Raw genomic sequence first — 55258 nt, 5'->3', positions numbered from 1 at the left:
GTCGACGTCACGATCGCAGGCGACCGGATACTCCTCAAGCATCTGTTGCTGAACCTGATCACGAACGCCCTTCAGGCGATGGAAGACGTCGCGCCAGGCGAAAAACTGATCGAGATCGATCTCCGGGCGATCGATCAGGCCGCTCGCATCACGGTTCGTGACCGCGGGCCAGGCATTGGCCTGGCGGAAGGCGAAAAGCAGTTTGAACCCTTCTATACGACCAAGCGTGGCGGGATGGGGCTGGGGCTATCAATCTGCCGGTCGATCGTAGAACTGCATGACGGTGAAATATCGCTGACGAACCATCCCGCGGGCGGAGCAGAAGCCACGCTGACTTTCCTCGCGCAGTCGTAGCGCATCTCCGGCGATCTTGCTGCCGATGGCTATGCCAGGAGGCTTTCGAGAACGCTCAGTAGCCGATCCGGATCGAGCGGTTTCTCCAGGAGGCTGGTCACATCAAGTGACAGCGCCCTTGCCTGCACGGAAGGTGTCGCGAATGCCGTCATGAGGATCATCGGGACAAGTGATCCGCGCTTGCTCAAGGCCATGCGCAGATCAAAGCCCGACAGGCCCGGCATCTGGACATCCGATAGGATACAGTCGATCGCCTGGTCGCCTGCGCCGAGAAAGTCGTCTGCTGACGCGTAGGTGGTGGTCGAATAGCCCAGCGATCGAAGCAGGCTGGACGTAGAATTTCTGACCTGCTCGTCATCGTCGATGACTGCAATGACGGCATTGGACACGTTCGGGCACTCCGATGAGGCAACCCAATCTCGGATGGTCTCTCGTCCGTAATAAGGCCATTACCAGCTCCGGCGTAACTATACGACCGTCTAGGCGAGCGCGTTTGCGCCGTCAGGCAAAAGGTCTGCGCCAATGGAATCGGCCGCCCGAACCAGTTCCGGCACGGTTCGCATCGCCATTTTCCGCATCATGCTCGAGCGGTGGAGCTTCACGGTAATCTCGCTGATACCAATATGGCCGGCGATCTGCTTGTTCAAAAGGCCGCGCACGACGCCATCCAACACCTGTCGCTCGCGGCGCGTCAGCGTCCAAAATCGCTCTCGAACGGTGCGTGCCTGATCCAACTCAGCTCGCAACTCCGTGGCGCGATTGAGACCCGCATAGACAGCGTCGAGCATGTCTTCTTCGCGAAATGGCTTCGTCAGAAAATCAATCGCGCCGGCCTTCATGGCCTTGACGGACATTGGAATATCACCGTGTCCGGTGAGAAAGATCGACGGGATGTCGACCCCGCGCTCTAGGAGCTGCCGCCGGCATTCGAAGCCGCCCATCTGCGGCATCCGGACATCCATCACGAGGCAAGCGGGTGCGTCGGGCAGCTCTGCCTCGAGCAATTCCTGAGCGGAGCCGTAGCTCTGAACGGCAAAATCGACTGAACGGAAGAGCGAATCCAGTGACTGGCGCACGAGATGATCGTCATCGACGACGATGACGACCGGCTTGGGAGTCGGGTCAGGCATGGCCGTCATGACGGCTCCTTTCTCGGCCAAAAGAGACAAGCTTTGCGCCAGCTATACAAGCCCCGACCGGGCCGGCGATCTACCCCCCTATCGGGGGTCGCGCCGCGGAATCGCGACGTATGTCATTGATTGTAAGTCAGACCTTGGCATGGCGCCGGGCGCATTTGGCGTGATTCGACGCGGCATAGCTGCGCGACGCACTTCTTCTTCGCATTGGCAAGCTAGACCATGGGCTAGAATGCTCAAACGATGGCGATGACGAGTTCAGCCGTCGTTCGGTTTCGTTTGCGCAGGCAACGCAGGAAACTCCCCTCAAGTCAGACGGGGAGCCCGCCATGTATCAGGAATTTCAAACTCTTCCTTCAGGGGGATATCAGTCCCGGTCGGGTCCATCTCCACAGGCCGTGTCCTCCGAGCAGGTCGTATCCTTGCTGGCCGGAGCGCGCAGGTCCCTGGACGAGGATCCCAATCTTGCGCGGCACTATCTCGACCAGCTTTCCGCCCTGTTCGAGAGCGACTTCAAGGATGACGTGCCTGATGGTGTTCTCCTGCCCCAACGCCTCTCGGAAAATGCGGGCCTGACGAAGGGCGGCCTTGCAAGCTGGCAGGTCCGGCGGGTCACGGACTATATCGAGCAACGGCTGGATACGCCCCTGATCACAGAGGATCTGGCGGCGGTAGCGCGATTGAGCACAGGCCATTTTTGTCGCGCGTTCAAGGCGAGCATGGGCGAGACGCCCCATTCCTACATCATCAGGCAAAGGCTTAGGCGCGCTCAAACCCTGATGCTGAAGACGCGGGACACGCTGTCGCAAATCGCGTGCGCCTGCGGTCTTACGGACCAGGCGCATCTGACGCGTCTTTTTCGACGAATCATCGGCACGACGCCAATGTCCTGGCGGCGCGACTGGCAGTGCGTCGCATAGTGGATATCGCCCGCCCCCGCCGCTCCGGGACTTTTGGCCGGCGCACCAGCGCAGGCACCGCGCAGCGGCAACCACTACCCTGTTCGCGTGAGCGTGATCGGACGGTTTTTGATGCAAAGCTTAAGGCGCCGCCGCACCGTGCAATTTGAAAAGTCACGGCCGGGAATTCCTTTTTTGGCCGAAAGGATCAGGTCGAACTGCCCGCCTTGGCCCCGAAAAACGCAGATGCGTCCAAATTTCATCAGCCAGGGACATGACGACCGCGGGCCCGAGTGGGATTTTGAGGACGAGGCTTAAATGCTCGAAATTGCCAAGAAGGACAAAAGATTGGCGCCATGGAGCAGGTTGCACCACTGACGATAGGCTATCGCGGAACAGTGAGTTTCAAGGTCGCGCAGATCGACGTGGTATGCGCCGACGTCGATCTGCTCGTCGTCGGAATGTTCGAGCAGGACGTCATCAACCGACCGGTAGGCGGAGCCGACCAGCTTGATCGCGTGCTTGACGGGACGCTGGGTCGGCTGCGCAAGGGCGGGATCTTCAATGGGACGGCTGGAGAAACCCTTGTGCTCACGACGCCACCCGCACCCATTCGGGCCCGATCGCTGATGCTCATCGGCATGGGTGGCGATCTCACGCCAAGCTATTCGGCCGCCGGTCGTCCAGCAGAGCTCGCCATGCGCACGGCGCTTCGCATGAACGCCCGTTCGGCGGGCTGCCTGCTCACATGGCTCGAACGCGACATCCCGACGGAAATGGTCGAAGCGACGGCAGCGACGATGATGGAAGGCGTGCTCAAGGCGATCGATGAACACGCCGGACCCGAGCCGCGTCCCGAGTTGGAATGGATCTTCGACATCCGGAACGGCGATGCCGCTCGGACAGCCCAGGCGCTAAGCCATGCCCTGAATACGACGCCATGACCGAGTTTGGCGATGCGAAGCTGGCGGTCATGATGTATGGCTCGATCATGTTCAGGAAAACATTCTGCGTGCCATGCAAACCAGGGTGACAAACGGGGCGGCCGCACCGGGCAACCCCGCTGTGATTTCGGTGCTCCTCGTGGACGACCATGTTCTTCTGCGCGAGGGGGTGCGCGCAGTCGTCACGACTCAGAGTGACATTCGGATTGTGGGCGAGGCGAGCAGCGGCGCTGAGGGCATTGCTGAATATGCCCGCTTGCAGCCCGATGTCGTGCTGATGGATCTGCAAATGCCCGACATATCGGGCGTCGACGCGATTTCGGCGATCCGATCGGACTCTCCGGATGCGAAGATAATTATGCTCACAACCTATTCAGGTGATGGTCGCGCCATCAAAGCGCTTCGCGCGGGTGCTATGGGGTATCTGCTGAAGGCCAGTCTTCGCAACGAACTGCTCGACGCCATCCGCTCTGTCCATCACGGCGGCAAGCACCTCGATGCATCCGTCGCGACCGCGATTGCGATGCATGTACTCGACGACGCCCTTTCCGAGCGCGAGGCCGCCGTGCTGTCGCTCGCTGCCTGGGGCAATTCCAACAAACAGATCGCCGCGCGGCTGGACATCTCCGAAGAGACGGTCAAAGGCCATATGAAGGTCGTCTTCTCGAAACTCGGCGCGACGGACCGCACCCATGCAGTGACGATCGCTGCCAAGCGGGGATTGATCGAGCTGTAAACTCGCAAGCGCCAGGCTGGAATGCAACGGCCGTTGCAGCCGCGCGCCCGTCGAACCGTTAAGCTTTCTCCTCGCTTCGCGATCAATGATCCCGAACCCGACTTATGATCGCAGATGACCGTTTGTGTCAGAGCGATCCAAGACCGCTTTCCGCTACGGCCCTATGACAGCGGCCGAGCCGATGCTCCTGGCTGGCTGCCCTCGCACATGTCTCAAGGCGATGCGGTGATGGTTTGGGGGCCGGCCCAACAGATTTGGACAAGGTAGTGAACAGCCGGACGGCTTCCGGTTGAGCACCCCCTTAGCGCCCTCACCCGCAGCCTGACGCTGCTTGAGAACAAGGAGCCTTTGCATGACGCTTACCGCCACGCCTACCCCCGGCAAATCGCTGATTTCGCCGGCCGATCACACGCTGATCCTCATCGATTTCCAGTCGCAGATGTCGTTCGCGACCAAGTCGATCGCGCCCGAGCTGCTGCGCAACAACGCGGCGCTGATCAGCCGGGCGGCGAAGTCGTTCAACGTATCGACGATCCTCACTACGGTTGCGGAGAAGAGCTTCTCCGGCCCGATGTTCTCCGAGATCACCGACGCATTTCCGGGGCAGCCGCTGCTTGACCGCACGTCGATGAACACCTGGGAAGATGCCGCGGTGATCGAGGAAGTGAACCGCATCGGCAAGGAGCGCATCGTGTTCGCGGGCCTGTGGACCAGCGTCTGCATCGTCGGCCCGGTGGCGTCGTCGATCGACCAGGGTTTCGACGCCTATTTCATCGCGGACGCATGCGGCGATATCTCCGAAGAAGCCCATGAGCGCGCCTGCCAGCGGATGATCCAGCTCGGCGCCAAGCCGATGACCTCGCTGCAATATATGCTCGAGCTGCAGCGCGACTGGGCGCGGACCGAGACCTATGACTCGACCACCGGCATCGCCAAGGAATTCGGCGGCGCCTACGGTCTCGGTATCAAATACGCCAAGACGATGTTCGGGGCCTCCGAAGGCCACTGATGCGGAACGGGGCTGGCGACTAGCTCCCTCTCCCCGCCCATCGCCAGCCCCACCCGTCCATTCAGATCAAGAGGAATCCGTATTATGAGTTTCGTGACGACCAAGGACGGTACAAGAATATTCTATCGAGATTTCGGGCAGGGTCGGCCCATCGTTTTTTCGCACGGCTGGCCGCTCAACGCCGACGCGTGGGACGGGCAGATGCTGTTTCTCGCGCAGAATGGCTTTCGTGTCATCGCGCATGATCGGCGCGGGCACGGCCGGTCGGATCAGCCTGCTGCCGGCAACGATATGGATACCTATGCCGACGATCTCGCGGCAGTCATCGAAGCGCTCGATCTCAAGGATGCGATACTCGTCGGCCATTCGACCGGCGGCGGTGAGATCACGCGCTATGTGACACGCCACGGCACCGCCCGCGTCGCGAAGATGGTTCTGCTCGGCGCCGTCACGCCGCTGATGGGTGCGATCAACGGGAACGACGATGGCGTTCCGATCGCGGTGGTCGATGGCGTGCGCAAAGCGACGCTCGACAACCGTTCGCAGCTGTTCCTCGACTTTCCGGATGTGTTCTTCGGCATGAACAAACCCGGCGCCACCAAGAGCGAGGGCTGGCGCTATTCGTTCTGGCTCCAGGGCATGATGGGCGGCATCCACGGCCAGTATGCGTGCATCGAACAGTTCTGGGCGAGCGATTTCCGCGAGGAGATGAAGTCGATCACCATTCCGGTGCTGGTGGTGCACGGCGATGGCGACGAAGTCGTGCCGTTCGCGACGACCGGCAAGCGCTCGGCCGAGATCCTGCCGAACGCGACGCTCAAGGTCTATGAAGGGGCGCCGCACGGCTTCCCCGCGACGCACCAGGATCGGCTGAATGCCGATCTTCTCGAGTTCGCGCGCAACTGACTCATACCCGCCGAGGAGGAAATGCGATGAAACCCTACCTGATCTCGCTGGCAGTGGGACTGCTGGTCGGACTCATCTACAGCCTCCTCGGCGTCCGCTCGCCGGCGCCGCCGGGAATTGCGTTGCTCGGCCTGCTCGGCATGCTCGTGGGCGAGCAACTCGTCCCTGTCGCCAAACGGATCGCATCGGGTGAGGAAGTGGCGGCGTTCGTGCGAACGGACTGCGCAGAGCATGTCCTTGGAATGCCCATCGACCAGCGGAAGGACGAGGCATGAGCTTTACGCGACGCGACACGATCGCCGGTGCGGGCGCGGCCATGGCTGGCGCCCTCCTCCCTTCTCCCCTGTTCGGAAAGAATTCTCCTGTGACTCAGTCCGACCTCATCATCGTCAATGCCAAGGTCACGACACTCGACCGGGCCAACCCACAAGCGGAAGCCATCGCGATGCGCGACGGCAAGTTCCTGGCGGTGGGAAGCGAAGCGGAGGTTCGTGCGGCTGCCGGCCCCGCTGCGACGCTGATCGACGCCAAGGGCCGCCGGGTGATCCCCGGACTGATCGACAGCCACATGCACATCATCCGCGGCGGGCTGAACTTCAATATGGAGTTGCGCTGGGACGGCGTGCCGAGCCTCGCCGAAGCCATGGCAATGCTCAAGACGCAGGTTGATCGCACGCCGGCCCCGCAATGGGTGCGTGTGGTTGGCGGGTTCACCGAGCACCAGTTCGCCGAGAAACGGCTTCCGACCCTTGACGAGCTCAACGCGGTCGCGCCGGACACGCCTGTCTTCATCCTGCATCTTTACGATCGCGCGCTGCTCAATGCAGCAGCGCTGCGCGTCGTTGGCTATACGAAAGACACGCCGAACCCGCCGGGCGGCGAAATCGTGCGCGATGCGGCCGGCAACCCGACCGGGCTGCTGCTTGCGCACCCCAATGCGACGATCCTCTACTCGACGCTGGCCAAGGGGCCGAAGCTCCCGGAGGAGTATCAGATCAACTCGACCCGCCATTTCATGCGCGACGTGAACAGCCTCGGCGTGACGGGGGTGATCGACGCGGGCGGCGGATATCAAAACTACCCCGAAGATTATCAGATCATCGAGAAGCTTCACCAGGACGGCGAGCTCACGGTCCGCATCAGCTACAACCTCTTTACGCAGAAGCCGAAGGAGGAACTCGCCGACTTCTCGGGCTGGGTGAAGCAGGTCTCACCCGGCCAGGGCGATGACAGCTACCGCCACAATGGTGCCGGCGAGATGCTGGTCTATTCCGCAGCCGATTTCGAGGATTTCCGGGTCGCTCGCCCCGACATGCCCCCAAATATGGAAGGCGATCTCGAACCGGTCATCCGTCTGCTCGCCGAGCATCGCTGGCCCTGGCGCCTTCATGCAACCTATGACGAGACGATCGGCCGCGCGCTCGACGTCTATGAGAAGGTCAACCGCGATATCCCGCTCACCGGCATCAACTGGTTCTTCGATCATGCCGAGACGATCACCGACCGCAACATCGACCGGATCGCGGCGCTGGGTGGCGGCATCGCCGTACAGCACCGCATGGCCTATCAGGGCGAGTATTTCGTCGAGCGCTATGGTGCGAAGGCTGCCGAGCGGACCCCGCCGATCGCGAAGATGATTGCGGCCGGCTTGCCCGTGGGTGCCGGCACCGATGCGACCCGCGTCGCCAGCTACAATCCCTGGGTATCACTGTCCTGGCTGGTCACCGGCCGGACGGTCGGCGGCCTCAAGCTGTATCCGGGCACAAACCGGGTCAGCCGCGAGAAAGCGCTCGCCATGTGGACGCACGAGAACACCTGGTTCTCGAACGAGGTCGGCAAGAAGGGCCAGATCAAGCAAGGCCAGCTCGCCGATCTCGCGGTTCTGTCGGACGATTATTTCTCCGTGCCCGAAGACGAGATCGTCCATATCCGTTCGGTGCTGACGCTGCTCGGCGGCAGGGTGGTACATGGCGAGGGCGATTATAGCCGGCTCGCCCCGGCGCTGCCCAAGCCCATGCCCGACTGGTCCCCCGTCGCGACCTTTGGCGGTTATCACAAGACGCCCGAAGCCAGGGCGAAGCTCGCCTCGGCCTGTGGCTGCCAATCGGCATGCTCGGTCCATGGCCATGATCATGCCGCGGCGCTCGGTGCCAATGTGCCTGCTCGTGACGTCCAGACGTTCTGGGGCGCGCTCGGTTGCGGCTGCTGGGCCGTCTAGGCCTCCGCCTCGATCAGGAGAAACTCCATGAAGAAACCCGTAGCGATCCTCATTGCCACCGCGCTCGTGGCAGCGGTGGCGGCCGCGTCCGTCCTGAAGGTTAAGCGGGCGGCCAAGTGACGATGCGTACCGATCGTGATCCGCGCTTCGTCGACGCTATTCTCGACTGGCCGCCGACCTGGTTCATCGCGCGCCTGCTATTGGTCGGCGCCTATCTTCTGGGCGGCATCGTCAAATTGACGGACTGGCCGGGCGCCGTTGCCGAACAGGCGCATTTCGGCATGAGCCCGCCGGCGTTCTGGGCCGCGCTCACGATCGCGATCGAGCTCATCGGCCCCGTGCTCATCCTGTCGGGCCGGCTGGTCTGGCTTGGCGCGGGCATGCTTGGCGTATTCACTTTGCTGGCGGCCTTCACCGCCAATGCCTTCTGGGCGATGCCGCCCGGGCCCGAGCGCTTCGCGGCGACCAACGCCTTTTTCGAGCATGTCGGCCTGATCGGCGGCTTCGTCCTTGCAGCGCTGGTGGCCGAACAGGCGAAGCGGCGTGCGTAAACACGCGGCCGCCGTCCTGATTGCGGCGCTCCTCCCAACACCCATTCTCGCACAGACGACCGAAGCCTGGGAGGCGCCGACGCTGACCAACACGCGCTTTGACGAGGACTGGTCCGAACTCGCCGATGCGGAAAAACGGGCGCATCACTGGACCGGGCAGTTTAAATATATCCCGATTGCCGATGATGCCTGGCTCTCCACCGGGATCGAGCTCCGCGCGCGAAACGAAGCCTATGAGAATAATCTCTGGGGCGGTGCGGAGGCGCCCGACGACAGCTATCTATGGGTTCGCGCCTTGCCCTATGCCGACCTCCATGTCGGACGGTTTCGCGCGTTCGCGCAGCCGATCATCGCCTATGCCGCCGGCGTCCAGCCCTCCGCCGGCCCGATCGATCAGACCAGGGTCGATTTTCTTCAGGGGTTTGGCGAGGTCGAACTGGGTCCGGTCGTCTTGCGCGGTGGGCGCCAGATGCTGTCGCTCGGCTCCGAGCGACTGGTGGGCACGCGATATGGCCCCAATGTCCCACTCGCCTTCGATGGAGTACGGGGCATCGTCACGCTCGGCAAGGCCAAGGTGAACCTGTTTGCGGTGAAGCCGGTGTCTCCGGGCGGCGGCAGCTTCGATGACCGGACATCGTCGGCAGAGGCCCTATGGGGCGCCTATGCGACGATCCCCAGGCTCGATTTCTATTATCTGGGCTACCGAAACCGAACGGCCAGCTTTGGCGGCATCTCGGGACGTGAGGAGCGGCATACGCTCGGCGCGCGCTACTTCGGCGCGAGCAACGATTGGCACTGGAATATCGAGGCGGCAGCTCAATTCGGACAATTCGCCGGCCAGGACATCCGGGCCTGGACGCTTGCGACCGAATTGGGGCGGAGCTTTTCGTTCCTGCCCCTCTCGCCCGACGCGACCGTGCGCTTCAACATCATCAGTGGGGACACCAGTCGCAGCGACAATCGGCTGGGGACGTTCAACGCGCTGTTCCCCAAGGGCAAATATTTCGGAGAGCTCTCCCCCATCGGGCCAAGCAACATCATCAGCCTGAACCCGCGGATCAGCGCGCCGATCGGCGATGGGTTTTCAGCAAGCCTCGCTGGAATGGGCTATTGGCGATACGCCCGCTCCGACGGCGTCTATGACATTCCGGGCAACCTCGTTCGAGCACCTGGCAACAGCAAAGCGCGGTTCATCGGGAAAGAAATCGAAGCGACGCTTGCCTGGCAGGCGACGGCGGAGCTGGAGCTGTCGGGCTCCTTCTCTCTCTTCGCGCCTGGCGCATTCATCAAGGAAACCGGACCCGCGAGAACGATCAGGATGATCGGCCTCGAGGCCAATTTCCGCTTTTAACCAAAGGAGGCCGCTGGTGGCTACATCATCGACAAATGCGGGCAAGTCCGCCTCATCGCCGCTTCCAGGCTTGCTCGTGCTCCTGTCCGCGACAACCGGACTGGTGGATGCCGTCAGCGTGCTGGGTCTTGGCAAGGTGTTCACCGCGAACATGACCGGAAACATCGTGTTCCTTGGGTTCGCCGCTGCCGGGACGCCCGGCTTTGCGATTGCGCCAGCGCTTGTCGCGCTGCTGACCTTCCTCCTTGGGGCGCTCATTGGCGGTCGGACCGGGCAGAGCTTCGGGACGCGCCCGTTGCGGCATTGGCTGACTCTAGCTGCGGTGATCGAGGCCGCGCTGCTCTGGATCGCCGCGATTATCGCGCTGCTCTTCGACCCGGTTTCGCTTTCACCGCGCTGGGCGCTCTTTGCGATCATCGGCCTTACCGCAGTGGCGATGGGCTTTCGCAATGCAACCATCCGCCAGTTGAAGGTCCCGGATCTCACCACGACGGTTCTGACGCTCACGGTTACCGGCATCGCGGCCGACTCTCGCCTTGCAGGCGGTACCGGCCCCAATTTTGCACGGCGCGTTGCTGCGATCCTCGCAATTCTGTTCGGCGCGGCGATTGGCGCGCTCATGGTCATGCGCTTCGGCCTCGCCGTCCCACTGGCGGTTGCGGGGATCGTCGTTCTTGGCGGGACCGTCGCGTGCGTGCGGCATCCGAGCGCTGCGCTGCCTCGCAACGCATGATGCGGAGCCGCCGCATGCCGCTTTAGTCAGGGAGGATTGATCGATGACCGGACCTATGAGCACCGATGTCGTCCACAACAAGGATATGAACCGGTTCGAACTCCCGATCAGTGGGCAGGATATCGCCGCAGCCTATTATCGGGTCGATGCTAACGGTCACCTGGTCCTCGTCCACACTGAAGTTCCGAGCGAGTATGGCGGCCAGGGCATTGCATCCAGGCTCGCACGCGGTCTTTTTGAAATGGCGCGCGTCGAGGGCTGGAAACTGGTGCTGCGCTGTCCCTTTATGCAAGGCTGGTTCTCGCGGCACCCGGAATATGCCGATGTCGTTGCCGGCTAGCGAAGTCTGATGGAAGCCCTTGTCATAATCATGGATCGTGCGATCCCGCCGACAATGAAAAATGCTCGACAGAGTGGGCCGCTACTGGCCTATTCCTGCATGGTAGCGGGCCCCGCGGGAGCAGCAATGAGCTATAGTCAACCATATCCTTCATGACACGATCCGGGCCACGAGATTTGCGCGGATGGAGAGGCAAGTTCGATCGCGGGGATACACATCTGGGTGCTGGCCTGAATGCCAGTTTCCTTCGTGCCTTGCTGCTGTGCCTTGCGCGTCTCGTCTTCCTTATCGGTGTAGCGTCCGGCGTCTCCGCACAACAGATACCTGGCTACAGCCACCGCCATTGGGACGCTGAAGAGGGTTCTCCGCCCGACATCAGGGCCATTGCACAGACGCGTGACGGCTTTCTCTGGCTCGGCACTGCCAACGGCCTGTATCGCTTCGACGGGTTGGCTTTCGAGAAGATCGAGCCGAAAACCTTCAACAAGTGGCGTTCCAACCAGATCACGGCGCTGGCGGCCGCCCCCGATGGCGCTTTGTGGGTCGGCTATGACTTTGGCGGTGTCGGCGTCGTCCGGAATGGCGAACTACGAGATGCGAACATCGTCAGTCGTCCACGTGGCTCCGTCTGGAGCATCATGGTCTCTCGCGATGGCGATGTCTGGGTCAGCGTCAATGGAGAGAATGGCGCCGAGCTCCGCCGGCGCCACCGCGGCCAATGGCGCATTTATACCGCAAAGGACTGGCTCCAGCCCGAACCGCTCCAGGAGGTATTCCAAGCCCGCGACGGGACGATCTGGATTGCCCAATTTCGCAGCATCTCGCGAGTTCCCCCAGGAGCTTCGCGTCCGGAAAAAATCCCGGAAGAGGTGGGGTTCGCGACCTCCTTCGCCGAAGATGAGAATGGGACGCTGTGGCTCCTCAGCGACAAAGGCTTGCAGCGCCTCTCGCCTCCACGTCTTCTCAGAAAGATTGAAACGGATGGTCCCAGCTCGGGCATCTCGGGCAAATGGTCGCTGCTCTTTGAGGACGGTCTCGCATGGCTGGGTGGCGATCAGCAGGGCATAATCCGGCTCCCGAACCTTAAAGGCCTTGCCGCGGGCCGTGACATCATCGCGGCAAGGTCCCGCGTCCTGTTTCGTGATCGCGAAGGGACGATCTGGGGCGGCGGACCCGACGGCCTCGTCAATTATATGCGCTCGCCGATCGTGCGGGTGGATCTGAAGGGCGCTCCCACGACGGGATTTGCAATGGGCCCGGTTGCGGGCGCACCGGTCTATGTGGCGACCGATGCGGGCGTCTACCGGCTCTCCGATCAATCTGCGGATCTGGTCCAGGAGATTTCCTACGCGATCACGCTTTGCGCCGGTCCGCGTGATCAATTGCTGGTGCCGACCTTGAAGAAGAGCTACCTCAAGCGTGATGGACGCTGGACTGCCGTGGCAGGGTCGCCGTCCCCCATGGCGCTGAGCGACTGCTCCATAGATGCCGATGGTGAGATTTGGGCATCCGGGACCGGCCTGTTCAAGCTCTCCGATGGCGCGTGGAATCTGCAAAAGGGCTGGCCAACGGGCCAGTCGATGCTCAGCGACGGGAAGGACGGCTTCTATTTCAATCTGCCGATGCACGCCTTTCTTCACGCGCGCCCGGGCTCGGTCCGAACGCTTTTGCAGGAAGAAGAGATCAAGATCGGTTTCGTCCACCTGATCAAGAAGATCGGAAATCATCTCTATCTGGGCGGCGAAAAAGGTATCGCGCGCTATGACGGGAAGCAGTTCGTATCTCTCGAGTCCGCACACAATCCCTGGCTGAACGGCATCAGCGGACTGGCCATCGATCAAAAGCAGGTGTGGTTGATCGGAGCTGAAGGGATTTTCCGCGTCCCGCTTCGCGACTTCAATCGTGCCTTCGAAACGCCGACACGTCCCCTTGCCCATCAGTTGATCGGCAGCGAGCTTGGATTGACCAGCCGCAGCTTCGCCTATGTGTCCAATGACGCGGTTCTCGATGCGAAGGGAAATCCGTGGTTCGTCACGAACAGGGGTGTCGTCCGGGTGGACCCGGCGCGGATTGGCCGCAATCCCGTACTTCCGCCGGTCAATATTCGGAGTCTCGAAGCGAACGGCCGCTTCTACCCGCAGCGCGATGTCACCCTTCCCGCCGGCACGACCCGCCTTCAGTTCGACTTTGTGGCGCTCAGCCTGACCAAGCCGACTGCCAATGCGTATCGGTACAAAATGGAAGGCGTCGACGATGATTGGGTCGATACTGGCGGAAAACGGCAAGCCACTTACACGGGTCTTCGACCCGGTACGTACAGATTCCAGGTCGTTGCCGCCAACTCGGACGGTGTCTGGAACAACGATGGCGCTGTCATGACGGTCACGATCCTTCCCTATTTCTGGCAAACCTGGTGGTTCAAGACCGCCTTGCTTTTGATCTTTGCCGTGCTCCTATGGGCGTTCGTCCAGTCGCGGATGCGCGCGGCAGCGCAAGCCGCCCGGGAGCGAATTGAAGATCGGATCGCCGTGCGGGAGCATATTGCCCAGGATCTTCATGACACGTTGCTGCAGGGGTTTCAGGGTCTGGTCCTTCGCTTCCAGTCGACGGTCGAGCGCCTGCCTCCCGGGCATCCCGCCCGAGAAGAGCTTGAGTCCACCCTGGATCGGGCCGACGATGTGTTGCAGGAGGGCCGCGACCGGGTGCGCTTCCTGAGGGAAGAAAACGAACCGGTCGATCTCGGGATCGCACTCACCGCGATCGCCGAGGACGTCCTGCAAAAACAGATCAAATGGTCGGTGAAGGAAGCGGGCTCCGTGAGGCCCGTCTGCGCACCGGTCGCAGACGATATTGCGCGCATCGCGAATGAGGCGATGTTCAATGCGCTGCGCCACGCGCAAGCAAATATGATCACGGTCAGAATACTGCATCGCCGTGACAGTCTGTCGGTGTGCGTAACCGATGACGGCGTTGGCCTCGACAGCACAGTAAAGGAAGCGGGGGGCAAGGCCGGGCATTATGGACTCGTCGGCATGCGCGAGAGGGCGCAACGACTGGGGGCGATCATCAGGATATCCGACGTCGAGCCGAGCGGAACGGAGATCAGGCTGACCCTGCCCGCGCGGATTGCCTATCGCTGACGATCGGCGCTTCTGTTTTCTACAGCGCGCGCGAAGCGTCGATCAGGTATGAACCAGAGTGCTATGACGGTGACATAGAGCAGGATGGCAATCCAGCGGCTGTAGAAGGCCGCGGGGATCGCGATTGCATAGAGGCCAAGCGTTCCCCAGCCCTTCCAATCCATCCCGAGCGCCTCGGAAAGCTCAGAACTTTTTCCGTTGCAGGCGATGATGGCACGTTCGGTCAAAAAATAGCCGATTGCAGCCATGCCGAGGACGATTCCATAGGCTGCGGTCGCGCCGACCGAATAATCACTATCGTCAAGCCAGCGGATCACGAAAGGGACGAGGCTAAGCCAGAACAGAAGAAAGAGATTGGCCCAAAGAACGCGCCCGTCGATATAGGGGTCGAGCTTGTACAGGTGATGGTGATTGTTCCAGTAGAGGCCAACATTGATGAAACTCAGGACATAGGCGAGAAGGAGGGGCAGGCTTCCGGCCAGGTCGCGCAGCGAGCCACCATCCGGAACCTTGAGTTCGAGAACCATGATCGTGATGATGATCGCGACCACGCCGTCGGTGAAGGCCTCCAGTCGTTTTGAATCCATTCCGCTTCGCCCATCGAGAGAAATTGACTGACCAACAAGAGGCGGTCGCGCGGCTTGCAGTCGAAGCGCGTGAGCGTATCAGTTTTGAGAAGATCAGGCGGCCCACATGTTCGTCAGGGACAGGCAAAACGCATCACGGATGTCCAAGACGACATCTGACAGTCAGGCTTGTGCGGGGCGAAGCAGGTTCGGAAAGAGCCGCGGCTGCGATCGAAGATACTGGTTTGGAGCGCGCACCTGGCCGCCGAGCGCGGCAGCGGCATGCCAGGGCCAGTGCGGATCATAGAGGATGCCGCGCGCAAGAGCGACCAGGTCCGCGTCGCCCGTGGCGATGATCGCTTCCGCCTGCTCTGGCTCGGTGATCAGGCCGACTGCGATGACGGGAATGTCTACGGCCGCCTTGACCGCGCGCGCAAATGGCACCTGATAGCTGGGGCCAACAGGAATTTTCTGGGCCGGATGAAGCCCGCCGGTCGAAATATGGACGGCCGTGCAACCGCGCTCGCGCAATGCGCGGGCGAAAGCGATTGTCTGTTCAATTTCCCAGCCGCCCTCGACCCAATCCGTCGCCGATATGCGCACCGTCAGCGGTTTCGATGCCGGCACAACGGCGCGCACGGCTTCGATGACCTCCAGTGGAAAGCGCATCCTGGCGGCGAGGTCGCCGCCATATTCATCGGTTCGTTGATTGGCGAGCGGCGAAAGAAACTGGTGGAGGAGATAGCCGTGCGCCGCATGGATCTGGACGCCATCGAGGCCAATCTCCATGGCGCGCGCGGCCGCTGTAGCAAAGGCGTCCCTGACTTCTGCAAGCTCGCTTCCGTCGAGCGGATCGGGGACGACGTCGGTTTCGCGGAATGCAACGGGCGATGGTGCGCGCGTGGTCCATCCGCGCGGCAGCGACGGTGCGATCTGGACACCGCCGAGCCACGGCACTTCAACCGACGCCTTGCGACCGGCGTGGGACAATTGGACGAAAAGCGGCGTGTCGGACAGGGTCTTGAGGCGGCCGACAATGTCGGCAGCGGCCGCTGCGGTGGTTGTATCCCAAAGACCCAGATCCTTGTCGGAAATCCGGCCTTCGGGAAGCACAGCGGTCGCCTCGATCGTCACGCCGGCAGCGCCCGACAGAAGCAGCCGCGCCAGATGGACAAAGTGCCAGTCGTTCATGCGCCCATCGGTTGCGGAATATTGGCACATCGGGGCTACGACGATCCGGTTGTCGAGCTTCAGGGAAGCCAGTTCGATCGGCTGAAACAGGGCCGGAGTCGCCATTTATATCACTCCAAATCGCTCCAGGACGCTCATCGTCCCGGATAGGGCGTGTGGACCGCGACCATCGCACCGGTCGCGTCCGGAATATTGGCGGATAGCGTGGCGGCTTGGATATTCTTCGCGGCGATCTTGATCGTGCATCTTGCGTCATTGTCGACTTCGAACGCGATGCAGCGGAACTGAGGCGGTTCAATGCCCGGGTCGTTCGGGTCGGCCCGCCTTTGAGCAGGAACGGACAAAAGGTCGCAGTCCCAGCCAATCGGCCCGCAAGCCTGTCTGCCTAAATGTTGCGCGAAGGATGGCCGGACGTATCGGCCCCGCAGAAAAACGGATCCGAGCATGATCGCAATCGCAAATCACACCGTCCGTGCGAACGGAATTCGCCAGAACTATATCGATGCGGGTGCCGGACCGCCGGTGGTTCTCCTGCACGGTTTTCCGGAAACGAACTACGCATGGCGCTATCAGATCCCCGTCCTTGGCGAACTGTTCCGGATCATCGCGCCGGACCTGCGCGGCTATGGAGAAACCGACAAGCCCGCCTCGGGCTACGACAAGCGCACGATGGCAAAGGACATCGCTTGCCTGCTCGACGAACTCGAGATCGGACGTGTCGCCCTGGTCGGCCACGACCGCGGCGCGCGCGTCGCAACGAGGTTCGCCAAGGACTATCCGGACCGGGTCGATCGACTGGTCGTGATGGACAATGTGCCGACCAGGATCGTGGCGCGCGAAATCAATGCCGAAATCGCCAAGGCCTACTGGTTCTTTCTCTTCCACCTCGTGCCTGATCTCCCCGAGACGCTGATTGCCGGCAAGGAAGAGCAATGGCTGCGGTGGTTCTTTTCCGATTGGGCTTATGATCCCTCGGCGATCTCGGGCGAAGCCTTCGACACCTATGTGCGCGCCTATCGCGCGCCGGGCGCCGTCCGGGGCGCGATGGCCGATTACCGAGCCAACTCCGAAGATGTCGCGCAGGATAAGGAAGACGCCGAGGTCAAGATTGCCTGTCCGACGCTTGCGCTTTGGGGAGCCGATTTCGGCGCCGTCGGCAAGATGTTCGACATGCCCAAGGTATGGGGCGAGATGGCGGACAATCTGAAGGCCGTCCCGATCGAGCGGTGCGGGCATCTTCCGCATGAGGAGCGGCCGGAGGCTGTGAACGCGCTCCTCCTCGAGTTTCTCCAGGGCTGGCAGGGCTGAGGCGATGGATTTCCGCCTGGCATCGGCTCCCGCCTTGCCGCACACCCCTGTCAGCCCGACTGACCTTGTGAGCGAACTCGAACAGATCGTCGGAAAGCGGCACCTGCTGACCGGCGACCGGAAGACGAGGCGTTACCGCACCGGCTTCCGTTTCGGCGTCGGGAAAGCCCGGGCGGTCGCGCAGCCTGCCAGTCTTGTTGAACTATGGCGCACCGTCAATGCATGCGCTCGCGCCGGCGTCATCATTATCATGCAGGCGGCGAATACCGGGCTGACCGGCGGATCGACGCCGGACGGCGACGATTATGATCGCGAGATCGTCATCATCAGCACCGTCCGGATTCAGGGAATTCACCTCATTCGGAAGGGCACCCAGGTCCTGTGCATGCCTGGGTCACGTCTGTTCGAACTGGAGGAGATTGTCACGAAAGTCGGCCGGGAACCTCACTCGCGGATCGGCTCGTCCTGCATCGGCGCCTCGGTGCTCGGCGGCATCTGCAACAACTCGGGCGGCGCGCTGATCCACCGGGGTCCCGCTTACACCCAGATGGCTCTCTACGCGCGGATCATGGCGGACGGCACCGTTCGATTGATCAATCATCTCGGCGTCAGCCTTGGAGTGGAGCCGGAGATGATGCTCGCGCGCCTCGATGCCGGAGATTTCACCGAGGACGACGTGGTCGACGATGCGGGGCGTGTCTGTTCCGATCAGAGCTACCAGGACCATGTCCGCCAGGTCGACGCGGACACGCCGGCCCGGTTCAACAATGACGCGCGCCATCTTTTCGAGGCGGCAGGAAGCGGCGGACGCGTCATCGTTTTTGCAGTGCGTCTGGATACATTCCCTCGCGAGCGCGAGATCGCCGATTTCTACATCGGATCGAATGATCCGGTCGAACTCAGCGCCATCCGGAGGACCATCCTCACCCATTTCAGCTCCCTGCCGATCCAGGGCGAATATATCCACCGCTCAGCCTTCAGGCTGACCGAGCGCTATGGCAAGGATACGTTTCTGGCGATCCGCCATCTTGGCGCAAAGCAGCTTCCTGTGCTCTTTTCGCTGAAATCACGGTTCGACGCCTTCTGCGCAAGGCTCCGCTTTGCACCGCACGACCTGTCCGATCGCGTCATTCAGGCGGCTGTCTCGCTCCTGCCGCGGCACCTGCCTAAGCGCATGCGGGACTATGGCCGACGCTACGAGCATCACCTGATCCTCAAAATGGGTGGCTCAGGGGTGCGGGAAGCGCGCGATTTCTTGTCGAAGATTTTCCCCACCGCGACCGGCGACTTCTTCGAGTGCACCCGCGATGAGGGAGACAAGGCCTTTCTCCATCGCTTCGCGGTGGCCGGTGCATCCATCCGCTATCGCGCGCTCCACCGCAGCCAGATATCCGACATTGTCGCACTCGACGTTGCGCTGCGCCGCAATGACGACGACTGGGATGAGAAACTCCCCGACGAACTGTCGGATCAGATCGTTGGCGTGAGCTATTGCGGGCATTTCTTCTGCCACGTCTTCCACCGCGACTATCTGGTGAAGGCGGGGCATGATCCGGTGGCGTTCGAGCATGCGATGTTCGCGCTGCTCGACGCGCGCGGCGCCGAATATCCAGCCGAGCACAATGTCGGACATCTCTATGCCGCCAAGCCCTCGCTCGAGCGGCACTATCGCGAGCTCGACCCGACCAACAGCATGAATCCGGGGACTGGTCGAACCTCGAAGAAGGTCAATTGGGCCTGAAGGCCAGACAGGAGAATTCAGATGCAGATCGTTCGTTTCGAGGACCAGCGGGGACGCGGGCTCGCGGTCAACACCGGCGATGGCTATCGCGCCTTGTGGAGCGAGGACGGGCCATTTCCTGGCGACCTCCCCGACCTGATCGCCGAGGGAGCCGACCTCATGGCGATCGGGAGCGCGTTTCATGCGGCAACGCCCATCGACATCGACGTGGTCCGGATATTGCCGGTTTTGCCTAACCCCGGGAAGATCATCTGTGTCGGCCTCAACTATGTGGACCATGCCGCCGAAGGCAATTTTGAGGTCCCGACCTATCCCACGATATTCGCGCGTTTCGCGTCGAGCCTGCTCGCACATGGCGCTCCGATGGCCCGTCCGCCCCAATCGGAACAATTCGACTTCGAGGGTGAGCTCGTCGCCGTCATCGGCATGGGCGGCCGAACGATCCCCCGCGAAGAAGCGCTGCTCCATGTTGCGGGCTATTCGATTTTCAACGACGGCTCGGTTCGCGACTATCAGTTCCGGACGCCGCAATGGACGATGGGCAAGAATTTCGACGGGACGGGCGCGTTTGGCCCCTGTTTCGTCCCGGCGGCGGCGCTTGCGCCGGGTGCGAAAGGTCTGCGGCTCCAGACACGACTGAACGGTGTGGTCGTACAGGATGCCTCGACCGACGACATGATCTTCGACATCGCCGAACTCATTGCGCTGCTGAGCGAGGCAATCACGCTTGCGCCAGGCGACGTGATCGTGACCGGAACCCCGGCGGGTGTGGGCTTTGCCCGCAAGCCGCCCCTCTGGATGAAGCCCGGCGACATCTGCGAAGTCGAGATCGAGGGCATTGGCCTTCTCAGGAATGAAATCGTCTGAGTTCACGGCTCCAGTAGCGACCGAGCGATATCGCAAGAACATTGGCGTGGAAGGACGCCCGCCGAGAGGCAGGCGCCCTTCCCTGTTCTTACGCAGCCAGTTCGCTGCCCGCGGCAAGCGCGGGATAGTCGCTATAGCCCCGGGCGTCGCCTCCGAAAAAGCTGTCGCGCTGCGGCTCGTTGAGCGGTGCGCCGAGCGCGAAGCGTCGCGGAAGATCGGGATTGGCGATGAAGAGCTTGCCGAAAGCGACAGCATCGCCGCGATCGTCCAACAGGGCCCGGTCGGCACTCGCACGATCATAGCCGCCGGCCAGGATCAGCGTTCCATCGTAGATGCGGCGCATCTGGTGAACGATCGCATCCCAGCGAGGATCATATTGGCTGTCGGTTTCGATACCCAGTGTCGAAGGTTCGACGACATGGAGATAGGCAAGATCGCGCTCGTTGAGTTCGGCCGTGATGTAGCCGAAGGTCTCCTCGGGCGTGTCGTCTCCCATGCCCATGAACCGGCCCATCGGGGTCAGCCGAACGGCAACGCGGCTGCTGCCGATCGCCGCAGTCACCGCATCGACGACCTCGAGCAGGAAGCGCGCACGGTTTTCGATCGCGCCGCCATAGGCGTCGCTTCGGTGGTTGCTGTTGCTGTTGATGAACTGGTCGATGAGATAGCCGTTGGCCGCGTGAATCTCGACGCCATCCATGCCCGCGAGGATCGCGTTCCTTGCTGCCCGTGCATAGTCCGCCACAATCGCTCTGATACCGTCGACGTCAAGCTCCTGCGGGACCGGCACGTCGCTCCAGATGCCATTGCCAGCATCATCGATGATGAAGGTCTTTCCGGGGACGGGCATCGCCGTCGGCGCGACGGGAAGAGCGCCGCCCGGCTGAAACACGGGATGCGAAACGCGGCCCACATGCCAGAGCTGCATGAAGATGCGGCCGCCGGCGCCGTGGACTGCCTCGGCGACCCTGGCCCAGCCCTTGATCTGGGCGCTGCTGTGGATGCCAGGCGTCCAGGCATAGCCCTGCCCCTGCTGCGATATTTGCGTGGCCTCGGTAATGATGAGGCCAGCGCCTGCGCGCTGTCGGTAATATTCGACATTGAGATCATTGGGGACATTGCCCTCGCCTGCCCGCGATCGGGTCAGCGGAGCCATGAGGATCCGGTTTGGAAGTTCGAGGCCGCCAATCCTGAGCGGCGTGAAAAGATCTGGTTGCATCGCATTTCTCCAGTCTGGCGCGTGTCGCGCTCCTGCATCGGAGGGGGATATGGCCTGTCACCCTCGCGGTGATAATCCGGCAATAACTGCGGTCACCGTTGCATATGGCGCAAAGATAAGAGCTCGCCGCGCGACGCCTGGCCTCTTCGAGATAATGGGATGAGGACCGCGGTCATCCTGCTTGCCGCGGGACGTTCAACGCGCTTCGGTGTTGCGGACAAGCTTTCGGCGCCCTTGGGATCATTACCCCTCGGCCGGCACGCCGCACATACGCTGATGGCGCTCTCCCTCGATCTTCGTTTTGTAGTGACGGGGCCGACTAAGATGGAGTGGCCGGGCTTCTGCCGTGTGAACAATGAAGCGCCTGAGCGCGGCCTGTCTCATTCGATCGCGCCGGGGGCGTCGACTTCGATACGCCCGACGAATGGGAGCGCGCCGCCCGCGAACTTCAGACGATCGCTTCGCTCGGCTCGCGCCGGTCCCAATAAGGCGGAGTGCCGAAGCTCGCCTCGAGGAAGTCGATAAATGCGCGCAGCTTCGCCGATGTGCGCCGGTCGGACTGATAGACCGCATATATGCCGGCGTCGGGCGAAACGGCTGCCTTCCCGATATTCGCTTCCCAGCCCGTCAGGAGCGGGCGAAGCGTGCCGGCTGCGATATCTGGTCCAACAAGCCAGCTTGGCATCAGCAGAAGCCCCAGGCCAGCAAGTGCCACTTCGCGCAATGTTTCCGAATGATTGGCACGCAGCTTGCCGCGGACCCGGACGAGTTCGTCCTTGCCATCGCGCGAGAAGCGCCAGGTACGGTCGCCGCTCGCATAGGAGAAAGTGAGGCAATCGTGCGCCGCCAGATCAGAGGGGCAAAGGGGCTCGCCGCGTTCCTCAAGATAGGCGGGGCTTGCGCACAGAATCCGCCGGTGCGGCGCCAGCCGCCGTGCGATCAGGCTTGAGGATTCGAGGCTTCCAAGGCGTATCGCGACATCGATGCGGTCCTCGACCAGGTTAACGACCTCGTCGGTCATGACCATCTCAAGCTCGACCTCCGGACAGGCCCGCAGGAACGCCGGGACGACCGGCGCGACATGCAGTCTTGCGAACGCAACGGGCAGGCTTACGCGGAGCAGGCCTCGCGGCGTCCCCTCGCGCTCGGAGACGCTGCGATTAGCCTCCTCAAGATCGGCCACGATACGGGCTGCCTGAACATAATAATTCTCGCCCGCGGGCGTCAGCGTCACGCTGCGTGTCGATCGATTGAAGAGAACGGCGGTAAGATGTTCCTCAAGTGCATCGACCTGGCGCGTGAGCGAGGATGTCGCGACGCCCGCCTTGCGCGCGGCCGGCGCAAAGCCGCCTTCATCCGCGACGGAGAGAAATGCCTTCAGGGAAGCGAATACGTCCATCGTTCACCGTTGCGCGTTACGCAACGCAGATACCATTCTTCATTCTATTATCAAAGTTTTCCGTCTGACCCATCTTCACCCTCAATTATGGAGATCGGTCATGAATCTACCTGTCAAAATCACCGTCACTTCGGATTTCATCTGCCCCTGGTGCTATATCGGCGAGCAGCGGCTGGCCCGGGCGATCGAAGGGCTGCCCGCCGGCATTGATGCCGAGATCCTTTGGCTTCCCTTCGAACTGAACCCGGACATGCCGGCAGGCGGCATGGACCGAAAGACGTATCGATCAGGCAAGTTCGGCAGTTGGGAGCGATCGCTGGCGCTCGACGCAGGAACCGTCGCTGCCGGCGCAGCCGACAGCATCCCCTTCGCCTATGCGGCAATTACGCGGACGCCCAACACCCGTCGTGCGCATCGGCTCTCGCTGCTCGCTCACCGAGCCGGCAAGCAGTCCGATTATGCGGCCGCAGTCCTTCGAGCCTATTTCGCGGAAGGCAAGGACATTGGCGATAGCGATGTCCTTGCCGATATCGCGGCCGGCGTCGGCCTGAACCGTGAAGAGGTTCTGGCCTTTCTCGAAGGCGATGAGGGCGCGATGGATATCCGGGCGCTCGAACTGTTCAGCCAGGATCGCGGCATTCGCAGCGTACCCCATATCCAGATCGGCGAAACCACGTTGAGCGGCGCTCAGCCGGTCGACACGATCCGCGGTGCGATCATCGATGAAGCAGCGCGCGCGCCGGCGGCAGCTCAGACGGACACATTGAAAGGAGTTGCGTCATGAACTCAGCTTCGCCCAAACCCAGGGCGCTGGTCATCGGCGGATCGCTCGCCGGCCTCTTCACGGCCAACCTGTTGCTCCGCACTGGCTGGGATGTCGAGGTCTTCGAACGCTCTCCCCACGATCTCGACAGCCGAGGTGGCGGAATCGTCCTCCAGCCCGACGTGGTCGAGGTCATCCGCCGCACCGGCGTGGAGATGGCGGCCGGCCTCGGCGTTCGCTCGCGCTTCCGGACAGTGTTCCGGCCTGACGGATCGATCCAGTCGAAGGAATTGTCACCCCAGACGCAGACGTCCTGGTCGCTCATATATTCGACCCTTCGATCCGCCTTCCCTGAAGAACGATATCATCAGGGGAAGGTGTTGGTTGAGCTTAGACAGGATCGGGCGACAAAGACCGTTTCAGCGCTCTTTGCCGACGGAACGACGGCGACCGGCGATCTCTTGATCGGGGCCGATGGGAGCAACTCCACGGTTCGCGGCCTGGTCTGGCCGCAGGCCAACCCCCTATATGCCGGCTATCTCGCCTGGCGCGGCCTGATACCGGAAGACGCGATGCCTGCACTGTCTCGCGAGATGCTGCATGGCGATTTTGGCTTCGCCAATAACCGCGGATCGCACATCCTCGGCTATCTTGTTCCCGGTATCGCCAATGACATGCGTGCAGGGCACCGGCTCTACAACTGGGTATGGTATCGCGTCGCCGAAGAGACGCTGCTGAACGACATCCTGATCGACCGCGACGGCCAGAAGCGGACGTCCGCAGTTCCCGAAGGCATGCTGGCAGACCGGTGGCTTCCGATCCTGCACGCCGAGGCGGATGCTTTGCTTCCCGGCCCGTTCCGCGAGGCGGTCAAGGCTACGCAGGAACCCTTTGTGCAGATCATCCGGGATCTGGCTTCAGACCATATGGTCGATGGCCGCGTCATCATGCTTGGCGATGCGGCGGCCATCCCCCGGCCGCACACCGCCGCCAGCTCCTCCAAGGCGGCCGCAAACGCGCTGGCGCTCGCAGATGCGCTCGCGTCCAGCGCGGACATCGACACAGCGCTTGAGCAGTGGGAACCATCGCAGGTCGAACTCGGGAAAGCGCTTCTGCGGCAGGGTTCGCAAACGGGCGACTATCTGCTCTTCAGAAAGCCGCCCGTGGCGCAGGTTGGCTGAGCCGCCCATGCCCCTCGTGGGGTGAAAGGACGCGGCGTCCTCAGGTTGCCGCGTCCGTTGAGGCCGCTATTTCTCCAGCTCGTTCTCGACCCAGTCGATGACGCTGGTGCGCTGGGGCGCCCATCCCAGCTCGGAACGCGCCTTGTCCGCGCGAACCCGGCTGTTTGAGCCGAGCGCGAAGACGGCGAGTTCCCTGCCCCATTTGGCCACCGCGTCTTCCGCGGGCCAACTCTGCGCGTCGCCGAGGCCGAGCGCCTTGGCGATTGCGCGGACGAGATCACCAAACGCGGCTTCGCCATTTTCGACATAATAGAAGCTGCCTGCGGGCGCCTTGTCGAGGGCAAGCAGATAGAGATCGGCCATGTCGGCGATATGGACGTTCGACCAGATGTTGAGGCCGCGGCCGATATAGCGGGCGATCCCGCTTTCCTTCGCCTGTGCGACCAGCGGCGGAATCTGAACGCTCTGCGCCGGGGCGCCAAGGGTGTGGCCATAGATCAGGCTGTTGCAAAGAACGATGGTCCGCACGCCCGGTGCCGCATCCATGATCAGCTTGTTGAGCGCGACGCGGTGCTCCTTGTCGGGCTCGGGCTTGACCGGCGTGTCCTCGGTGAAGATCGCGTCCGACGGTTCGCCCATGGCTTCGTCGCCGACCAGGCTCGTGCCGCTGGTGTGAATGAAGGGCTTGCCCGATCCGGCGAGGCCGGCAAGCAGCGCCTCGACCGCGCCCTGATGATCGCTGTCGGCGGTGTTGATGACGGCATCGGCCGCCTCCGCTTCGGCGGTCAGCAATTCGGCGTCGTCGAGCGTCCCGATCACGGGCTCGATGCCCTTGGCCCGAACGCCATCCGTTTTCGACGCGGTGCGAACGAGGCCGCGGACTTCATGCCCCTTGCTGGCGAGCAGCGCGGCGACCGAGCCGCCGATATAGCCGCTCGCACCGGTTACGAAGATCTTCATGCGCTCACTCCTGCAGCAGAATATTCGGGAAAGTCGGTGTAGCCGCGGGCACCGCCGCCATAATGGATCGCGTGGTCGGACCGCTCGATCGGCCAGCGATTGCGCAGCCTCGCCACCAGATCGGGATTGGCGATGAACGGCTCGCCGAACGCCGCGATATCGATGGTCCCGGCGTCGATCATCGCCTCGGCGCGCTCGCGCGTCATGCCGCCTGCAAGGATCAGGGGGCCCTTGAAGTGCGTACGAAACTTCGCGAGGAAGTCGGCCGGGGTCCCCGAGCTTCCACGCGTCGACTGGTCCATCAGATGGACATAGGCGATGCCGCGACGCGAGAATTCGTCGGCGAGATAGAGGTAGGTTTCCTCGATCTCGGGATAAGCGGGGTTGTCGAAAAGCTGGCCATAGGGCGACAGGCGAACCGCCGTACGCTCGGCGCCGATCGCGGCAATGACCGCATCGAGCGTCTCGAGAAGGAAGCGGCTGCGGCCTTCGAGCGTGTCGCCGCGATAGGCATCGGTGCGATCGTTGACGTTCGGATTGAGGAACTGCTCGATCAGATAGCCATTGGCGCCATGCAGTTCGATGCCGTCGAAACCGGCCTCGATCGCGTTGCGCGCGGCCCGAACGAAGTCTTCGGTTACGCCGCGGACCTCCTCGGTGGTGAGCGCACGGGGCTTGGACACATCGACCAGCGCCGCCGTGCCGTCGTCGCGAAGGCCGAACGCCTGCGAGTCCGCCGCGATGCGCGCGGTCGAGCTCACCGGCGCAGCGCGACCGGGCTGGGTCGAGACATGGCTCACCCGGCCGACGTGCCAGAGCTGGGTGAAGATGACGCCGCCGCGATCATGCACTGCCTTTGTGACCGGCTTCCATGCCTCGACCTGCTCGGCGGTCCAGAGGCCCGGCACGTCGAGATAGCCGATTGCGCTCGGCGAGATGGCAGTGCCTTCGGTCACGATCAGGCCGGTCTCGGCGCGCTGGCTATAGTAGAGCGGCGCGAGATCGGACGGGATATTGCCAGGCCGGGCTCGCGAGCGCGTCAGCGGGGCCATGGCGATACGATTGGCGAGTTCGTGCCCGCCCATCGCAAAGCGTTCGAATAATCTGCTCATTATGAATGTCTTTCCTTCAAGAATTGCTTCAGCGATCCCAGACCGGCGCGAGGCCTTCCGGGCTGACGATCCGGCCATCGGGCCGTGCAAAGGCATGGAGCGCGGCCATGTCGGCTGCTTCGAGCGTGAAATCGAAGATCGCGAAATTCTCCGCCACGCGCGCGACATTGGCGGTCTTGGAAAGCGCGATCACGCCATCCTGCTGGACAAGCCAGCGCAGCACGACCTGAGCGGGCGTCTTGCCATATTTGGCGGCGATCGCCTGGATCGCGGGGTCGGTGATGACCTTGCCGTCGGCCATGCCGTAATAGGCGGTGAGCGCGATCCCGGCCTTGCGGGCAGCTGCATGGAGTGCGGACTGGTCGATATAGGGATGGATCTCGACCTGGTTGGTCACGACCGGCGCCTTGCTCAGGCGCGCGGATTCATCCATCTGCGCGATATTCTGGTTGCTGACGCCGATATGACGGGTCTTGCCGGCCTCCTTGACGGCGTTCAGCATCTCGATCTGCGCTGCTACGGGCACCTTGTCGCCGGGCCAGTGGATCAGCAGCAGATCGACCTGATCGACCTGCAACTTCTCGAGGCTTTCGTCGACCGAAGCGGCGAACTTGTCCGGCGCATAATTGTCGACCCAGACCTTGGTCGTGAGGAAAAGCTCGTCGCGCTTTACGCCGGCCTTGGCGAGCGCGCGCCCGAGGGCGGTTTCATTCGCATAGATCTGCGCGGTGTCGAAATGGCGGAAGCCGACCGAAAGCGCCTCGGGGACGATGCGCTCGACTTCCTCGTCGGACATGCGGAACACACCAAAACCGAGTGCCGGTATCGAGGCGCCATGGGCCTTTACATTAAACATGGATTCTACTCCTTCTACGAGAGGGGATGCTGCTCAGGCGGCAGCGCGGATGGGACGGACATTGATCCGAGGGAGGACCTCGCCTGCCAGCTCGTCGAGAACGTCGTCGACCGGCCGCCCGGAACGGCGCAGCAGGACGGCGAGGTGATCCACGCCGAATTGCTGGAGCTGCTCCAGATGGTCGATAAGGGCATTGCGACCGACGCGTCCGCCGAAGCGGAACGGCTGCAGCGGCGTCTTCGGATCATCGGCAAGATCGAGATGGAAAGCGGTGATGAAGGCACCGCCCCTCCCCTTCGCCGCCTTCCAGGCCGAGGCCTGCTGGGCAAGGCGATCGAGCGAGCCCGGATAGACGAAGCGGCCGTCCATGTTCGCCGAGATCCAGTCGTCGCTTTGCTGGGCCTGGCCCGCCACCACCATGGGAATGGTGGACCGGACCGGCCTTGGCAGCAGGTCGAGGGCGGGATCGCGCATGTCCGGGCCCACGGGCAGGCCGCCGGGCGTCCAGGCAGTGCGCATATAGGCAATGGCTTCACGAAAGCGCTCGCCCCGGGACTCGAAATCGAGGCCCAGCAGCGGATACTCGACCGGCCGGTCACCCGAGGCCACGCCCAGGATCAAGCGCCCGCCCGACAGCACGTCGACGCTGGCTGCTGCCTTGGCGATCATCATCGGGTGACGGATGGGCAGCACGACGGCGGCGGTACCGAGCGCGACATTCTTCGTGATCCCGGCCAGAAAGCCCAGATGCGCGAACACGTCATAGACCGAGCCGGCGTCGCCCATCCGGACGCTGTCGAAAACGGGAACGTCACGCATCCAAACGGCCGCAAATCCCTGCGCGTCAACCTTGCGCACGAGCTCGACATGGCGCGTCAGGTCCGGCACGCCGCCCGGGCGGCCATCGGCGATCCGACGGGCTTCGCCCGCAGGCGACCAGTCATTGTCCAGCGGCAACTCGATCCCCAGCGTGATCTGGCCGGGGATACGTACCCTGTCGAGCGAGGAGGAGGCGGAACCAGTCATCATCTATTCCTGTGCCGCGGCGTCGATGCCGCTCTGGATTGCTAGATGACCGTTCGGACACGCCTTGATAATTGGCTCGCGCTCCACATAATCTTGGAGGCAAATTCACAGATCAGCTGATTCACAGATAGGAACTTCATGGACAATCGCGCTGGCGAAATGCAGGTGTTCGTCAGGGTCGTAGAGGCCGGCAGCTTTTCCGAAGCGGCAAGGCAGCTCTTGATGACGCCATCGACGGTGAGCAAGCTCATCGGCCGCATGGAGGATCGGCTGGGCGTGCGGCTGGTCGAACGATCGACCCGGCGGCTGTCGCTGACCGACGAAGGGCGGCTCTTCTATGAACGCAGCGGCGCCCTTCTTGCCGATCTCGACGATATCGAGCGCGAAATTAGCCGGGGTGCGGGCGGAGCGGGAGGAACGGTGCGCGTCAACGCATCCGTGGCATTCGGCGTGCTGGGGATCGAGCCCCATCTGCCCGACTTCTGGCGGACCTATCCGAACGTCGTCGTCGATCTGTCACTGTCCGACGAGATCGTCGACCTCTATCTCGACCGGACCGACATCGCGTTCCGGGTGGGAGCGCTCACCGACAGCAACCTGCTCGCCCGCAAGATCGGCGTCGCAAGCCGGAGGATCGTCGCCTCGCCTGCCTATCTCGAAGCGCATGGTGTTCCGGTCGCGATTGAGGACCTCGACCACCATAATTGCCTGGGATTCAATTTCAGGCGGGCCGCCCCCGTGTGGCCGCTCCGGGAAGCCGGGCGGATCGTCGACCGCATGGTCGGTGGCAATCTTCTCGCCAATAATGGCGAAACCGTCCGGAGGCTGGCGCTGGCCGGCATGGGGCTGGCGCGCCTTGGGGATTTTCACGTTCGCGAGGATATCGCCGAGGGACGGCTGGTTGAAGTCCTTGGGGATGCAGGACATGGCGACGAGGAAGAGGTTCACGCGCTTTACCTTGGCGGTCAGCGGATGCCACAGCGTATTCGCCTCTTCCTCGATTTCATGGTGCCGCGCCTCCAGGCCTTCATGCGCGGCGACTGAAGCGGCTCAACCTTCGACCAGCGCCTTCAGGGCGTGGAGACCAACGCTGTAGATGCCCTCGAAATGCGCGATCGCGTCGGCCTCGCTTACGGAAACCGGGGTGAAGCGCGACGCCCAGAAGACCTCGCAGCGGTGCTCATCCAGTACCGACACGCGCATTTCGGAAACATAGTCGGTCACGGGATCGGGCGCTTCGAGGTGGCTGTAGCTGAACCTGCGTTCGGCTTCGTCGAAGCTCAGCAGGCGCTCGACGATCAGCGCGCCGCCGACCGCTTCGAGACGGCGAACGCGCCCGCCGTCCTCGAGTTTGCTCGTGCGGATCAGGTTCAGCCACTGCGGCAGATTGTCGAAGCCGCCGATGATGGCCCAGACCTTGTCTGCGGATGCGCCGATTTCAATGCTCGTTGAAACCTCGGTCATGCTGCTGTCCTTGCTTCTATTGGAAGTGGGGCGTCGCTTGAGACAAATGCCTTGTCGCGCAGGTCCTGCCAGAAGACGTCCGGGATCGGCGCTTCGGCCAGTCTCAGATTCTCGGCGCTGCGTCCCGGACGGCTCGCACCGGGGATGATGGCGGCAACCGCTGGATGGGCCAGGCTGAACTGGAGCGCGGCTGCGCGTAGATCGACATCGTGGCGCTTTGCGATCTCTCGCAGGCCATCGACGCGGGCACGGATTTCCGGCGAGGCGACCTGATATTCATAGTGATTCCCGCCAGCCAGAATGCCCGAATTATAGGGACCGCCGACCACGATCCCGAGACCGCGTTGTTGGGCCTCCGGCATAAGCTGGGCAAGCGCACCCCGATGATCGAGCAGCGTGTAGCGGCCGGCAATGAGGAAACCGTCGGGATCGCTGCGTTCGATCGCGATCTCGCAAGGCTCGACCCGGTTGACGCCAAGCCCCCATCCCTTGATGACACCTTGCTCGCGCATCTCGATCAGCGCGGCCGCGGCACCCGATAGTGCGGTATCGAGAACTTCGCGCCAGCTATCGCCATGGAAATCCCTGGCAGGATCATGGATCCAGACATAGTCGAGGCGGTCGGTGCCGAGGCGTTCGAGGCTCTGCTCGATCGCGCGCTTCGCGCCATCGGCCGAATAGTCATAGACGATCCGGTTGGGCAGCCCGTGCTCGAAGAGGCCGCCCTTCTCGCCGAGATCCCTGTCGCTCGTCTCGATCTCGTCGAGGATGATGCGGCCGACCTTGGCGCTTAGTACATAGTCGTCGCGCCGATAGCCGGCGAGCGCCTTGCCGAGACGCAGTTCCGACAGGCCCGCACCATAGAGTGCTGCGGTATCGTAATAACGGATGCCGGCATCCCAGGCATCGTGGACCGAGCCCAGTGCTTCGTCCTCGGGAATGTTGCGAAACATGTTGCCAAGCGGCGCGCCGCCAAAGCCCTGGCGGGAGGGCAGGTTGATACGCATGATCGATCCTTGTTCAAAAAATTGGGCGGCCGGGCCCTGGGGTGGGGGAGAGCGCCCGGCCCCCTGCCGGTCAGCGGATCGCGACCGGATTGACGTTGACCTGGGTCGAGCCCTTGTAGAGCGGCTGACCAAGGACGAAGAGGAATTCCCATGCCTTGTCCCGGACAAGTGCACGGCTGTCGATCAGCTCGAGATTGTAGATGCCCTTCTTCGCGAGCATGAACTGGTTGACCGGGAAATCACGGCCGTCCTTCGAGGGATAGATTTCGGATGCCCAGGTATCGCCGCCGAACGCGATGATGCCCTTGTCGGCGAGCCACTCTGCCGCTTCCATGCCGATGCCGGGCTCGACGCCGAGGAACTTGTCATTGTCCTTGCCGATGAGCTCGAGCCAGCCGGTGTTGAAGAGCACGACATCACCCTTTTGAATGGTGATGCCCTGCATCTTGAGTACCTTCTCGATGTCGGCGACGCTGAACTCGGTCTTCTCGGGGATGACCGGGCCACCGTATAGTGCGGTCATGTCGAGCACGACGCCGCGGGCAACGATCGGCGGCACCTTCTCGATGCCAAGCTTGGTGACACCCTCGACCGTTACGAAGTCGGGCGCCTTGTTGCCGTTATAATAGACATGGTCGATGCCGATATGGCCGATGCCGTTGAGTTGGGTACCGACGCCGGTCCAGCCCACGACGAGTTCGTCGTTGAAGGTGAATTTGTTGGGCCCCATCGTGGCGCCGCCCGCCTCGCCCGGCTGGACATTGGTGAGCTGGAAACTGCGATGACGAAAGGCGGGGAGATTCTTGTCGATGGGAACGGCCAGCGGATAGGTCTTGCCGGTCTTCACCAGTTTCACAGCCTTAAGGACGGATTCGGGCGTCACCAGATTGGCGGCGCCGATTTCATCGTTCGGGCCATAGGCAGAAGGTGGAACCTCCTGCGCCTGGATCGGTACGGATGCGGCGCTCAGGCCGAGCGCAAGCAGCGCGCCAAAATCACGAATGCGCATGATCTAACTCCTGCGGGCTTCATGTTGAAGCAGTGAACTCGTGGGTCGGAGATAGAGGCAAGCCGCCTGCGGGATAATTCACTCGCTGCTCCCAGCTTCTGGGAACGAATTTCACAAGCGGCCGGCACGTCAATGGTTGGTCAGTACGACCAGGGCGCCTCAGTTTCGCGAACGGAACGAAACGCTAGCTTCCACTCTGGCAGTAGTAGCAGCCAAGAACTCGCGCGCAATGTGGGGCTCGGCGACCTCGTAAACCGGCGCCGTTGCGGGCTTCCGTGCCATTCGAACACCTTCTAACAATCGGCATCCGGCAAGGCGCTAGTTCCCCGCGGTCAGTCACTCGATTGAAGATCGAGCGCGCCGCGCGCGATATTCCGTTCGACTTCGTCAATGTCGGCCAGGATCCGCACGACCCGATGATAGAATGTTCTTCCGTCATAGGTCAGTTCGTTCTGTCGGGTCGTGCGCTCGAACAATGTCGTCCCGAGCCGCGTTTCAAGACCGGCGATAGAGCGACTGACGGCAGACGGCGTCATCCCGAGTTCTCTCGCTGCGTCGGAGAAGGTTCCGCAATCGGCCACCTTCACGAACACCTTGAGCTCGCCAAATCGATTGACCGTTCGTCTCGACATAATAGCTCTTTCAATGTTGGAACCGCCGGCGCCAGTTCACCGCAGGGATGAGGTCAAAAGGTGGAGATTGGCCAGGCAGATGACGGCGAAGACCAGCCACGCGACCGCGATTATCGGGCGCGACGCCGTGAGTTCGCCCATGTAGCGCTTCGAGCCGACAAAGCGGATCAATGGATAGATGGCGAACGGCAGCTGGATCGAAAGCACCACCTGCGAGAGGATCAGCAGGTTTCCGGCGGAACCTTCGCCAAGGAGAATGACGCCAGCCAAAGCACACAGGATCGCAAGGCCACGGGTGAGGAAACGCTGCTGCCAGACAGCTCTCCTTTCCTCGAAGAAACCAGACAGGATGGCCTGTCCGGCTATCGAGCCCGTGAAGGTCGAGCTGTGCCCGGCTGCGAGTAGTGCTACCGCAAACAGGATGCTGGCAGTACCCGATCCGGTGAGGGGCGCGAGGAGCTCGTGGGCTTGTTCGATGCTCGCCCCCATCGCACCTGTACCATGGAAGATGGAGGCGGCGACGATGAGGATGGACGCGTTGATGAAGGCCGCGAGGCTCAGCGAGACGACCGTGTCGGCGGTTCCGGCCTTGATGCGGGTGGCGCTCGCCTTCCCCTTTCCGGGCATCAGCGCTGAATGAAGGTAGAGATTGTGCGGCATCACGGTGGCGCCAAGAATGCCGATGCCGATGTAGACGGCTGCCGGCTCGGCCAGAAGATCGGTAGAGGGCCAAAGCCCTTTGGCGATAGAAGCCGGATCGGGTTTCACCATGAGCAGTTCGATCGCGAAACAGGCCGCGATTGTCGCGACGAGAGCGATGATGATGGCTGAAATGCTCGGAACCCCTCTCCCCTTGAGGTTGAGGATGAGAAAGGTGTCGAGACCGGTGACGAGGATGCCGACCGCAAGCGGGAATCCGAACAGGAGCTTGAAGGCCAGCGCCGCGCCGAGAACCTCAGCGACATTGGTCGCGACGATCGCGCCAAGAGCGAGAATCCCGAGCGCTGTTCCGGCACGTCCCCGGTAGTGCTCGCGCGACAGCTGCGCGAGATCCCGGCCCGACACGATACCAAGACGCATTGCCAGCGTCTGCAAAAGCATGGCGGCGAGGCTGGCGAGCACGACGACGAATAACAGCCCATAGCCAAAGCGGGCGCCTGCCTCGATGTCGGTCGCCCAATTGCCAGGGTCCATATAGCCGACAGCGACAATCAAGCCGGGCCCGAAGAGCCTGGAGACACTGGCGTGTGGCCGCCCCACCACTGACAAAGAATCCGCCTGCTCCGCCGATCTTGCAGGAGAAGCGCCAGAAGCGTCGGCGACCTCGATGGACATCCGCATGTTCCTTGAATTTCACTCGCCGCCGGCGGGAGCAAAAAATAGCGGACGAGCCTTGCGGGCTGCGACGAACCCGATTGTGAAGACGGCTATGCCGGCGATTGTCAGTGCTCTGCCCGCCTCGCCTTCAGCGAGACGGCCGAGCCCGAGCGCGGCTGCCGCAATGCCCTGCAGGGCAAAGAGCAGCACGCACTCTCTCGCACAGCGTTCAGAGAGGACGCTGCTGCGCATCATCCGACCTCGCGGACCGTCATGGGTGCATCGACCCGCAGGCGCAGCACATGGTAGGGCGGCTTGCTGTCATCCGCGCCACCGTTCAGGACCGGCAGACGGTGCAACTGATTGGCGGTGATGTAGAGCCAGCGCCCTTCGGCATCGAGTTCGACGCCGTCTGGCCAGGCCAGCCTGTCCCGATCCTGGGCGAGGATCGTATAGCCCTCGGGCGAAGCCTTGCCGATCGCGTAATTCGCAACGTCGGTGACATAGACATTGCCCGCCGCATCGACGTCAAAGCCATCGCAGTGCGGCTTCTCGCACCAGAATTGGAGGCCTTGCGACAGGACGGACGCATCACTCTCATGCGCAAGCAGGGCGGCATCGATCCGATGGACCGCGCGGCCCGACATGGCACCGGTATAGACCCAGCGACCGAGCGGATCGATCGCGATCGGATTGAAGCCATAGCTATATGCGGCGGGCCGCCCGCCCTCGACAGGCCTGGCGAGCGGCTTTCCGTCGATCGCCACGGGCTCGCCGCTCGGGCGTAGCGCAGGATGGTTTTCCAGAACGCGGCGGGCAATGCCGCTATCCATGTCCACCACGATGATCGCGGGATAGTCGCTGACGCCCTGGTCATTGAGCGTCATGTCGGCGATGTAGATACGGCGCCGTCTGGCATCGATCACGAAATCCTGGGTAAACGAGCTCGGCCGCAGCACATTCTGAGGCAGCACGATGGTCCGGTGGTGCCTGTTGCCCCTGTCGTTCCATGCGACCAGCTTGGGCTGGTGACCCGCATCGCCGAGATCGAGGATCCAGACGATATCATTGGCATCGGCGCGGATACCGATGACGCCGGCAAGGCCGCGGCCATCAGGGCCGGGCTTTCCGGCCCATTCGGCGCTGGGGTATGGCGCATGGATGCCGTCGGAGCCGATCGCGCGAACGGCATATTCGGGCTGGATGATGGCGGAGATCGAAACGATCACGCGGCCATCGCGCATCACGGTCGGGTTGCCCGGGCGTTCTTTCTCGAAGAGCGCCAGCGTTTCGAGGGCGGCGCTCATTTGCGGGCCTGCACGAAGCTTTCGGGCGTACCGTCCTCGGGATTGACGAAGATGATGTCGCTCGGGTCGCGGCGCGGCGTATCGACCGAAACCATGAACAGGGGATGCTCGAGAATTTCGGGCATGCCGTGGACGGTGAACTTCTTGAAGAAGAGCATCTCGCCCGGGCCGACCTCGAACGGCTCGCGATCGCCCATGAAGAAGGTCGCGCGGCCCGAGAGCACGATCAGATATTCATCGCACGTCGCGTGATAGTGCGCCGGGGTCGGCTTGTAGACGCGGAACACGCGCGCACTGGCCTCGTCCTCGTCGGTCAGGCGCTGGTCGACCAGCAGCGTGTCGGAGGTTTCGGGGAAGGTCTTGACGATCGCATTGAGGTCGAAGGATGCGTGCGGCGCCGCCTCCACGAGCTTCTTGCGCTCGGATTGCTCGCTCATCGGAATTTCTCCTGTCGGTTCTACGCCGGAAGATCGGCGCCGACAGGAAACCTATGGACTTGGCGAAGCCGTGAGTATTGGCTGCAGGTTATCAAGATTTGAGAAGCAAAGGCACAGATGGCCAGCCCTCCTAACGGCGGATCGTCATCCAGCGGCGCAGCAGCTGGAACTCCGCAGCCGACACGAGCGTAGCGACGATCGCGCCCAGCGCGACCTCGCAAAAGCGGGCAAAGCCCGTTCCCCAGATGCCGGTGTCGGGCGTCTGGCTCAACAGCGTGATCGAGGCGGTCCATAGGCCCACGCGCCATTCCGGCCTGAACGAGACGATGGCGGCGGTCACGCCGGTGACGATGGCGAGGTCCGCCACCGGCGAAAGCGAGAAAGGACTGAGGACGATACTGCCCAGAATCGCGAGCACCGTGCCAACCACCGTTCCGAAAATCCGGCTCCTGCATTCGGCGAAGGTGTCGCCCCAGCTGTCGCGCGCCGTGATCAGCGCCGAGACGGGCGCCCATAACGGCTGCTGCAATCCCAGAAGCAGCGCGATGCTGTAGGCGAGCGAGGCCGACATGGCTGAGCGGGCGGCGCAAAGCGGCGCGACGGCTGCATTCAGCGTGCGCAACCGGTCGAGTGCCAGCCGCCTGTGGGCTGGCGGGATATCGGGCAGTTTTATCATGTCAGCGCTCGTCGAGGTGGCGATGGAATCGAATATTGAGCGCCAGATAGGCGGTCCCGCACGATTTCGTTTGCGAATTGGCTTCCAAAGACTTGGGCGCACGCGATGCCTACCCGGCGAGACGCGCATGGCCGCATATCGACCGGCAAGAACGATTGCCCAAAGTCCGAAAGGAATCCGACGATGCAGATAAAAGCGGCCGTGCTGCGGCATATGAACCTTCCCGGCCCCTATGCCGAGAGCAAGCCGATCACGATCGAGACGCTCAAGCTGGCGCCCCCCGGCCCAGGTGAGGTTCTCGTCCGCATCGGTTCGGCGGGGCTTTGTCATTCGGACCTGTCGGTGATCAACGGCAACCGCCCCCGGCCGATGCCGATGGCGCTGGGGCATGAGGCGGCCGGCGTCGTCGAGCAGTTGGGTGACGGCGTGTCGGATCTGGAGATCGGCGACCATGTCGTCATGGTCTTCATGCCGAGCTGCGGCCACTGTGTCCCCTGCGCGGAAGGGCGCCCTGCCCTGTGCGAACCGGGTGCGGCCGCCAATGGTGCGGGAACGCTCATGGGTGGAAGCATCCGTCTCCACGACCATGACGGTGACGTCCATCACCATCTCGGCGTGTCGGCCTTTGCCGATCACGCGGTCGTCTCGCGCAATTCGCTGGTCAAGATCGACAAGGAACTACCGTTCGTCGAAGCCGCGCTGTTCGGTTGCGCGGTGCTGACCGGTGTCGGCGCGGTGGTGAATACCGCGCGCCTGCATGCCGGCGCGACGGCCGCGGTCATCGGCTTAGGGGGCGTGGGACTTGCCGCAGTGATGGGCGCGCATGCCGCGGGCGCGAGCCGGATCATCGCCGTCGATCTCAGCCCTGAAAAGCTCGCGCTCGCCAAAGAAGTCGGCGCCACTCATGTCGTCAACGCCCGCGATCCCGATGCGGTAGAGCAGGTGCGCGCGCTCACCAATGGCGGTGCGGACTATGTGTTCGAATTTGCCGGCGCGATCCGCGCGCTCGACAATGCCGTTCAGATGACCCGCCGCGGCGGCACGACAGTGACCGCCGGCCTGCCGCCGCCCGATGCAACGCTCCCCGTCAATGTCGTCCAGCTGGTCGGCGAAGAGCGCTCGCTCAAGGGCAGCTATATCGGCACCTGCGTGCCGGTGCGCGACATCCCGCGCTTCATCGAACTCTACCGCGATGGCCGCCTGCCGGTGAACAAGTTGCTGAGCGCGAGGCTCAAGCTCGAGGACATCAACGAAGCCTTCGACCGCCTCCATGACGGCAGCGCGGTACGCCAGGTCATCGAATTCTAAAGAAAGGACAAAGTCATGGCCGACCAGGCTTTCATTTCGACACTCAAGGATCCCTCGCTGTTCCGCGAAGCCAATTATATCGATGGCGAATGGATCGGGATCGGCGATGGACCAAGCATCGCCGTCACGAACCCATCGACAGGCGCGATCCTCGGGCATGTGCCTTCGCTCGGCGCCGAAGAGACAAAGCGAGCGATCGCGGCGGCGAAGAAGGCGCAGCCTGGCTGGCGTGCGCTGACGGCGAAGCAGCGTGCGGTCAAGCTGCGCCTGCTGTTCGATCTGATGATGGAGAATCAAGAGGATCTCGCCCGGATCATGACCGCCGAGCAAGGCAAGCCCATTGCGGAAAGCCGCAGCGAAATCGCCTATGCGGCAAGCTTCATCGAATGGTTCGCCGAAGAGGGCAAGCGCGTCTATGGCGACACCATTCCCGAGCATCTCCCGGGACGCCGGATCATCGTCCAGAAGGAACCGATCGGCGTCTTTGCCGCAATCACGCCGTGGAATTTTCCGGCGGCGATGATCACCCGCAAGGCGGGGCCCGGCTGGGGCGCCGGTTGCACAGGGATCCTTCGCCCGGCAAGCCAGACTCCCTTTTCGGCCATCGCCATCGGCGTTCTGGCGGAGCGTGCTGGTCTGCCGGCGGGCGTGTGCAATGTCATCACCGGGCCGGGCAGCGCGATCGGCGGCGAACTGACCTCCAGCCCGGATGTGCGCAAGCTCAGCTTTACCGGGTCGACCGAAGTCGGTGCGACCCTGCTGGCGCAGTGTGCGCCGACGATCAAGAAGACGAGCATGGAACTGGGTGGCAATGCGCCCTTCATCGTGTTCGACGACGCCGATCTCGATGCAGCCGTGCAAGGCGCACTTGCCTCCAAATATCGCAATGCGGGTCAAACCTGCGTTTGCGCCAACCGGCTCCTCGTGCAGGACGGCGTCTATGATGCGTTCGCCGCGAAGCTCAAAGCCGCGGTCGAGGCGATGAAGGTGGGCGATGGCTTCGAGGACGGGGTCGTGATCGGTCCGCTGATCGATGAAGCCGCGGTCGAAAAGGCCGAGGATCATGTCGCCGACGCGGTGGCTCACGGGGCGAGCGTGGTTACCGGCGGTTCGCGCCATCCGCTGGGCGGTAATTTCTTCGCGCCGACGGTCCTTGCGGACGTGCCGCGCGACGCGAAGATCTTTCGCGAGGAGACATTTGCACCCGTTGCTCCCCTGTTTCGCTTCAACACCGAAGCCGAAGCGATCGAAATGGCGAATGACACCGAGTTCGGTCTCGCCTCCTATTTCTACAGTCGGGACGTCGGCCGCATCATGCGGGTCGCCGAAGGCCTGGAATATGGCATCGTCGGCATCAACGAAGGGCTGATCTCCACCGAGGTCGCACCGTTCGGCGGCGTGAAAGCATCCGGTCTTGGCCGGGAAGGCTCGAAATATGGCATCGAGGACTATCTGGAGATCAAGTATCTCTGCCTGGGCGGCCTGGACGCCTGAACCCAAGGCGCGATCAATCTCGTCGAACCTCTGATGAGGAGCATTCACCCGGAACCGTTCAGCCAGGCTGTCCATGGTTCCGGGTGCTCCGGCCGATGCCGCGGACGGGTGATGTGACGAAATTCTGGTTGGCTCCAGCCATTTCAGCCCCAGGATTGACGCTGGCGGGCCGGGACATCGGCATCGGGGCAAGCGCCATAGCTAGCCGACGTGACCACCCGCCCTTGCGAGTTTGAGCAAAAGGTGAAGCCTGATGCATTGTATTCACCATATTGCGCTCATCTGCTCGGACTATGCGCGGTCAAAGCACTTCTACGCCGAAATTCTCGGCCTCAAGATCTTGCGCGAAACCTATCGCGAAGAACGCAATTCCTGGAAATGCGACCTCGACGCTGGAAATGCGCAGATCGAACTCTTCTCTTTCCCGTCACCACCGCCGCGGGTGTCCCAACCGGAAGCCTGCGGTTTGCGCCATCTCGCCTTCGCCGTAACCGACCTCGCAGCGGAATTGGACAGACTGAAACAATATGGCGTGAGTGCCGAGCCGATTCGCCGCGACGAGCAAACCGGCAAGCTGTTCACCTTCTTCGCCGATCCAGACGGTCTGCCCCTCGAACTCTACGAAGTGAGGTGACCCAAGCAATCGTTTGTCCAGAATTCAAAGCGAGCGGCCTTCCAGGTGCAAGGGGATCAAACCGCCCCTTCCCCTTCGACATTCAGAATGTGCCGGGATAGCTTCCACCATCCAGCAGCAGATTCTGCCCGGTCAGATAGCCTGCATGGTCGCTGCAAAGAAAGGCGCAGAAGGCGCCAAACTCTTCGATTGTGCCGAAGCGACCCGCAGGTATAGCCCCACGCCGCCGATCGGCAATCACAGCTGGCGATGTCGACGACGCGGTTGCCGAGGCTTCGATCGTCTTATGCAGCCTGTCTGTATCGAACGCTCCCGGAAGCAGATTGTTGATCGTGACGTTTCGCGCAGCCAGCCTCTGCTGCCGCGCCAAGCCTGCAACAAAGCCGGTGAGGCCGCTGCGGGCGCCATTCGACAGTCCCAGAACATCAATTGGCGCCTTCACCGCGCCTGAAGTGATGTTGACGATCCGACCAAAACCGCGCTCGGCCATTGCGTCGGCGACCGCGCGGATCAGTGCAATCGGCGTCAGCATGTTGGCGTCGAGCGCGGCATACCAATCAGCCGGCTCCCAATCCCTGAAATCGCCCGGGGGCGGCCCGCCGGCATTGTTGACGAGAATATCGATCTGCGGACAGGCTGACAGCAAGGCTTCGCGCGTCTGCGACAGCGTAACGTCTCCCGCCACGGCGCACACTTCAACCGACGGGTATGCCCGCTGCAGATCTTCCGCTGTGGCAGCAAGGGCATCGCCTCCACGCGCGTTCAGGACGAGATTGACGCCTTCGCGCGCCAGCGCCGCCGCGCAGCCTTTACCGAGCCCCTTGCTGGAGGCGCATACGAGTGCCCAGCGGCCTGCTATTCCCATATCCATTGCCTGGCTCCATTCAAGGGGTGCTATCGCCCCATGTCGTAGTGGGAAGCGTGGGCATTTGACCGTCAGGTGCCATCCAGAGATCGAAAATGCTCAGGCCGTGCGCAGGAGATAGCGGTGCTGGCCCGACAGGACGAGTTCTCCGTTCTGGTTGTGGACGGTCACATTGGTGGTGACCTCGCCTTTGCCGCCCAGCGGCCTTAGGGCAGCAATTTCCAGCGCGGGATAGAGCGTATCGCCGGCATGGACCTCCTTCAAGAATTTCGCGGAGAGGCCTGTGAAGGCGATGAAGATAGACCCGAAATTATGCGGTAGCAGGGTTGCGCCCGGCGCAGTGAAGGCAAGAACCTGCAGCCCATGGACGACCGGGGCCGAATGGCCGAAACGCCTCGCATATTGGGCATCATAGTGGATCGGGTGATTGTCGCACGAAACCGTCTGGAACGCTGACGCATGCGCGTCGGTCAGGGTCCTGCTCGGCGCCCGGAAGATTTCACCGACCTTGAGTTGGTCGAAGCTACGTTCGGGCACGACGTGCCAATCATTTGCATCGAAGGCGAAGGGCATGAAATCGTCCTCAGGCGGGGTGGATCATGTCGCGGGCATAGTCGAGGCCGATGCCATAGCCGCCCCCATGATCGACCACGATCGCGCGCGCCGCTTCATAGGTATCGTGACGCGTCCAGTCGCGCTGCAGTTCAAGAAGGAACTGCAGCCAGGATGTCATCACGGCACCGGCCATTTCCATGCGCCGGAGCGCTGCATCATGGCTCGCTGGCGTCAGTCCGCCACATGCATCGGCGACGACATGCACGTCATATCCTTCGGTCAGAGCCGAGAGAACGGGGAAGCTTACACAGGCTTCCGTGAGCAGTCCGGCAATGACAAGCGTCCGGCGCCCTGTGGAAATGATGGCGTCCCGGGCGGCCTCATCCTCCCACAGGTTCATGTTCCTGCGTTCGATCGGCACGACATCGGAAAGCACGGCGCGCAGCGGGGGCATGAGAGGGCCGCTGTAAACCTTGGACGCGGACGTGCTGACGACAATCGGAATGTCGAAGGCCAGCGCGGTTCGGGCGAGTGCGACGGCGTTGCCACGAAGCGTCTGGCGATCGGCCGAGCCTGCGGCGAAGGCGAGTCCGGCCTGTTCATCGACCAGGATGATGACACAGTCTGATGGGGTCAGAAGCGAATTGGCTGGCATCGGCACGGTCTCCTCGACAGAGCCCGGAGTTACGTCTGTTGAGCCCCTGGCTTCTTGTCGATTACGCTGATTTCTTGGACCCTAGGATGGAATGTCGGGGACGGACGGCTAATTGGCTGCCCGCCCCCGCGACCACTTCACCGACCCTTGCGGGCGCTGGCGAGTTGAAGCGCCGTGGCAACTACTGCGAAGCCGATCCCGAGCAGGGAGACGGCCGTCCAGCCGCCGGCACCCCATGCAGCGGTCGCCGCCGCCGCACCGCCTGCGCCGCCGAGGAACATCGATCCCATGAAGATCGTGTTGAGCCGTGCCCTGGCTTCGGGACGAAGCGCATAGACAATGTGCTGGTTCGACACGAGGACGCTCTGGACTGCGAAGTCGAGCAGGATGCACCCGACAATAAGGCCGATGATCGAGGCCCACAGGCCGAAGATCGCCCAGGAAATGACCGTCAGGATCGTTCCGGCGACAATGACCTTGTGCGGGCCGCGTTTGTCGGCGAAGCGCCCGGCAATCGGCGCGGCGAGAATGCCGACGGCGCCGACGATACCGAAAAGCCCCGCAACCTCGGCGCCCTGACCAAAAAGCGGCTCCTGAAGATAGAGCGCCAGGATCGACCAGAACGCCGTGAACGCGCCGAACAGAAGGGCCTGGGTCACCGCGGCAAGCCGCAATTCGCCGAACTCACGCCAGAGATGAACCAGCGAGATCATCAGGCTTCCGTAACTCTCCCTGGTTTCGGGCTGACTCCTGGGGAGGGTGAAAGCCATCAGGGCGCCGGCGCCGAGCGCGAGCGGAACGCCGAGCCAGAACATGGCCCGCCATCCTTCATGCGCCGCGACAAACCCGGACAGGGTTCGGCTAAGGAGGATACCGCACAGCAGGCCGGACATAACTGTTCCGACCGTCGCTCCGCGCTTTTCGGGCGGCGCGAGGTGCGCTGCGAACGGAACGATCTGCTGGGCGACGGTCGATGCGACACCGAGCAGGAGCGATGCGACGAGCAGGAGTCCCGCCGATGGCGCGACGGCGGCGACGACGAGGGCCGCAGCCAGGACCAGGAACTGAATGACGATCAGCCGCCGCCGCTCGATAAGATCACCGAGCGGCACGAGCGCGAACAGACCGACCGCATATCCAAGCTGCGTCGCCGTCGGCACCAGGCCGGTGATCCCGCCCGGCAGATCCTTCTCCATGATGCCAAGCATCGGCTGGTTGTAGTAGATGTTGGCCACGGCAAGGCCCGCGGCAAGAGCCATGGCGAATGTGAGGCCCCTACCGAGCGCAGGCGTCGGGCTCACCTCTGTTTTGTCTATTATGGTGCTTTCCATATGAAAATTCCTCACGGAAACGCCCGCATCGGTGAGCTCTCGAGCGAACGTCTGCCGATTGGACCATTAAGCTGTAGTGGATGTAGAATTCTACCGAAGATCGGTGTAGTCGCTAATATTGTTAGGTCAGAATAACGAAATGCGATGTAATGGAACTGTCCGATCTTGCGATTTTCGTAGAAGCCGTTCGTGCCGGCAGCCTCGCAGGAGCGGCGCGCCGACTGGGCATGAACGCGATGGCGGCATCCCGCCGATTGGCGGCGCTGGAGGCCGAACTTGGTGTCCGGCTTGTCCACCGCACCACGCGATCGCTGTCTACGACCGCCGATGGCGAGATATTCCTGGCCCATGCCCAGGCCATGCTCGAGGAACAGGCAAGCGCGCTCGCTGCCTTGCGGCCGGCGGCGGCCGGCGTATCCGGACAATTGCGCGTGACGGCATCCGCCGCATTTGGGCGGAAGGTCGTTGCGCCGATGATCGCCGCGTTCATGCACGACAATCCCACGCTTCATGTCGATCTGCTGCTGACCGACGATCAGGTCGACATCGTCGGCCAGGGCATCGACGTGGCGGTGCGGATCGCGAAACTGCGGGACAATCATCTCATCGCGCGGCGTCTCGCGGACAACCCGCGAAGGCTTTGTGCATCGCCGGCATATCTTAAGGCGCATGGCGCGCCGCGATTGCTGTCCGATCTTGCGGGCCACAGCTGCCTTCTGGGTACCGGAACCTCGCACTGGATATTCGTCAGGAACGGCAAGGCCGTGCGGCACAAGGTGACTGGACGCTTCACCGCCAGTTCGATCGAAGCGATCCATCAAGCTTGCCTTGGAGGCCTCGGCATCGCCAATCTTTCCGCCTGGGACGTCGCGGATGACCTGCGCGGCGGATTGCTCGAAGGGATCGAACTCGAGGATGCGGAGCCCGAACCGCTGGCGATCTGGGCCGTCTATCCGACCGCGCGGATGGTGCCTGCAAAAGTGCGGGCCTTTATCGCCGCACTCGAAGAAGCACTCGGTCGGGGCAAGCACCATCCCGCCTAGCCTTCCAGACCGATCGCGGCTTTGACTGCCTCCGGCGTGAGAGGCATGTCGCGCAGCCTTGCGCCGGTCGCATCCGCCAAGGCATTGGCAAGAGCCGCAGACGCCGGCCCCTGGGACGTCTCGCCTGCGCCGAGGAAGGGAAGACCGGCGCGATCGATGACGTGGACCTCGATCGAACCCGGCACATCCTTGAAGCGGAGGATCGGATATGTGCCCCAGTCGAAACTGGTCCGGCGCGTAGGATCGTAGGAGACCGCCTCGCGCATCGCCCAGCTCAACGACTGGATGATCCCGCCTTCCACCTGGTTGCGAATACCGTCCGGCGAGGCGGGCTGACCGGCGTCGACCGCGGCGTTGACCCTGTGAACCCTGATCTCTCCCGTCTCGCGCTCGACTTCAATCTCCATCACGACCGCACAATAGGCGCCGATATTCTTGTAGCGCGCAAAGGCCATTCCGCAGCCGCGGCGGCCATCGCCCTTGGGCCGGTGTCGCCAGCCGAAACGACGGGTCGCCTCGATCATGACGGCGCGTGCGCGCTCGTCCTTCATATGCGCAAGGCGGAATTCGAGCGGATCGACACCCCCCGCGAGCGCGAGCTCGTCCAGCATGCTTTCGATCGTGAAGACGTTCAGATGCGCGCCGAGTGACCGCAGCGCCGAGACGCGCAGCGGCATCTCCGGCACGAAATGGTAGAGCACATTCATATTCGGGAAGACGTAGAGCGGGTTCGCGTTCCGGTCGCCGTCCCCCTCGGGCATCGGGATGGGCCTCGCCGGTTGCGGCGCGAAGCCGGGGGAGACTTGCTGAGCGACGGCATAGCCGCCCGCTTTGACCGGCCTGTTATTGTGCGAGTTGCTCCAGACTTCATATGTCCAGTGCGCGATCCTTTTGTCGGGTCCGATCGACGCCTCGACTTTGGTGACCATGCCGCAACCGCAAGGCTCCCAGCCGAACTCCTGCTCGCGCATCCACTGAAGCCGGATGGGGCGTCCGGGAAGCGCCATGGCGATAAGGCCAGCTTCGGCCGTGACATCGTCGGCACCATTCTGCCCATAACAGCCCGCCGAAGGCGTATGGATGCACCGGACCTTTTCCGGCGGCAGACCCACCAGTTCGGCAATCGCGCGGTGCATGTCGAATACGCCCTGGCTGTGCGACCAGAGAGTGAGTTCCCCGTTCCGGGCGAGAGCGACGGCGCAGGAAGGGCCGATCGAGCCGTGGCTGTACCAGGGTCGGCTAAATCTCCCGCGCACCGTCTTCCAGGCCGTGCGATTGCCGTCTTGCGTGTCGAGGACGGTGATCTCCTGCGTGGCGAGCTTCTGAAGACGGCGCGGCCCATCGTCAACCGGGAGCGGGGCAAGCGTTCGGACATAACCGCTTTGCTGCGCGACCCGCATCGCCTTGATCGCCTGCCATTCCTTGCGCGCCACGACCGCAAGGAAATCTCCGTTTTCGATGACGGCAACGACGCCTGGCATTGCGCGCGCGGCAGCCAGGCGGGGGGCTGCGAGACGCGTACCATAGCTGGGTCCGCGGACGACGCGGGCATGGAGCATGCCGGGCATCCGCAGGTCCTGAACATAGGCTTCCCCGCCGGTGAGCTTGGCCGGGATATCGATGCGCGGGAGGTTTCGTCCCATCGTCCGATAATGGCGTGGATCGCGCCGCGGAGCGTCGGGCACCGCTTCGACGTGGCGCGACAGGCTTGCGGCGAGCAGGCCATAAGGAAGACGGCGGCCGTCGGGCGCCACGATGTGCCCGTCTCCGCTGGTCCGGAGCGTTTCCGGCGCGAGGCCCCATCTGTTCGCAGCGGCGCGCGTCAGCAGCATGCGGACATTCGCACCGGCATTGGCAAGCGCCGTGCCGCCATCCTGCATCGAATGGCTGCCGGCGGTCAGCCCTTCATCCGGCGTGCGCCCGGTATCGGCGGTGATGAACTCGATCGTGCCTGGAGGAAGGTCGAGTTCTTCGGCTGCGACCTGCAGAAGCGCGGTACGGATGCCCTGTCCAAGCTCGGCCTTGCCCGAGAACACCGTGGTCGCCCCGTCGGGCGCGATGCGGATCCAGGACTCGAGTTCCGGATGACTCTTAAGGCTTCCGGGCAAGTCGGGCCGAACCGCCTTTGGGGCGGCACCGCCCTCGCCTCCTCCGGCGAGTTGACCGAAACTTCTCGATGTCAGACTGAAGGCCACGACGAGACCGCCCGCCGCCAGCGCCTCGCGACGGCTCAGCCCGCGTGCGCTGACCATGCCGGTCATGCGCTCGCTCCCTGAGGCGCGGGTCCGGCTGCGCGCCTTATCGCGCGCAGGATGCGCATATGGGTGCCGCAACGGCATAGATTGGGCTGCATGTGCGCGCGGATCTCGGCGTCGCTTGGACGGCTATTCCGATCGAGGAGCGCCTGCGCGCGCATGATCATCCCAGCGATACAATAGCCGCACTGTGCGGCTTGCTCGTCGAGAAATGCCTGCTGGAGCGGGTTCATCTTCTCGAGGCTCCCCAGGCCCTCGATCGTTCGAACTTTTCGGCCCACCACGGCCGCAAGCGGGGTGAGGCAGGAGAAGATCGCCCTGCCATCGAGATGGACCGTGCAGGCGCCGCATTGCCCGAGCCCGCAGCCATATTTTGCGCCGTTGAGGCCCAGGTCTTCGCGCAGCACATAGAGAAGCGGCGTGTCGGGCTCGGCCTCGACGGCGTGATCCTTGCCGTTGACATTGATAGCAAGCGTCATGGTTGCGCACTTTCCTTACGGGCCTTGCGGACCGACTTCTCGAGTTTTGGCCAGGCTGGTCGATCGGTGTATCGGGAGCGGGCATATCCAAGGGCCGCCGCGATCTGTGCGTCGGTCATGCTGTCGGCAAAGGGCGGCATTTTGGGGCCGCGCTCCGCGACCGGCGGCTCGATGCCGAGCAGGATCGCCTGAATCGCGCTTGTCGGGTCGTCGTCGCGAAGGCTCGTTGCGAGGCCAAGCGAAGGGCGCCCCTGCCCCATCATGGGCGCACCCGCGCCATGGCAGCCGGCGCATGCGCCCGCGAACAGGGGAGCACCTTGCGGATATGTGCGAGCCGCGCGGACTGGATTGTCGGGGGTGGGCAAAGATGGCGAGCCCGCGTCACGACGGGCCATCAGCGATGCGACATAGGTTGCGATCGCCCGAACGTCCGTTTCGGGCACTGACGAGAGGCTCTCGACCACGGGACCCATGGGACCGGCGGCGGCGCTATGGTCGGGCGAGATCCCGGTTCGCAAATAGGTGTAGAGCGCGTCGGGCGTCCAGGCGCGTGCGGCCGGGTTGGATGCATCGAGCGCCGGCGCACGCCACCCTTCGGCGACCCCACCGGCAAAAGCGCGTGACCGGATCTCACCCCCGGCCAGATTGCGCGGCGTGTGACATCCGCCGCAATGGCCGAGCCCTTCGACGAGATAGGCGCCGCGATTCCACTCGGGCGATCGGTCCGGATCGACGGGAACGCCGCCTTCATGCAGGAACAGCATCTTCCAGCCTGCAAGCAGGGGACGAAAACCGAGCGGGAAGATCAGGCGGTTCGACGGCGCCTCCTGCCGCACAGGTCTGCGCGTCATGAGGAAGGCGTAGAGGGCATCGAGATCCGCGTCGGTCACATGGGTGAAATGCTCGTAAGGGAGCGCCGGATAGAGGTGCGATCCGTCGCGGCTCACCCCCTGCTTCATCGCTCGCCGGAACGCCGCTTTGGACCAGCGGCCGAGCCCGGTTTCCGGATCGGGTGTGAGATTATCCGAGAAGAGCGTGCCGAACGGCGTTGCAAGCGGCCGCGCGCCAGCGAGCGGGCGACCGTCATTCGCCGTATGGCAAACCGCGCAGTCGCCGAGCCTGGCAAGAACCGCGCCGCGCGCGATTTGCTCCTGCGAGAATTCAGCTGGCCCGGGAACAGCGATCGGCGCGATAGCCGGTCGCCACGTCAAGGCAAGGGCGAGGGCCGCGGCACCCGCGATCAGAATGGAGCCGTAGCGCACGGCTCGCGACCGTGACTTGGCGGCCAGCCATGCCCTTAAGGCTCTCACGCGTGACAGGTCGCGGTAACGCAACTCAATGCTCGATCTCCAGGCTAGTGGTGCGGAAATGATTGCTTCGCGTGCAGCGGATCGTCTTGGCGGATCAAAAGCCGATTTGGACGATCTGCACTCCAAGACGGCATCGGTGCGATCAAGCCTGCACCTGCATTCCCACCTCGCTGCGCGCCATGATGCACGCTGCCTCGATCGGGAGCGTCGCGGAGGCTTCGTTTAGCCGCTTCACCGCTCCGGCGGCGATCGAAAGCGCGATCTCGGCTGTGCCGTGGCCCCCGATCGGAATTCCGGCGGGCCCCTCAATGTGGCGTAACGCCAGCTCGCTGAGACCCGATCGGCGAAGCCGCTGCAGCCGCGCCTGATGGCTGCGCTTCGACCCGAGCGCGGCGATATAGCCGGTTGGAAAACCAAGCGCCGCCTTCAAGGCAGGATCATCGAGCTTCTTGTCGTGGCTCAGGGTCACGACGGCTGTCGAGGGATCCGGCCTCGCCGCACGCACCGCCTCGTCGGGCCACCGATCGTCGTGCCGTGCATCGGGAAAGCGCTCTTTCGTCAGATAGACCTCACGCGGGTCGATGAGGCAGACGTCGAAGTCGAGTTCGCGCGCAAAGCGGCTGAGAGGCTGAGCGATCTGCACGGCGCCGACGATGAGCATGCGCCGCTGCGGATTATAGAAATTCAGGAAGGAGCCCGACCCGAAGCCCGCAACAGTCTGGCCAGAGGCCAGATCGGTCGAGGTCACGAATGGCTGACGCAATGCTCGCGCCTGCGCCAGATCGAAAAACACGCTATATGGAAACGCATCGTCGTTCACGCATTGCACAAGGACTTCGATCGTCCCGCCACAGGGAAGTCCGTGCTGCCAACTCGCATCGTCTTCGACACCGAAACTGAGGAGCCTGGCACCGCCTGTCTGCGCAAGCACCATCGCAGCGCACAGGACGTCATTTTCGACGCAGCCTCCCGAGACGCTGCCTTCAAAACAGCTCTGACGAGCATGTGGCTTCCGACTGGCCTCGGCGCGGATCCCCATGTCTGGACAACCGTGGCAATGGCCATCGGCGCCCCCATCCAGAGGTCGGCGCAAGCCAGCAATCTGTCGAGTTCGGCCATGGATGCTGCTTATCGGATGGCGAAGCACATCGGCTTGGCAGGCAATGACCCCTTTTGCATCGGCCTGACGGTCAATGGAGCAGAATGATCCAGCGGGTGCGCCATGCTACTTTCCATCGCCTGTGGCCTGATTGCATCAAGGAAAGACAAGAATTTACAGCCTGACGGATCAGGTTGAGACGCACTTCCATTGCGAACCGTGCGGTGGAATTTGGGCTCAGCCAACTCGTCTCGCGGCCGTGAGAAGCGCGATGTGCGGGTTCAGAAGCGAAGGGCGGCTTGCGGATATTGCGGGCTGGGAGCGCACCCGTGGCCGAGCACAGGAGCATGCGTCTTGAACTAGCAGCAGAACTCGCCGACACATTCACCCATTCCCGGTCGGGTGACGAATTGCACGAAGCGCTTGCGCGCTCGGCGCACGAGATGGGTTTCGACCATTTCGCGCTCGCACTCGAAGTCGGTGGCTGTGCCGGGAATGGCATCTCGGTGTTGATCCACGACTATCCGGCGAGTTGGGCCGATGTCTATGTCGGCTTCAACCTTGCGGCGAGCGATCCGGTTCGCCGTGCGGCCGAGCGAAGCGTACTGGGCTTTAGATGGTGCGGCATCGGCGATTTGATCCCGGTCACCCATGCGGAGCAGTCGATGTTCGACATCGGTCGCCGCCACGGCGTCGCAGATGGATATACCGTGCCGCGGCACGTCCCCGGCGACCTGACGGGATCGTGCAGCTTTGTGACGGCGCCCGGCCGAAATCTTCCTGAAGCGATGCTTGCCGTCGCCGAGCTCGTCGGCGCGGTCGCCATTGCAAGCGGCCGGCGGGTCGCCGGCTGGGAGGGCCCGGTGGAGCGACCGCGGCTGACCGATCGCCAACGGGATTGCGTGCTCTGGGCGGCGCGCGGCAAGACCGATTGGGAAATCTCGAAAATCCTCGGGATCAGCCACGAGACGGTCATCCAGCACCTGAAGGAAGCCAGGGAACGCTACGACACGACGAAGCGCGCTTCGCTGATCCTCTTCGCGCTATTCGATGGACTCATCAGCTTTGCGGACATTTTTCGCTGGCGCATGCGACATTAGGCCGCGCACCGTCTGGCGGTATCTACCGCCAGGCCAAGCCGGACCCGAACGGCAGATGCCGGCCGGCCAAGCTCACTTCCAGGATCTTGGTCATGTCCATTTGCGAATAGTCTTCACAAATTATGTGAAGCAGGAACTGATTATCGCGGCCTCAGTCCCCGCATAGCTTCGCCCCTGCAAGTGGTTGCGCCACGGGATCGGATCGACATTCGGTAACCGGTTCCGCCGCCCTCGCGCGGGGTCCAGGATGGTCGCGACCACCAGATCAGCGTGGCAAACCGCCGCTTTTGAGTTCGATCGAGCTCGAAACGTGGGTTCCCTTGCGCGAGGAGGTGGAAGCGATGTTGCATGTAGCTCTTGATGCCGAACCGGAGGTCGAGGCGCCGCGGTTCAACTGGCCGCTGCTCGCGCTGGCGATCGGGGCCTTCGGCATCGGAACGACCGAATTCGCGCCGATGGGGTTGTTGCCGGTTATCGCTGACGGGGTCGAGGTTTCCATCCCCAAGGCCGGCATTCTTGTCAGCGCCTATGCTGTCGGCGTCATGGTCGGCGCGCCGGTCATGACGCTTGCCTTCAGCCGGTTCGGCAAGCGAACGGCGCTCATGTTGCTGATGGCAATCTTCACGATCGGCAATCTGCTCTCGGCGCTCGCGCCTTCCTATTCAACGCTGTTGCTGGCCCGCCTCGTGACCAGCCTCAACCATGGCGCCTTCTTCGGGCTCGGCGCGATCGTCGCGGCAAGCGTGGTTCCGGAGGAACGGCGGGCGAGCGCGGTCGCGACCATGTTCATGGGCCTGACGATCGCCAATATCGGAGGTGTTCCCGCCGCAACATGGGTGGGTCAGGAGATCGGATGGCGCATGGCTTTTGCCGGTACCGCGCTGCTGGGCCTGGTGGCGATCGCGGCGCTCTGGCTCGCGCTTCCTACGGGTGAGGCCGGCAAGATGCCGGACATTCGCCGGGAGTTTTGCGCGATCGTCCAGCCCCCGGTGTTGCTTGCCATGGCGACGACGGTCATGGGCGCGGGCGCGATGTTTACGCTCTACACCTATGTCGCCCCGCTCCTCTCCGAACTCGCCGGCGCGTCCGATGGATTTGTAACACTGGCACTGGTTCTGATCGGGGTCGGCTTCACGATTGGCAATGCGCTGGGCGGCCGCCTTGCCGACTGGTCGCTCGACGGCGCGACGAAGCTGCTACTCGGTGCGCTTGCGCTGATCATGGGGCTGCTGCCGTTCGGCCTTTCCTCTCACATGGGGGCGGCAATCGGGCTACTGATCTGGGGTGCGGCCGCCTTCGCGATCGTACCGCCGGTCCAGATGCGTGTGATGCAGGCAGCTTCCGAGGCGCCAGGGCTTGCCTCATCGATCAATGTCGGTGCGTTCAATCTGGGCAATGCATTGGGAGCTGCGATCGGCAGCGGCGTAATCAGCCTCGGACTTGGCTATGCGGCCGTTCCCGTGGCTGGCGGCGTCCTCGCCGCGATCGGGCTGGCGATGGCGCTGATCGGGCAGCGCAGGCCATTGCTGCGACGTTGCGTAATCTGAAGGGCGCGCGATCTTCTTCAGCGTGCTGGCGAACCGTGCTCGCGGGCGAAACCACTCGACGGACCCTGAGACACGCAAACCCGAGGGCCCTCCCCATTTCTTGGTATGGGCCGCCTCCACGACCTGATGTTGATGTCCCTGCGGTTCAACCGCGAGGAGACAGTCATGCTCAAGGGGATAGTGGAGAAGCGGCAATCCGATCTGGACGCCGCGATGCGTGCGATGTTCATCGCGCGCAGGGAGGTCTTCATCGATCTCCTCAAATGGGATTTGCCGGTGCTGGCAGACCAGTTCGAGATCGACCAGTTCGATGATCCCGATGCGAACTATCTGATACTGGTAGACGATGATGGAGCGCACTGCGCGTCGGCACGATTGCTCCGCACCGACCGACCGCATCTGCTCGGCGACCTCTATCCCTATCTGTGCGCAGGCCCGGTCCCTGCCGGTGCTCGGGTCAGGGAAATCACACGCTTTTGCCTGGACAGGCATCAGCAGTCGGGACCGCGTCGCAGCGCACGCAATCAGCTGGTCACTGCTCTCGCGAGTTACGCGCTTGCGACAGGGATCGAGGAATATACCGGCGTTGCCGAAATCGCCTGGTTCGAGCAGATCCGGCAATTCGGGTGGGAATGCGAAGCGCTCGGCCCCGCCGTCCAGACCGACGGGCGATGGCTGGTGGGCCTCCACATCCGGATCGATGAGGAGACGCCCGAATTGCTGCGGCAGGGCGGCGTCTATGAACCTGCGAGTCTCGCTCTCCTGTCGACCAGCCAGCCGGAGCTCGTCCAATGAACGCGGTGGGGCCCATTGCGCGCCGCCGGGATCCGCTGCTGGCTCTTCTCAGCGACGGCTATTGCATCATCCCCGATGCGCTGCCGCCATCGGTGATCGAGGCGCTCAATGCCGACCTCGACCCCACGTTCGAGGCGACACCACTCTGCACGGGCGCCTTTTACGGGGAACGGACTAAGAGGTTCGGAGGCCTGTTGAAGCGCTCGCCATATGCGCAGGAACTTGTCCTCCACGACACAATCCTCGCGCTGGCGCAGGCGATCCTGCGCCCCTCCTGCGACCGGCTGCAGCTCAACGTCGCCCAGGCGATCGAGATCCATCCGGGCGAGAAGCAGCAGTTCCCGCACAGGGACCATGACATGTGGCAGGGAGCGAAAGGCGAGCATGAATATCTGATCAACGTCATCTGGCCGCTCACACCCTTTACGGCCGACAATGGCGCGACGCTGATCTATCCGGGCAGCCACGGCGCAGCGGGCATGGTAAAGGAAGAACTCGGTGATCCGATTGCCGCGGAATGCGAGCCGGGCGCTGCCATCTGCTTCCTCGGGTCGACGGCCCATGGCGCTGGTGCAAATCGGACGCAGGCCACGAGGCGCGGTATCGTCATTGGTTACTGTCTCGGCTGGCTCAAACCCTATGAAAATCAGTGGTTGAGCTACCCGCCGCCGGTTGCGCGGCGCTTTACGCCGGAACTCGCCGCGCTTGCCGGATACGCCCAGCACCGGCCCAACCTCGGCAATTATGAGGGGCAATGCCCGTCGATCCTCCTCAGGGACGAGGTGCCCGATCATATCGGTGCGATCGATGCCCTCCGGCCCGATCAGGAAGCAATGCTGGCGAACTTCCCGCCTTTCGTACCGGGCTGACGTCATGAGCCCGGCCCATGTTCTCGAACCAACCTATGATGCCCTGCGGCACCGGCTCCTCGCCGGCGAGTGGCCTCCGGGCTTTCGGCTCGAGGCGGCGCGGATCGCTGACGAGTTCGGGGTCAGCATCACGCCGGTCCGCGACAGCCTCAATCGCCTGACAGGTGAGAGGCTGGTTCATTCCAACCCCGGCGACGGCTTCCAGGTCCCAATCCTGTACGAAGCCGACCTCTGTATCCTGATCGACTGGCACGCGATGCTCGCCGGACTGCCGTTCCGGGAGCCGGAGGCCTTCACGCAACCGACGGCAATCGTCGAGGGACATGACGGGATAGCCGAACGAACCGCGATCGTTTTCGCGGCGCTGGCCGCGGCAGCCAACAGTTCTGAACTGCTGACCGCGATCGGCAATGCTGCGGCGCGGCTCGGCCGGTGCCGCAGCGTTGAAACCGCGATCATTCCCGATGCCGAAGCCGAGATCGTCTCGATCGCGGAGATGCTGCGGGCCGGTGATCGTACCGGGCTTCAGGCGGCGGTCATCGCCTACCACCGGCGAAGGCGCGGGCTTGCGGCACGCATCGTCGATGCGGCGCGCGCCTGAAGCGCGATCGGCCAAGGCAGAGAAAATCCATCAACTGCAAGAGAGGCATCTATGACGAACAGGGTGATGGCAGGATTTGCGCTGGGTCTAGCGCTTGCCGGATGTGCGAAAGGCGAGCCGCGGATACGACGCGGATGTTCTCGACGGGCACGCCCAGCCCTTCGGCCAGATGCTCGCGGACACCATAGACATTCTGGGTCTTGTCGAAGACCGTGAGCTTGTCGCCTTCCCAGAAGGCGATGGCGGCATGCGGCTCGATCGGATTATGGTGCTCGATCGGAATGCGATACTCGGCCTCGACCTTGACCGCGGCATCGCGCATCGCGGTGACAGGGTTGCCCCGCGGCGCGATCTTCTCGGCCTCGGGGTCGAGCTTGGCCTGGCCTAGCACTGCCGCAAGGTCGGTGACGTGCCGCTCGGCCTGATACGTCACCTTGACCAGCCGCGAAGCGTGGCGTGCCTGCTCATAGGTCTCGGCGACCACCAGCGCGATCGGCTGGCCGTTGAAGAACACCCGGTCCGATTGCAGCGGCCAGGCCCATTGCGGCGCAGCGCCGGCCGCGGGCGCCTTGCCCAGCCTGCCTGCGTTGAGATGGGTGAAGACGCGGATGACCCCATCCGCCTGCTCGGCCGCGCGCGTGTCGATATTCGCGATCCGGCCTTTGGCGATCGTACTCAGTACGAGAAAGCCATAGGCGACATGCGGAACCTGGAACTCGGCAGCGTATTTGGCCTTGCCAGTAACCTTCGCGACCCCGTCCACGCGGGGGGTTTCCTTGCCCAGATAGCGAGCCATTGTGATCCCCTCGTCTTCAAGCCAGCCGCGCGGCGCGCATCAGCGCGCGCACGACGGATCGTTGGCCAAGTTCAACCTTGTAGGCATTGTGTGCGAGCGGCCGGGCATCGCTGAGCGCCGCCGCAGCGGCCCGCCGGAACACTTCCTCGCTGGCGCGCTGGCCGGCC

The 55258-nt window shown here is 63.0% G+C and carries 57 protein-coding genes and 1 pseudogene (1 of these 58 running past the window's edge); 29 read left to right on the top strand and 29 right to left on the bottom strand.

Annotated elements, in window-relative coordinates; all coding sequences use genetic code 11:
* Window positions 1–354: the final stretch of a sensor histidine kinase gene (locus tag AC3WJD_RS00990; protein ID WP_492743684.1), read on the top strand. The gene continues 1194 nt to the left of window position 1, outside the view; the window shows 354 of its 1548 coding nt (coding positions 1195–1548); its start codon lies off the left edge, out of view; the stop codon is at window positions 352–354.
* 29 nt (window positions 355–383) lie between these two features.
* Here the strand turns inward: AC3WJD_RS00990 and AC3WJD_RS00985 are convergent, their stop codons facing one another.
* Window positions 384–743, bottom strand: coding sequence for a response regulator transcription factor (locus AC3WJD_RS00985; RefSeq protein WP_492743682.1), 360 nt, complete (start codon window positions 741–743; stop codon window positions 384–386).
* A gap of 90 nt (window positions 744–833) precedes the next feature.
* Window positions 834–1493 (bottom strand): response regulator transcription factor, encoded by a 660-nt coding sequence (locus AC3WJD_RS00980; protein WP_492743681.1) that lies wholly within the window; start codon window positions 1491–1493, stop codon window positions 834–836.
* Window positions 1494–1819: 326 nt separating this feature from the next.
* On the opposite strand from AC3WJD_RS00980, the gene AC3WJD_RS00975 reads away from it, so the two are divergent.
* The 12 genes from AC3WJD_RS00975 (at window position 1820) to AC3WJD_RS00920 (ending at window position 14317) form a co-directional block, all read left to right on the top strand.
* A complete protein-coding gene (locus tag AC3WJD_RS00975) occupies window positions 1820–2410 on the top strand; it encodes a helix-turn-helix domain-containing protein (protein WP_492743679.1) in 591 nt (196 codons plus the stop codon).
* A 335-nt stretch (window positions 2411–2745) separates the two neighbouring features.
* Window positions 2746–3333, top strand: a complete 588-nt coding sequence (locus AC3WJD_RS00970; RefSeq protein ID WP_492743677.1) for a M17 family peptidase N-terminal domain-containing protein — start codon at window positions 2746–2748, stop codon at window positions 3331–3333.
* Window positions 3334–3406: 73 nt separating this feature from the next.
* Window positions 3407–4069: a response regulator gene (locus AC3WJD_RS00965; RefSeq protein WP_492743675.1), complete on the top strand. Its 663-nt coding sequence runs from the start codon at window positions 3407–3409 to the stop codon at window positions 4067–4069.
* A gap of 352 nt (window positions 4070–4421) precedes the next feature.
* Window positions 4422–5078, top strand: a complete 657-nt coding sequence (locus AC3WJD_RS00960; protein ID WP_492743673.1) for a hydrolase — start codon at window positions 4422–4424, stop codon at window positions 5076–5078.
* An 84-nt stretch (window positions 5079–5162) separates the two neighbouring features.
* Window positions 5163–5984, top strand: coding sequence for an alpha/beta fold hydrolase (locus AC3WJD_RS00955; protein WP_492743671.1), 822 nt, complete (start codon window positions 5163–5165; stop codon window positions 5982–5984).
* Between the two features lie 26 nt (window positions 5985–6010).
* Window positions 6011–6259, top strand: coding sequence for a DUF1427 family protein (locus AC3WJD_RS00950; protein ID WP_492743670.1), 249 nt, complete (start codon window positions 6011–6013; stop codon window positions 6257–6259).
* Between the two features lie 41 nt (window positions 6260–6300).
* The gene (locus AC3WJD_RS00945) at window positions 6301–8202 is read left to right on the top strand and encodes an amidohydrolase (RefSeq protein WP_492744075.1); all 1902 of its coding nucleotides are present in this window, start codon (window positions 6301–6303) and stop codon (window positions 8200–8202) included.
* A 122-nt stretch (window positions 8203–8324) separates the two neighbouring features.
* The gene (locus AC3WJD_RS00940) at window positions 8325–8753 is read left to right on the top strand and encodes a DoxX family protein (RefSeq protein ID WP_492744073.1); all 429 of its coding nucleotides are present in this window, start codon (window positions 8325–8327) and stop codon (window positions 8751–8753) included.
* Entirely contained in the window at window positions 8746–10104 is a 1359-nt protein-coding gene (locus tag AC3WJD_RS00935) for an alginate export family protein (protein ID WP_492743668.1), read from the top strand. Before AC3WJD_RS00940 ends, AC3WJD_RS00935 begins: the two co-directional genes overlap by 8 nt.
* 16 nt (window positions 10105–10120) lie before the next feature.
* On the top strand, window positions 10121–10837 hold the full coding sequence (locus AC3WJD_RS00930) for a YoaK family protein (protein ID WP_492743666.1): 717 nt from the start codon (window positions 10121–10123) through the stop codon (window positions 10835–10837).
* Window positions 10838–10892: 55 nt separating this feature from the next.
* Complete coding sequence (locus AC3WJD_RS00925; RefSeq protein WP_492743664.1) at window positions 10893–11177, top strand: GNAT family N-acetyltransferase; 285 nt, start codon at window positions 10893–10895, stop codon at window positions 11175–11177.
* Between the two features lie 152 nt (window positions 11178–11329).
* Window positions 11330–14317 (top strand): sensor histidine kinase, encoded by a 2988-nt coding sequence (locus tag AC3WJD_RS00920; RefSeq protein WP_492743662.1) that lies wholly within the window; start codon window positions 11330–11332, stop codon window positions 14315–14317.
* On the opposite strand, the gene AC3WJD_RS00915 is transcribed toward AC3WJD_RS00920, so the two are convergent.
* From AC3WJD_RS00915 to AC3WJD_RS00905, 3 genes are all read right to left on the bottom strand, one after another.
* Window positions 14308–14904, bottom strand: a complete 597-nt coding sequence (locus AC3WJD_RS00915) for a TMEM175 family protein (RefSeq protein WP_492743660.1) — start codon at window positions 14902–14904, stop codon at window positions 14308–14310. The genes AC3WJD_RS00920 and AC3WJD_RS00915 overlap by 10 nt on opposite strands.
* Before the next feature lie 162 nt (window positions 14905–15066).
* Entirely contained in the window at window positions 15067–16179 is a 1113-nt protein-coding gene (locus AC3WJD_RS00910) for an NADH:flavin oxidoreductase/NADH oxidase (protein WP_492743658.1), read from the bottom strand.
* A 29-nt stretch (window positions 16180–16208) separates the two neighbouring features.
* Window positions 16209–16520 (bottom strand): hypothetical protein, encoded by a 312-nt coding sequence (locus tag AC3WJD_RS00905; RefSeq protein WP_492743656.1) that lies wholly within the window; start codon window positions 16518–16520, stop codon window positions 16209–16211.
* On the opposite strand from AC3WJD_RS00905, the gene AC3WJD_RS00900 reads away from it, so the two are divergent.
* Genes AC3WJD_RS00900 through AC3WJD_RS00890 form a run of 3 tightly spaced genes read left to right on the top strand, consistent with a single transcriptional unit; the run spans window position 16519 to window position 19990 of the window.
* Window positions 16519–17382: an alpha/beta fold hydrolase gene (locus AC3WJD_RS00900; protein WP_492743654.1), complete on the top strand. Its 864-nt coding sequence runs from the start codon at window positions 16519–16521 to the stop codon at window positions 17380–17382. The two genes, AC3WJD_RS00905 and AC3WJD_RS00900, sit on opposite strands and share 2 nt — an antisense overlap.
* 4 nt (window positions 17383–17386) lie before the next feature.
* Entirely contained in the window at window positions 17387–19123 is a 1737-nt protein-coding gene (gene dld, locus AC3WJD_RS00895; RefSeq protein ID WP_492743652.1) for a D-lactate dehydrogenase, read from the top strand.
* A 21-nt stretch (window positions 19124–19144) separates the two neighbouring features.
* The gene (locus AC3WJD_RS00890; protein ID WP_492743650.1) at window positions 19145–19990 is read left to right on the top strand and encodes a fumarylacetoacetate hydrolase family protein; all 846 of its coding nucleotides are present in this window, start codon (window positions 19145–19147) and stop codon (window positions 19988–19990) included.
* An 88-nt stretch (window positions 19991–20078) separates the two neighbouring features.
* On the opposite strand, the gene AC3WJD_RS00885 is transcribed toward AC3WJD_RS00890, so the two are convergent.
* Complete coding sequence (locus AC3WJD_RS00885) at window positions 20079–21209, bottom strand: alkene reductase (protein ID WP_492743648.1); 1131 nt, start codon at window positions 21207–21209, stop codon at window positions 20079–20081.
* A gap of 159 nt (window positions 21210–21368) precedes the next feature.
* Between AC3WJD_RS00885 and AC3WJD_RS00880 the strand changes: the two genes are divergently transcribed.
* Window positions 21369–21734, top strand: a complete 366-nt coding sequence (locus tag AC3WJD_RS00880; RefSeq protein ID WP_492743646.1) for an NTP transferase domain-containing protein — start codon at window positions 21369–21371, stop codon at window positions 21732–21734.
* On the opposite strand, the gene AC3WJD_RS00875 is transcribed toward AC3WJD_RS00880, so the two are convergent.
* Window positions 21658–22608, bottom strand: coding sequence for a LysR family transcriptional regulator (locus AC3WJD_RS00875; RefSeq protein ID WP_492743644.1), 951 nt, complete (start codon window positions 22606–22608; stop codon window positions 21658–21660). The two genes, AC3WJD_RS00880 and AC3WJD_RS00875, sit on opposite strands and share 77 nt — an antisense overlap.
* On the opposite strand from AC3WJD_RS00875, the gene AC3WJD_RS00870 reads away from it, so the two are divergent.
* Window positions 22508–23392: a DsbA family oxidoreductase gene (locus AC3WJD_RS00870; RefSeq protein ID WP_492743642.1), complete on the top strand. Its 885-nt coding sequence runs from the start codon at window positions 22508–22510 to the stop codon at window positions 23390–23392. The two genes, AC3WJD_RS00875 and AC3WJD_RS00870, sit on opposite strands and share 101 nt — an antisense overlap.
* Entirely contained in the window at window positions 23389–24552 is a 1164-nt protein-coding gene (locus tag AC3WJD_RS00865; protein ID WP_492743640.1) for an FAD binding domain-containing protein, read from the top strand. Before AC3WJD_RS00870 ends, AC3WJD_RS00865 begins: the two co-directional genes overlap by 4 nt.
* Window positions 24553–24618: 66 nt before the next feature.
* Here the strand turns inward: AC3WJD_RS00865 and AC3WJD_RS00860 are convergent, their stop codons facing one another.
* Genes AC3WJD_RS00860 through AC3WJD_RS00845 form a run of 4 tightly spaced genes read right to left on the bottom strand, consistent with a single transcriptional unit; the run spans window position 24619 to window position 28506 of the window.
* The gene (locus AC3WJD_RS00860; protein ID WP_492743638.1) at window positions 24619–25512 is read right to left on the bottom strand and encodes an NAD-dependent epimerase/dehydratase family protein; all 894 of its coding nucleotides are present in this window, start codon (window positions 25510–25512) and stop codon (window positions 24619–24621) included.
* Window positions 25509–26624 (bottom strand): alkene reductase, encoded by a 1116-nt coding sequence (locus tag AC3WJD_RS00855; RefSeq protein WP_492743636.1) that lies wholly within the window; start codon window positions 26622–26624, stop codon window positions 25509–25511. Before AC3WJD_RS00855 ends, AC3WJD_RS00860 begins: the two co-directional genes overlap by 4 nt.
* 28 nt (window positions 26625–26652) lie before the next feature.
* On the bottom strand, window positions 26653–27480 hold the full coding sequence (locus tag AC3WJD_RS00850) for an aldo/keto reductase (RefSeq protein WP_492743634.1): 828 nt from the start codon (window positions 27478–27480) through the stop codon (window positions 26653–26655).
* 33 nt (window positions 27481–27513) lie between these two features.
* Window positions 27514–28506 (bottom strand): TIGR03571 family LLM class oxidoreductase, encoded by a 993-nt coding sequence (locus AC3WJD_RS00845; RefSeq protein ID WP_492743632.1) that lies wholly within the window; start codon window positions 28504–28506, stop codon window positions 27514–27516.
* A gap of 138 nt (window positions 28507–28644) precedes the next feature.
* Here AC3WJD_RS00845 and AC3WJD_RS00840 point away from each other — a divergent pair, with 138 nt between their 5' ends.
* Window positions 28645–29550, top strand: a complete 906-nt coding sequence (locus AC3WJD_RS00840) for a LysR family transcriptional regulator (RefSeq protein WP_492743630.1) — start codon at window positions 28645–28647, stop codon at window positions 29548–29550.
* 6 nt (window positions 29551–29556) lie between these two features.
* Here the strand turns inward: AC3WJD_RS00840 and AC3WJD_RS00835 are convergent, their stop codons facing one another.
* The 9 genes from AC3WJD_RS00835 to AC3WJD_RS00795 all read right to left on the bottom strand — a co-directional run bounded on the left by AC3WJD_RS00835 (window position 29557) and on the right by AC3WJD_RS00795 (window position 36355).
* On the bottom strand, window positions 29557–29970 hold the full coding sequence (locus AC3WJD_RS00835) for an SRPBCC family protein (RefSeq protein WP_492743628.1): 414 nt from the start codon (window positions 29968–29970) through the stop codon (window positions 29557–29559).
* Entirely contained in the window at window positions 29967–30977 is a 1011-nt protein-coding gene (locus tag AC3WJD_RS00830) for an aldo/keto reductase (RefSeq protein ID WP_492743626.1), read from the bottom strand. Before AC3WJD_RS00830 ends, AC3WJD_RS00835 begins: the two co-directional genes overlap by 4 nt.
* A 70-nt stretch (window positions 30978–31047) precedes the next feature.
* Entirely contained in the window at window positions 31048–31986 is a 939-nt protein-coding gene (locus AC3WJD_RS00825; protein ID WP_492743624.1) for a cyclase family protein, read from the bottom strand.
* A 332-nt stretch (window positions 31987–32318) separates the two neighbouring features.
* Window positions 32319–32579 (bottom strand): LysR family transcriptional regulator, encoded by a 261-nt coding sequence (locus AC3WJD_RS00820; protein WP_492743622.1) that lies wholly within the window; start codon window positions 32577–32579, stop codon window positions 32319–32321.
* Between the two features lie 75 nt (window positions 32580–32654).
* Window positions 32655–33953, bottom strand: coding sequence for an Nramp family divalent metal transporter (locus tag AC3WJD_RS00815; protein WP_492743620.1), 1299 nt, complete (start codon window positions 33951–33953; stop codon window positions 32655–32657).
* Between the two features lie 18 nt (window positions 33954–33971).
* Window positions 33972–34145 carry a hypothetical protein gene (locus tag AC3WJD_RS00810; RefSeq protein WP_492743618.1) on the bottom strand — a complete coding sequence of 58 codons (174 nt, stop codon included), beginning with the start codon at window positions 34143–34145 and terminating at the stop codon, window positions 33972–33974.
* 41 nt (window positions 34146–34186) lie between these two features.
* Entirely contained in the window at window positions 34187–35242 is a 1056-nt protein-coding gene (locus AC3WJD_RS00805; RefSeq protein ID WP_492743616.1) for an L-dopachrome tautomerase-related protein, read from the bottom strand.
* Window positions 35239–35679: a cupin domain-containing protein gene (locus AC3WJD_RS00800; protein ID WP_492743614.1), complete on the bottom strand. Its 441-nt coding sequence runs from the start codon at window positions 35677–35679 to the stop codon at window positions 35239–35241. Before AC3WJD_RS00800 ends, AC3WJD_RS00805 begins: the two co-directional genes overlap by 4 nt.
* 130 nt (window positions 35680–35809) lie before the next feature.
* On the bottom strand, window positions 35810–36355 hold the full coding sequence (locus tag AC3WJD_RS00795; RefSeq protein WP_492743612.1) for an FUSC family protein: 546 nt from the start codon (window positions 36353–36355) through the stop codon (window positions 35810–35812).
* 183 nt (window positions 36356–36538) lie between these two features.
* Here AC3WJD_RS00795 and AC3WJD_RS00790 point away from each other — a divergent pair, with 183 nt between their 5' ends.
* The 3 genes from AC3WJD_RS00790 to gloA2 all read left to right on the top strand — a co-directional run bounded on the left by AC3WJD_RS00790 (window position 36539) and on the right by gloA2 (window position 39791).
* Window positions 36539–37663 carry a zinc-dependent alcohol dehydrogenase family protein gene (locus AC3WJD_RS00790; RefSeq protein ID WP_492743611.1) on the top strand — a complete coding sequence of 375 codons (1125 nt, stop codon included), beginning with the start codon at window positions 36539–36541 and terminating at the stop codon, window positions 37661–37663.
* Between the two features lie 15 nt (window positions 37664–37678).
* Window positions 37679–39157, top strand: a complete 1479-nt coding sequence (locus tag AC3WJD_RS00785; RefSeq protein WP_492743609.1) for an NAD-dependent succinate-semialdehyde dehydrogenase — start codon at window positions 37679–37681, stop codon at window positions 39155–39157.
* 253 nt (window positions 39158–39410) lie between these two features.
* Window positions 39411–39791 carry an SMU1112c/YaeR family gloxylase I-like metalloprotein gene (gene gloA2, locus AC3WJD_RS00780; RefSeq protein ID WP_492743607.1) on the top strand — a complete coding sequence of 127 codons (381 nt, stop codon included), beginning with the start codon at window positions 39411–39413 and terminating at the stop codon, window positions 39789–39791.
* Between the two features lie 82 nt (window positions 39792–39873).
* Here gloA2 and AC3WJD_RS00775 read toward each other — a convergent pair whose 3' ends face one another.
* The 4 genes from AC3WJD_RS00775 to AC3WJD_RS00760 form a co-directional block, all read right to left on the bottom strand.
* Window positions 39874–40662, bottom strand: a complete 789-nt coding sequence (locus tag AC3WJD_RS00775; protein WP_492743605.1) for an SDR family oxidoreductase — start codon at window positions 40660–40662, stop codon at window positions 39874–39876.
* Window positions 40663–40755: 93 nt separating this feature from the next.
* Window positions 40756–41229, bottom strand: a complete 474-nt coding sequence (locus tag AC3WJD_RS00770) for a MaoC family dehydratase (RefSeq protein ID WP_492743603.1) — start codon at window positions 41227–41229, stop codon at window positions 40756–40758.
* 10 nt (window positions 41230–41239) lie between these two features.
* Complete coding sequence (locus AC3WJD_RS00765) at window positions 41240–41866, bottom strand: hydrolase (protein WP_492743601.1); 627 nt, start codon at window positions 41864–41866, stop codon at window positions 41240–41242.
* A gap of 137 nt (window positions 41867–42003) precedes the next feature.
* Window positions 42004–43197: an MFS transporter gene (locus tag AC3WJD_RS00760; RefSeq protein ID WP_492743599.1), complete on the bottom strand. Its 1194-nt coding sequence runs from the start codon at window positions 43195–43197 to the stop codon at window positions 42004–42006.
* A 149-nt stretch (window positions 43198–43346) separates the two neighbouring features.
* Here AC3WJD_RS00760 and AC3WJD_RS00755 point away from each other — a divergent pair, with 149 nt between their 5' ends.
* Window positions 43347–44240: a LysR family transcriptional regulator gene (locus AC3WJD_RS00755; RefSeq protein WP_492743597.1), complete on the top strand. Its 894-nt coding sequence runs from the start codon at window positions 43347–43349 to the stop codon at window positions 44238–44240.
* Here AC3WJD_RS00755 and AC3WJD_RS00750 read toward each other — a convergent pair.
* The 4 genes and pseudogenes from AC3WJD_RS00750 to AC3WJD_RS00735 form a co-directional block, all read right to left on the bottom strand.
* Window positions 44237–46501, bottom strand: coding sequence for a xanthine dehydrogenase family protein molybdopterin-binding subunit (locus tag AC3WJD_RS00750; RefSeq protein WP_492743595.1), 2265 nt, complete (start codon window positions 46499–46501; stop codon window positions 44237–44239). The two genes, AC3WJD_RS00755 and AC3WJD_RS00750, sit on opposite strands and share 4 nt — an antisense overlap.
* Window positions 46498–46974 (bottom strand): (2Fe-2S)-binding protein, encoded by a 477-nt coding sequence (locus AC3WJD_RS00745; protein ID WP_492743593.1) that lies wholly within the window; start codon window positions 46972–46974, stop codon window positions 46498–46500. The genes AC3WJD_RS00750 and AC3WJD_RS00745 overlap by 4 nt, the downstream gene beginning before the upstream one ends.
* A complete protein-coding gene (locus AC3WJD_RS00740; RefSeq protein WP_492743591.1) occupies window positions 46971–48236 on the bottom strand; it encodes a c-type cytochrome in 1266 nt (421 codons plus the stop codon). The genes AC3WJD_RS00745 and AC3WJD_RS00740 overlap by 4 nt, the downstream gene beginning before the upstream one ends.
* Before the next feature lie 190 nt (window positions 48237–48426).
* Window positions 48427–49403 (bottom strand): annotated as a pseudogene (locus AC3WJD_RS00735) (XdhC family protein).
* Between the two features lie 327 nt (window positions 49404–49730).
* Between AC3WJD_RS00735 and AC3WJD_RS00730 the strand changes: the two are divergent.
* From AC3WJD_RS00730 to AC3WJD_RS00710, 5 genes are all read left to right on the top strand, one after another.
* Window positions 49731–50483: a LuxR family transcriptional regulator gene (locus tag AC3WJD_RS00730; RefSeq protein ID WP_492743589.1), complete on the top strand. Its 753-nt coding sequence runs from the start codon at window positions 49731–49733 to the stop codon at window positions 50481–50483.
* Between the two features lie 341 nt (window positions 50484–50824).
* Window positions 50825–52030, top strand: a complete 1206-nt coding sequence (locus AC3WJD_RS00725) for an MFS transporter (RefSeq protein ID WP_492743587.1) — start codon at window positions 50825–50827, stop codon at window positions 52028–52030.
* A 165-nt stretch (window positions 52031–52195) separates the two neighbouring features.
* A complete protein-coding gene (locus tag AC3WJD_RS00720; protein WP_492743585.1) occupies window positions 52196–52825 on the top strand; it encodes an acyl-homoserine-lactone synthase in 630 nt (209 codons plus the stop codon).
* A complete protein-coding gene (locus tag AC3WJD_RS00715; RefSeq protein WP_492743583.1) occupies window positions 52822–53694 on the top strand; it encodes a phytanoyl-CoA dioxygenase family protein in 873 nt (290 codons plus the stop codon). The genes AC3WJD_RS00720 and AC3WJD_RS00715 overlap by 4 nt, the downstream gene beginning before the upstream one ends.
* A 4-nt stretch (window positions 53695–53698) precedes the next feature.
* The gene (locus tag AC3WJD_RS00710) at window positions 53699–54295 is read left to right on the top strand and encodes a GntR family transcriptional regulator (protein ID WP_492743581.1); all 597 of its coding nucleotides are present in this window, start codon (window positions 53699–53701) and stop codon (window positions 54293–54295) included.
* A 49-nt stretch (window positions 54296–54344) separates the two neighbouring features.
* Here AC3WJD_RS00710 and AC3WJD_RS00705 read toward each other — a convergent pair whose 3' ends face one another.
* Window positions 54345–55091, bottom strand: a complete 747-nt coding sequence (locus AC3WJD_RS00705) for a xanthine dehydrogenase family protein molybdopterin-binding subunit (protein WP_492743579.1) — start codon at window positions 55089–55091, stop codon at window positions 54345–54347.
* Window positions 55092–55258: the final 167 nt, after the last annotated feature.

The sequence above is a fragment of the Sphingobium sp. FW306-1B-F04DB genome (genome assembly GCF_058781925.1).
The sequence above is the reverse complement of the archived record's forward strand: the minus strand, read 5'-3'. Positions and strand labels throughout refer to the sequence as shown.

What these genes read in the sequence shown, in the direction of transcription:
- AC3WJD_RS00980 (WP_492743681.1), bottom strand. Translation starts at nt 1,493, where the DNA reads ATGACGGCCATGCCTGACCCGACTCCCAAGCCGGTCGTCATCGTCGTC.
- AC3WJD_RS00975 (WP_492743679.1), top strand. Translation starts at nt 1,820, where the DNA reads ATGTATCAGGAATTTCAAACTCTTCCTTCAGGGGGATATCAGTCCCGG.
- AC3WJD_RS00970 (WP_492743677.1), top strand. Translation starts at nt 2,746, where the DNA reads ATGGAGCAGGTTGCACCACTGACGATAGGCTATCGCGGAACAGTGAGT.
- AC3WJD_RS00965 (WP_492743675.1), top strand. Translation starts at nt 3,407, where the DNA reads ATGCAAACCAGGGTGACAAACGGGGCGGCCGCACCGGGCAACCCCGCT.
- AC3WJD_RS00960 (WP_492743673.1), top strand. Translation starts at nt 4,422, where the DNA reads ATGACGCTTACCGCCACGCCTACCCCCGGCAAATCGCTGATTTCGCCG.
- AC3WJD_RS00955 (WP_492743671.1), top strand. Translation starts at nt 5,163, where the DNA reads ATGAGTTTCGTGACGACCAAGGACGGTACAAGAATATTCTATCGAGAT.
- AC3WJD_RS00950 (WP_492743670.1), top strand. Translation starts at nt 6,011, where the DNA reads ATGAAACCCTACCTGATCTCGCTGGCAGTGGGACTGCTGGTCGGACTC.
- AC3WJD_RS00945 (WP_492744075.1), top strand. Translation starts at nt 6,301, where the DNA reads ATGGCTGGCGCCCTCCTCCCTTCTCCCCTGTTCGGAAAGAATTCTCCT.
- AC3WJD_RS00940 (WP_492744073.1), top strand. Translation starts at nt 8,325, where the DNA reads ATGCGTACCGATCGTGATCCGCGCTTCGTCGACGCTATTCTCGACTGG.
- AC3WJD_RS00925 (WP_492743664.1), top strand. Translation starts at nt 10,893, where the DNA reads ATGAGCACCGATGTCGTCCACAACAAGGATATGAACCGGTTCGAACTC.
- AC3WJD_RS00920 (WP_492743662.1), top strand. Translation starts at nt 11,330, where the DNA reads ATGACACGATCCGGGCCACGAGATTTGCGCGGATGGAGAGGCAAGTTC.
- AC3WJD_RS00915 (WP_492743660.1), bottom strand. Translation starts at nt 14,904, where the DNA reads ATGGATTCAAAACGACTGGAGGCCTTCACCGACGGCGTGGTCGCGATC.
- AC3WJD_RS00910 (WP_492743658.1), bottom strand. Translation starts at nt 16,179, where the DNA reads ATGGCGACTCCGGCCCTGTTTCAGCCGATCGAACTGGCTTCCCTGAAG.
- AC3WJD_RS00900 (WP_492743654.1), top strand. Translation starts at nt 16,519, where the DNA reads ATGATCGCAATCGCAAATCACACCGTCCGTGCGAACGGAATTCGCCAG.
- AC3WJD_RS00905 (WP_492743656.1), bottom strand. Translation starts at nt 16,520, where the DNA reads ATGCTCGGATCCGTTTTTCTGCGGGGCCGATACGTCCGGCCATCCTTC.
- dld (WP_492743652.1), top strand. Translation starts at nt 17,387, where the DNA reads ATGGATTTCCGCCTGGCATCGGCTCCCGCCTTGCCGCACACCCCTGTC.
- AC3WJD_RS00890 (WP_492743650.1), top strand. Translation starts at nt 19,145, where the DNA reads ATGCAGATCGTTCGTTTCGAGGACCAGCGGGGACGCGGGCTCGCGGTC.
- AC3WJD_RS00885 (WP_492743648.1), bottom strand. Translation starts at nt 21,209, where the DNA reads ATGCAACCAGATCTTTTCACGCCGCTCAGGATTGGCGGCCTCGAACTT.
- AC3WJD_RS00880 (WP_492743646.1), top strand. Translation starts at nt 21,369, where the DNA reads ATGAGGACCGCGGTCATCCTGCTTGCCGCGGGACGTTCAACGCGCTTC.
- AC3WJD_RS00875 (WP_492743644.1), bottom strand. Translation starts at nt 22,608, where the DNA reads ATGGACGTATTCGCTTCCCTGAAGGCATTTCTCTCCGTCGCGGATGAA.
- AC3WJD_RS00865 (WP_492743640.1), top strand. Translation starts at nt 23,389, where the DNA reads ATGAACTCAGCTTCGCCCAAACCCAGGGCGCTGGTCATCGGCGGATCG.
- AC3WJD_RS00860 (WP_492743638.1), bottom strand. Translation starts at nt 25,512, where the DNA reads ATGAAGATCTTCGTAACCGGTGCGAGCGGCTATATCGGCGGCTCGGTC.
- AC3WJD_RS00855 (WP_492743636.1), bottom strand. Translation starts at nt 26,624, where the DNA reads ATGAGCAGATTATTCGAACGCTTTGCGATGGGCGGGCACGAACTCGCC.
- AC3WJD_RS00850 (WP_492743634.1), bottom strand. Translation starts at nt 27,480, where the DNA reads ATGTTTAATGTAAAGGCCCATGGCGCCTCGATACCGGCACTCGGTTTT.
- AC3WJD_RS00845 (WP_492743632.1), bottom strand. Translation starts at nt 28,506, where the DNA reads ATGACTGGTTCCGCCTCCTCCTCGCTCGACAGGGTACGTATCCCCGGC.
- AC3WJD_RS00840 (WP_492743630.1), top strand. Translation starts at nt 28,645, where the DNA reads ATGGACAATCGCGCTGGCGAAATGCAGGTGTTCGTCAGGGTCGTAGAG.
- AC3WJD_RS00835 (WP_492743628.1), bottom strand. Translation starts at nt 29,970, where the DNA reads ATGACCGAGGTTTCAACGAGCATTGAAATCGGCGCATCCGCAGACAAG.
- AC3WJD_RS00830 (WP_492743626.1), bottom strand. Translation starts at nt 30,977, where the DNA reads ATGCGTATCAACCTGCCCTCCCGCCAGGGCTTTGGCGGCGCGCCGCTT.
- AC3WJD_RS00825 (WP_492743624.1), bottom strand. Translation starts at nt 31,986, where the DNA reads ATGCGCATTCGTGATTTTGGCGCGCTGCTTGCGCTCGGCCTGAGCGCC.
- AC3WJD_RS00815 (WP_492743620.1), bottom strand. Translation starts at nt 33,953, where the DNA reads ATGTCCATCGAGGTCGCCGACGCTTCTGGCGCTTCTCCTGCAAGATCG.
- AC3WJD_RS00805 (WP_492743616.1), bottom strand. Translation starts at nt 35,242, where the DNA reads ATGAGCGCCGCCCTCGAAACGCTGGCGCTCTTCGAGAAAGAACGCCCG.
- AC3WJD_RS00800 (WP_492743614.1), bottom strand. Translation starts at nt 35,679, where the DNA reads ATGAGCGAGCAATCCGAGCGCAAGAAGCTCGTGGAGGCGGCGCCGCAC.
- AC3WJD_RS00795 (WP_492743612.1), bottom strand. Translation starts at nt 36,355, where the DNA reads ATGATAAAACTGCCCGATATCCCGCCAGCCCACAGGCGGCTGGCACTC.
- AC3WJD_RS00790 (WP_492743611.1), top strand. Translation starts at nt 36,539, where the DNA reads ATGCAGATAAAAGCGGCCGTGCTGCGGCATATGAACCTTCCCGGCCCC.
- AC3WJD_RS00785 (WP_492743609.1), top strand. Translation starts at nt 37,679, where the DNA reads ATGGCCGACCAGGCTTTCATTTCGACACTCAAGGATCCCTCGCTGTTC.
- gloA2 (WP_492743607.1), top strand. Translation starts at nt 39,411, where the DNA reads ATGCATTGTATTCACCATATTGCGCTCATCTGCTCGGACTATGCGCGG.
- AC3WJD_RS00775 (WP_492743605.1), bottom strand. Translation starts at nt 40,662, where the DNA reads ATGGATATGGGAATAGCAGGCCGCTGGGCACTCGTATGCGCCTCCAGC.
- AC3WJD_RS00770 (WP_492743603.1), bottom strand. Translation starts at nt 41,229, where the DNA reads ATGCCCTTCGCCTTCGATGCAAATGATTGGCACGTCGTGCCCGAACGT.
- AC3WJD_RS00765 (WP_492743601.1), bottom strand. Translation starts at nt 41,866, where the DNA reads ATGCCAGCCAATTCGCTTCTGACCCCATCAGACTGTGTCATCATCCTG.
- AC3WJD_RS00760 (WP_492743599.1), bottom strand. Translation starts at nt 43,197, where the DNA reads ATGGAAAGCACCATAATAGACAAAACAGAGGTGAGCCCGACGCCTGCG.
- AC3WJD_RS00755 (WP_492743597.1), top strand. Translation starts at nt 43,347, where the DNA reads ATGGAACTGTCCGATCTTGCGATTTTCGTAGAAGCCGTTCGTGCCGGC.
- AC3WJD_RS00750 (WP_492743595.1), bottom strand. Translation starts at nt 46,501, where the DNA reads ATGACCGGCATGGTCAGCGCACGCGGGCTGAGCCGTCGCGAGGCGCTG.
- AC3WJD_RS00745 (WP_492743593.1), bottom strand. Translation starts at nt 46,974, where the DNA reads ATGACGCTTGCTATCAATGTCAACGGCAAGGATCACGCCGTCGAGGCC.
- AC3WJD_RS00730 (WP_492743589.1), top strand. Translation starts at nt 49,731, where the DNA reads ATGCGTCTTGAACTAGCAGCAGAACTCGCCGACACATTCACCCATTCC.
- AC3WJD_RS00725 (WP_492743587.1), top strand. Translation starts at nt 50,825, where the DNA reads ATGTTGCATGTAGCTCTTGATGCCGAACCGGAGGTCGAGGCGCCGCGG.
- AC3WJD_RS00720 (WP_492743585.1), top strand. Translation starts at nt 52,196, where the DNA reads ATGCTCAAGGGGATAGTGGAGAAGCGGCAATCCGATCTGGACGCCGCG.
- AC3WJD_RS00715 (WP_492743583.1), top strand. Translation starts at nt 52,822, where the DNA reads ATGAACGCGGTGGGGCCCATTGCGCGCCGCCGGGATCCGCTGCTGGCT.
- AC3WJD_RS00710 (WP_492743581.1), top strand. Translation starts at nt 53,699, where the DNA reads ATGAGCCCGGCCCATGTTCTCGAACCAACCTATGATGCCCTGCGGCAC.
- AC3WJD_RS00705 (WP_492743579.1), bottom strand. Translation starts at nt 55,091, where the DNA reads ATGGCTCGCTATCTGGGCAAGGAAACCCCCCGCGTGGACGGGGTCGCG.